The sequence below is a fragment of the Pandoraea aquatica genome (assembly GCF_902459565.1).
GTDB lineage: Bacteria > Pseudomonadota > Gammaproteobacteria > Burkholderiales > Burkholderiaceae > Pandoraea > Pandoraea aquatica.
Map to the genome: position 1 here is coordinate 1 of NZ_CABPSN010000012.1, position 54688 is coordinate 54688.

66 protein-coding genes are annotated in these 54688 nt (G+C 58.0%); 41 read left to right on the forward strand and 25 right to left on the reverse strand.

The genetic code is table 11. From position 1 onward, the window contains the following. From PAQ31011_RS25240 to PAQ31011_RS25325, 19 genes are all read right to left on the reverse strand, one after another. On the reverse strand, positions 1-1844 hold a 1844-nt coding region (locus PAQ31011_RS25240; protein WP_150578372.1), incomplete at its 3' end, for a conjugal transfer protein TraG N-terminal domain-containing protein. A gap of 18 nt (positions 1845-1862) precedes the next feature. Continuing rightward, on the reverse strand, positions 1863-3344 hold the full coding sequence (locus PAQ31011_RS25245) for a conjugal transfer protein TraH (RefSeq protein ID WP_150578373.1): 1482 nt from the start codon (positions 3342-3344) through the stop codon (positions 1863-1865). A 9-nt stretch (positions 3345-3353) separates the two neighbouring features. After that, positions 3354-4319, reverse strand: coding sequence for a conjugal transfer protein TraF (gene traF / locus PAQ31011_RS25250; RefSeq protein ID WP_246179779.1), 966 nt, complete (start codon positions 4317-4319; stop codon positions 3354-3356). A gap of 36 nt (positions 4320-4355) precedes the next feature. Continuing rightward, positions 4356-4886, reverse strand: coding sequence for a signal peptidase I (lepB, locus tag PAQ31011_RS25255; protein WP_246179780.1), 531 nt, complete (start codon positions 4884-4886; stop codon positions 4356-4358). Next, positions 4867-5289, reverse strand: a complete 423-nt coding sequence (locus PAQ31011_RS26810) for a hypothetical protein (protein ID WP_246179781.1) — start codon at positions 5287-5289, stop codon at positions 4867-4869. Before PAQ31011_RS26810 ends, lepB begins: the two co-directional genes overlap by 20 nt. Next, positions 5273-7876, reverse strand: coding sequence for a TraC family protein (locus tag PAQ31011_RS25260; protein WP_246179782.1), 2604 nt, complete (start codon positions 7874-7876; stop codon positions 5273-5275). The genes PAQ31011_RS26810 and PAQ31011_RS25260 overlap by 17 nt, the downstream gene beginning before the upstream one ends. Positions 7877-7967: 91 nt before the next feature. After that, a complete protein-coding gene (locus PAQ31011_RS25265) occupies positions 7968-8354 on the reverse strand; it encodes a hypothetical protein (protein ID WP_150578377.1) in 387 nt (128 codons plus the stop codon). Between the two features lie 14 nt (positions 8355-8368). Continuing rightward, on the reverse strand, positions 8369-9064 hold the full coding sequence (locus PAQ31011_RS25270; protein ID WP_150578378.1) for a TraV family lipoprotein: 696 nt from the start codon (positions 9062-9064) through the stop codon (positions 8369-8371). After that, on the reverse strand, positions 9061-10383 hold the full coding sequence (locus tag PAQ31011_RS25275; RefSeq protein ID WP_150578379.1) for a TraB/VirB10 family protein: 1323 nt from the start codon (positions 10381-10383) through the stop codon (positions 9061-9063). Before PAQ31011_RS25275 ends, PAQ31011_RS25270 begins: the two co-directional genes overlap by 4 nt. A gap of 2 nt (positions 10384-10385) precedes the next feature. Next, a complete protein-coding gene (locus tag PAQ31011_RS25280) occupies positions 10386-11324 on the reverse strand; it encodes a TraK domain-containing protein (protein ID WP_150578380.1) in 939 nt (312 codons plus the stop codon). Then, entirely contained in the window at positions 11321-11920 is a 600-nt protein-coding gene (locus tag PAQ31011_RS25285; protein ID WP_150578381.1) for a TraE/TraK family type IV conjugative transfer system protein, read from the reverse strand. The genes PAQ31011_RS25280 and PAQ31011_RS25285 overlap by 4 nt, the downstream gene beginning before the upstream one ends. 11 nt (positions 11921-11931) lie before the next feature. After that, positions 11932-12294, reverse strand: a complete 363-nt coding sequence (locus PAQ31011_RS25290; RefSeq protein WP_150578382.1) for a hypothetical protein — start codon at positions 12292-12294, stop codon at positions 11932-11934. Beyond that, positions 12284-12760: a hypothetical protein gene (locus tag PAQ31011_RS25295; RefSeq protein WP_150578383.1), complete on the reverse strand. Its 477-nt coding sequence runs from the start codon at positions 12758-12760 to the stop codon at positions 12284-12286. Before PAQ31011_RS25295 ends, PAQ31011_RS25290 begins: the two co-directional genes overlap by 11 nt. A 35-nt stretch (positions 12761-12795) precedes the next feature. Then, positions 12796-13305: a TrbC family F-type conjugative pilus assembly protein gene (locus tag PAQ31011_RS25300; protein WP_150578384.1), complete on the reverse strand. Its 510-nt coding sequence runs from the start codon at positions 13303-13305 to the stop codon at positions 12796-12798. A 9-nt stretch (positions 13306-13314) separates the two neighbouring features. Then, positions 13315-14343 (reverse strand): TraU family protein, encoded by a 1029-nt coding sequence (locus PAQ31011_RS25305; protein WP_246179783.1) that lies wholly within the window; start codon positions 14341-14343, stop codon positions 13315-13317. Then, positions 14340-15014, reverse strand: a complete 675-nt coding sequence (locus tag PAQ31011_RS25310) for a conjugal transfer protein (RefSeq protein ID WP_150578385.1) — start codon at positions 15012-15014, stop codon at positions 14340-14342. Before PAQ31011_RS25310 ends, PAQ31011_RS25305 begins: the two co-directional genes overlap by 4 nt. Continuing rightward, positions 15011-15526: a lytic transglycosylase domain-containing protein gene (locus PAQ31011_RS25315; RefSeq protein ID WP_246179784.1), complete on the reverse strand. Its 516-nt coding sequence runs from the start codon at positions 15524-15526 to the stop codon at positions 15011-15013. Before PAQ31011_RS25315 ends, PAQ31011_RS25310 begins: the two co-directional genes overlap by 4 nt. Before the next feature lie 247 nt (positions 15527-15773). Continuing rightward, a complete protein-coding gene (locus PAQ31011_RS25320) occupies positions 15774-16559 on the reverse strand; it encodes a DsbC family protein (RefSeq protein WP_150578386.1) in 786 nt (261 codons plus the stop codon). 103 nt (positions 16560-16662) lie between these two features. Beyond that, entirely contained in the window at positions 16663-17001 is a 339-nt protein-coding gene (locus PAQ31011_RS25325) for a DUF5658 family protein (protein WP_150578387.1), read from the reverse strand. Positions 17002-17150: 149 nt separating this feature from the next. Here PAQ31011_RS25325 and PAQ31011_RS25330 point away from each other — a divergent pair, with 149 nt between their 5' ends. The 3 genes from PAQ31011_RS25330 (at position 17151) to PAQ31011_RS25340 (ending at position 20625) form a co-directional block, all read left to right on the forward strand. After that, complete coding sequence (locus tag PAQ31011_RS25330) at positions 17151-18404, forward strand: zeta toxin family protein (RefSeq protein ID WP_150578388.1); 1254 nt, start codon at positions 17151-17153, stop codon at positions 18402-18404. Positions 18405-18466: 62 nt separating this feature from the next. Then, a complete protein-coding gene (locus PAQ31011_RS25335; protein WP_150578389.1) occupies positions 18467-19687 on the forward strand; it encodes a DUF1173 domain-containing protein in 1221 nt (406 codons plus the stop codon). 38 nt (positions 19688-19725) lie between these two features. After that, positions 19726-20625, forward strand: a complete 900-nt coding sequence (locus tag PAQ31011_RS25340; RefSeq protein ID WP_246179786.1) for a replication initiation protein — start codon at positions 19726-19728, stop codon at positions 20623-20625. Positions 20626-21974: 1349 nt separating this feature from the next. Here the strand turns inward: PAQ31011_RS25340 and PAQ31011_RS25345 are convergent. Both PAQ31011_RS25345 and PAQ31011_RS25350 read right to left on the reverse strand, forming a co-directional pair. Then, positions 21975-22382 (reverse strand): hypothetical protein, encoded by a 408-nt coding sequence (locus tag PAQ31011_RS25345; RefSeq protein ID WP_150578390.1) that lies wholly within the window; start codon positions 22380-22382, stop codon positions 21975-21977. Next, positions 22383-23078: a ParA family protein gene (locus tag PAQ31011_RS25350; RefSeq protein WP_150578391.1), complete on the reverse strand. Its 696-nt coding sequence runs from the start codon at positions 23076-23078 to the stop codon at positions 22383-22385. Positions 23079-24575: 1497 nt separating this feature from the next. Between PAQ31011_RS25350 and PAQ31011_RS25355 the strand changes: the two genes are divergently transcribed. Both PAQ31011_RS25355 and PAQ31011_RS25360 read left to right on the forward strand, forming a co-directional pair. Then, a complete protein-coding gene (locus PAQ31011_RS25355; RefSeq protein WP_150578392.1) occupies positions 24576-26126 on the forward strand; it encodes a hypothetical protein in 1551 nt (516 codons plus the stop codon). Positions 26127-26128: 2 nt separating this feature from the next. Further along, the gene (locus tag PAQ31011_RS25360) at positions 26129-28432 is read left to right on the forward strand and encodes a phage integrase family protein (RefSeq protein ID WP_174990262.1); all 2304 of its coding nucleotides are present in this window, start codon (positions 26129-26131) and stop codon (positions 28430-28432) included. Between the two features lie 23 nt (positions 28433-28455). On the opposite strand, the gene PAQ31011_RS26520 is transcribed toward PAQ31011_RS25360, so the two are convergent. After that, positions 28456-28605, reverse strand: coding sequence for a hypothetical protein (locus PAQ31011_RS26520; RefSeq protein ID WP_174990263.1), 150 nt, complete (start codon positions 28603-28605; stop codon positions 28456-28458). A gap of 214 nt (positions 28606-28819) precedes the next feature. Here PAQ31011_RS26520 and PAQ31011_RS26525 point away from each other — a divergent pair, with 214 nt between their 5' ends. The 4 genes from PAQ31011_RS26525 (at position 28820) to PAQ31011_RS25380 (ending at position 31434) form a co-directional block, all read left to right on the forward strand. Further along, a complete protein-coding gene (locus PAQ31011_RS26525; RefSeq protein ID WP_174990264.1) occupies positions 28820-28975 on the forward strand; it encodes a hypothetical protein in 156 nt (51 codons plus the stop codon). Positions 28976-29036: 61 nt separating this feature from the next. Further along, positions 29037-29399 (forward strand): hypothetical protein, encoded by a 363-nt coding sequence (locus PAQ31011_RS25365; RefSeq protein ID WP_174990265.1) that lies wholly within the window; start codon positions 29037-29039, stop codon positions 29397-29399. Between the two features lie 47 nt (positions 29400-29446). After that, positions 29447-29671, forward strand: coding sequence for a hypothetical protein (locus PAQ31011_RS25370; RefSeq protein ID WP_150578395.1), 225 nt, complete (start codon positions 29447-29449; stop codon positions 29669-29671). An 836-nt stretch (positions 29672-30507) separates the two neighbouring features. Then, positions 30508-31434, forward strand: a complete 927-nt coding sequence (locus PAQ31011_RS25380) for a hypothetical protein (RefSeq protein WP_150578396.1) — start codon at positions 30508-30510, stop codon at positions 31432-31434. Between the two features lie 60 nt (positions 31435-31494). Here PAQ31011_RS25380 and PAQ31011_RS25385 read toward each other — a convergent pair whose 3' ends face one another. Further along, the gene (locus tag PAQ31011_RS25385; protein ID WP_150578397.1) at positions 31495-32454 is read right to left on the reverse strand and encodes an SOS response-associated peptidase family protein; all 960 of its coding nucleotides are present in this window, start codon (positions 32452-32454) and stop codon (positions 31495-31497) included. Positions 32455-32542: 88 nt separating this feature from the next. Here PAQ31011_RS25385 and PAQ31011_RS25390 point away from each other — a divergent pair, with 88 nt between their 5' ends. Beyond that, positions 32543-32914 (forward strand): hypothetical protein, encoded by a 372-nt coding sequence (locus PAQ31011_RS25390; RefSeq protein WP_150578398.1) that lies wholly within the window; start codon positions 32543-32545, stop codon positions 32912-32914. A gap of 14 nt (positions 32915-32928) precedes the next feature. Here the strand turns inward: PAQ31011_RS25390 and PAQ31011_RS25395 are convergent, their stop codons facing one another. After that, the gene (locus PAQ31011_RS25395) at positions 32929-33174 is read right to left on the reverse strand and encodes a hypothetical protein (RefSeq protein ID WP_150578399.1); all 246 of its coding nucleotides are present in this window, start codon (positions 33172-33174) and stop codon (positions 32929-32931) included. A 475-nt stretch (positions 33175-33649) separates the two neighbouring features. On the opposite strand from PAQ31011_RS25395, the gene PAQ31011_RS25400 reads away from it, so the two are divergent. The 31 genes from PAQ31011_RS25400 (at position 33650) to PAQ31011_RS25555 (ending at position 53898) form a co-directional block, all read left to right on the forward strand. Beyond that, positions 33650-33955, forward strand: a complete 306-nt coding sequence (locus tag PAQ31011_RS25400) for a hypothetical protein (protein ID WP_150578400.1) — start codon at positions 33650-33652, stop codon at positions 33953-33955. Positions 33956-34453: 498 nt separating this feature from the next. Then, a complete protein-coding gene (locus tag PAQ31011_RS25405; protein WP_150578401.1) occupies positions 34454-35026 on the forward strand; it encodes a hypothetical protein in 573 nt (190 codons plus the stop codon). Between the two features lie 20 nt (positions 35027-35046). Beyond that, positions 35047-35691 (forward strand): DUF7673 family protein, encoded by a 645-nt coding sequence (locus PAQ31011_RS25410; protein ID WP_150578402.1) that lies wholly within the window; start codon positions 35047-35049, stop codon positions 35689-35691. A gap of 17 nt (positions 35692-35708) precedes the next feature. Then, complete coding sequence (locus PAQ31011_RS25415) at positions 35709-35954, forward strand: hypothetical protein (protein WP_150578403.1); 246 nt, start codon at positions 35709-35711, stop codon at positions 35952-35954. Positions 35955-35980: 26 nt separating this feature from the next. Further along, positions 35981-36259 (forward strand): hypothetical protein, encoded by a 279-nt coding sequence (locus PAQ31011_RS25420; RefSeq protein ID WP_150578404.1) that lies wholly within the window; start codon positions 35981-35983, stop codon positions 36257-36259. 24 nt (positions 36260-36283) lie between these two features. Further along, positions 36284-36541, forward strand: a complete 258-nt coding sequence (locus tag PAQ31011_RS25425; protein ID WP_150578405.1) for a hypothetical protein — start codon at positions 36284-36286, stop codon at positions 36539-36541. Positions 36542-36680: 139 nt separating this feature from the next. Beyond that, positions 36681-37019, forward strand: coding sequence for a hypothetical protein (locus tag PAQ31011_RS25430; RefSeq protein WP_150578406.1), 339 nt, complete (start codon positions 36681-36683; stop codon positions 37017-37019). Between the two features lie 179 nt (positions 37020-37198). Next, positions 37199-37420 (forward strand): hypothetical protein, encoded by a 222-nt coding sequence (locus PAQ31011_RS25435; protein WP_150578407.1) that lies wholly within the window; start codon positions 37199-37201, stop codon positions 37418-37420. A 13-nt stretch (positions 37421-37433) separates the two neighbouring features. Next, positions 37434-37706 carry a hypothetical protein gene (locus tag PAQ31011_RS25440; RefSeq protein ID WP_150578408.1) on the forward strand — a complete coding sequence of 91 codons (273 nt, stop codon included), beginning with the start codon at positions 37434-37436 and terminating at the stop codon, positions 37704-37706. Positions 37707-37730: 24 nt separating this feature from the next. Continuing rightward, entirely contained in the window at positions 37731-37922 is a 192-nt protein-coding gene (locus PAQ31011_RS25445; protein ID WP_150578409.1) for a hypothetical protein, read from the forward strand. A 166-nt stretch (positions 37923-38088) separates the two neighbouring features. Next, entirely contained in the window at positions 38089-38586 is a 498-nt protein-coding gene (gene parS, locus PAQ31011_RS25450) for a type II RES/Xre toxin-antitoxin system antitoxin (RefSeq protein ID WP_150578410.1), read from the forward strand. Next, on the forward strand, positions 38583-39050 hold the full coding sequence (locus tag PAQ31011_RS25455; RefSeq protein ID WP_150578411.1) for an RES family NAD+ phosphorylase: 468 nt from the start codon (positions 38583-38585) through the stop codon (positions 39048-39050). The genes parS and PAQ31011_RS25455 overlap by 4 nt, the downstream gene beginning before the upstream one ends. Before the next feature lie 532 nt (positions 39051-39582). Next, positions 39583-39999, forward strand: coding sequence for a MarR family winged helix-turn-helix transcriptional regulator (locus PAQ31011_RS25465; protein ID WP_150578413.1), 417 nt, complete (start codon positions 39583-39585; stop codon positions 39997-39999). A gap of 37 nt (positions 40000-40036) precedes the next feature. Then, the gene (locus PAQ31011_RS25470) at positions 40037-40339 is read left to right on the forward strand and encodes a hypothetical protein (RefSeq protein WP_150578414.1); all 303 of its coding nucleotides are present in this window, start codon (positions 40037-40039) and stop codon (positions 40337-40339) included. Next, positions 40336-40608 (forward strand): hypothetical protein, encoded by a 273-nt coding sequence (locus tag PAQ31011_RS25475; protein ID WP_150578415.1) that lies wholly within the window; start codon positions 40336-40338, stop codon positions 40606-40608. Before PAQ31011_RS25470 ends, PAQ31011_RS25475 begins: the two co-directional genes overlap by 4 nt. A gap of 29 nt (positions 40609-40637) precedes the next feature. Beyond that, positions 40638-41249: a phospholipase D family nuclease gene (locus PAQ31011_RS25480; RefSeq protein WP_150578416.1), complete on the forward strand. Its 612-nt coding sequence runs from the start codon at positions 40638-40640 to the stop codon at positions 41247-41249. Between the two features lie 36 nt (positions 41250-41285). After that, positions 41286-41708 (forward strand): hypothetical protein, encoded by a 423-nt coding sequence (locus PAQ31011_RS25485; protein WP_150578417.1) that lies wholly within the window; start codon positions 41286-41288, stop codon positions 41706-41708. Between the two features lie 272 nt (positions 41709-41980). Further along, positions 41981-42382 (forward strand): hypothetical protein, encoded by a 402-nt coding sequence (locus PAQ31011_RS25490; protein WP_150578418.1) that lies wholly within the window; start codon positions 41981-41983, stop codon positions 42380-42382. An 88-nt stretch (positions 42383-42470) separates the two neighbouring features. Beyond that, positions 42471-42707: a hypothetical protein gene (locus PAQ31011_RS25495; protein ID WP_150578419.1), complete on the forward strand. Its 237-nt coding sequence runs from the start codon at positions 42471-42473 to the stop codon at positions 42705-42707. Between the two features lie 9 nt (positions 42708-42716). Continuing rightward, a complete protein-coding gene (locus tag PAQ31011_RS25500; RefSeq protein WP_150578420.1) occupies positions 42717-43064 on the forward strand; it encodes a hypothetical protein in 348 nt (115 codons plus the stop codon). Between the two features lie 579 nt (positions 43065-43643). Then, complete coding sequence (locus tag PAQ31011_RS25505) at positions 43644-44477, forward strand: methyltransferase (protein WP_150578421.1); 834 nt, start codon at positions 43644-43646, stop codon at positions 44475-44477. Positions 44478-44992: 515 nt separating this feature from the next. Continuing rightward, positions 44993-45640 carry a DNA methyltransferase gene (locus PAQ31011_RS25510; RefSeq protein WP_150578422.1) on the forward strand — a complete coding sequence of 216 codons (648 nt, stop codon included), beginning with the start codon at positions 44993-44995 and terminating at the stop codon, positions 45638-45640. After that, on the forward strand, positions 45637-46092 hold the full coding sequence (locus tag PAQ31011_RS27050) for a DUF6900 domain-containing protein (protein ID WP_425495142.1): 456 nt from the start codon (positions 45637-45639) through the stop codon (positions 46090-46092). The genes PAQ31011_RS25510 and PAQ31011_RS27050 overlap by 4 nt, the downstream gene beginning before the upstream one ends. Before the next feature lie 767 nt (positions 46093-46859). Further along, positions 46860-47060, forward strand: coding sequence for a hypothetical protein (locus tag PAQ31011_RS25520; protein WP_150578423.1), 201 nt, complete (start codon positions 46860-46862; stop codon positions 47058-47060). 49 nt (positions 47061-47109) lie between these two features. After that, entirely contained in the window at positions 47110-49182 is a 2073-nt protein-coding gene (locus PAQ31011_RS25525) for a ParB/RepB/Spo0J family partition protein (protein WP_150578424.1), read from the forward strand. Between the two features lie 58 nt (positions 49183-49240). Next, positions 49241-49678 (forward strand): hypothetical protein, encoded by a 438-nt coding sequence (locus PAQ31011_RS25530; RefSeq protein ID WP_150578425.1) that lies wholly within the window; start codon positions 49241-49243, stop codon positions 49676-49678. Between the two features lie 508 nt (positions 49679-50186). After that, the gene (locus tag PAQ31011_RS25535; RefSeq protein ID WP_174990266.1) at positions 50187-51407 is read left to right on the forward strand and encodes a DUF3560 domain-containing protein; all 1221 of its coding nucleotides are present in this window, start codon (positions 50187-50189) and stop codon (positions 51405-51407) included. 945 nt (positions 51408-52352) lie between these two features. Further along, a complete protein-coding gene (locus tag PAQ31011_RS25540) occupies positions 52353-52634 on the forward strand; it encodes a hypothetical protein (RefSeq protein ID WP_150578427.1) in 282 nt (93 codons plus the stop codon). 22 nt (positions 52635-52656) lie between these two features. Continuing rightward, complete coding sequence (locus PAQ31011_RS25545) at positions 52657-52950, forward strand: hypothetical protein (protein ID WP_150578428.1); 294 nt, start codon at positions 52657-52659, stop codon at positions 52948-52950. Between the two features lie 19 nt (positions 52951-52969). Beyond that, positions 52970-53641, forward strand: coding sequence for a hypothetical protein (locus PAQ31011_RS25550; protein WP_150578429.1), 672 nt, complete (start codon positions 52970-52972; stop codon positions 53639-53641). A gap of 35 nt (positions 53642-53676) precedes the next feature. Next, complete coding sequence (locus PAQ31011_RS25555) at positions 53677-53898, forward strand: DUF3717 domain-containing protein (RefSeq protein ID WP_246179787.1); 222 nt, start codon at positions 53677-53679, stop codon at positions 53896-53898. A gap of 471 nt (positions 53899-54369) precedes the next feature. Here the strand turns inward: PAQ31011_RS25555 and PAQ31011_RS25560 are convergent, their stop codons facing one another. Further along, positions 54370-54672 carry a hypothetical protein gene (locus PAQ31011_RS25560; protein WP_150578430.1) on the reverse strand — a complete coding sequence of 101 codons (303 nt, stop codon included), beginning with the start codon at positions 54670-54672 and terminating at the stop codon, positions 54370-54372. Between the last annotated feature and the right edge of the window lie 16 nt (positions 54673-54688).

Sequence of the window (54688 nt, forward strand, 5' to 3'; positions counted from 1 at the left end):
TCCCAGTTTTTGACAATGTCCTGGCCTGTGGCATTGTCGACTCCCAACGATTCGAAGCTTCCACTTCTTGCAGCCTCGGTCCACTGCCTTAGATTCTGCTGGCCAGCTTCGATGGACTCTGATTGTGTCTGAGCCTTAGTCAATGAGCGGGTGGCTTCTCGTGCTTGATTGCCGAACGTCGAGCTTGCCGAAACGGCGTCTAGCGCTCCGTTCATCTTCAGGCTGGCTTGGCCATTTGCTAATTGAGTGGCTTGCGCGATCGATGAGTTTTCGAACATCGGGCGCGTGGCGGAAGGGGCCGGCGCCACGTTATCGGTCGTGTTCTGACTCTTGGGAGCGATCGTGGCAGCAACGCTGGTCATCATTGACGACTGCCCCAACCCAAAGATGATGCTCATCAAGACCGGGAGGCTGGCCATGACGTGCGACCCAACACCGATTTGAAGGCTAAGCTCCTTGTAGGCCGCGAAAGTGCTCGCTTGAGAGATCCACCCTCCTTGTCTGAGTGCCTGCAGGAAGTTCGCGACTTCGATGGTTTGCATCGCATTCACAAGTTCGGCACCAACATTGACCACGAGCAGCGGCCACACCATGATATGGGCAGCCGTTTTCACACACCTTCCGGCCTCGGTGCCGGCGAACATCATCAACATCAGAATGACCGGACCAAGGCCAATGATGAGAGCGATCAGCTGATTTCCGAAGCTGCCCGCGTAGCGCAGCATCGGTACCTCGCTCGCAGCATTTTGCAGGTTGTTACGCTCGATTTCCGCAGCCTGGAGTGCAGTCGCTTGGCACTGACTCAAATTCTCACCAAACGCCCGAAGGCAGTTCAGATCGGATTGAACCATCTCAGCGAACAAAAGGTTCATGAACTCAGCATTCGCTTGAGCCGCTCCTCCGGAGAAGACGCCGCCAAGTGTGTTCGCGGTCGCGATCGCGTTGTACTGGGATGCAATGGAGTTGAAGCTGTAGTCTGCGTTCGGCAGCTTCTGGTCCATCCCGTTGACCGCACCTTGAACCACTCGAGTGAACTCAAGACTGTTGAGCGCATTGGTAATATCGTCAGCCACCTTGTAGGCAGCGTCTGGACATGGCAAGAAGTCGTAGTCACTCATGCCGACGTCGTTCACCAGACCCGTTGTGTTCAGAGAAGCCTGATAGAGCAGCGCGCCCACTGACGTTGGGTTCACCCCATTAATGGCAATCGACTGCGCCGCTTTCGCACCGGTGTTTCCCGTGTTCAGAACCATGTCCTGCACTTTCGCATAGTCGGTGCCTGAGTCAGGTCCGAAGCACGAAGACAGTACCGTTTTGACCTTCGAGTCGATGCCCGACAGGCGGACCATCGCTGTCCGTGCGCTCAAAAGTGTCTTCAGTGGATTGAGAAAGCCATTGGTCGTAGCCGAGATGGTCGGATACTCCATGTCCACGGTCTGGAACGCGGTGGCAAATACCTCGTTCAGATCCATTGACAGCTGACTGGCACCTGCAGGGATGATCGAGATGGCCAGCGGGACGTTATCCACTTTGGTAACGGCGCCGGTGTTTCTGGACTGAATCTGGACGGTGCCCTGCAACATCGGATTGGTGAGCAGCATTGCCAGCACAAGCGGCATAAGTGCGTGCAAAGGCCCGGTCGCGAGCGTCGCGGCCCCCTGGCCGCTAGGGCTCCGGAGGGTCGCGGTCGTGACCGTGGACAACAGTCGCCAAATCGCGACGAGGACAGCGAATCCCCAGATCATCGCGTTTTGCTTACAGACCATCGCCACTCCGTTCAGAACGGCACTGAGCGTGGTCAGGTCTGCGCTGACAGAGTAATAAGTTAGTGTCGGAATGGCCACAATGTCACCGTTGGTAGATTACTTAAGGTTGGATGCGGTGAACTTCGTCCCTTCATTCAGCTCAGTGACAATCTTCAACATCGCGTCGCTGCGTTCACAAGCATCGCGCTTGCCAAGGAAGTCCGATCGCAGCTGACGGATGTTGAATTTCTGATCGTCGGTCAGGTCGTAGCCCGTCGACGTCTGGATGAGGTTTGCACCCTTGTAAAGCGCTTCACCGAGGCGTGAAGCAACGCACTCAACAATGTGCGGTGCAAGTCGCTGTGCAATGGCCACACGAGTGTTCGGGTTTGCAGTCTTCGCGAGAAGTGCGGACAGAGGGACGCCTGCCTGGCGCATGAACTGAACTTGCTGCACCGTGAGTTTTGACGCGTCACCGCTGTTCGCCAGTCCGACAATGGATGTGGCAAGGATAGTGTTCGCCGGGTCAGGCGTTCCGAATAGCATCGTGTTGACCCAGCCCTTCACGCCCGGATAGTTGAAGGGGATGACTTGCATTTGCGTACAAATCTGGTTGTCAACACCGCCGAATACGCTTCCGCCCGGATTGACGCACTGATACAGATTGAGCGGCAGGTCCGGTCGCAGCGACCCGGTACCGCCGCCCTCGATCAGGTCATTAAGAGACACGAGTGCAGGCCCAGAGCAGGCAACTTTGCCGAGGCTGTTGTTCGCCGGGTTGCTCGTGGTATTCCCCTGACCACTCTGATTCAGGCTGTTGCACGGAACCGCGTCGATGTTGTAACCAAGCAGCGCGTACAGCAGTTTGTTGTTGAGGCTGTTCGGGTTTGCTGGATCATCTGTACTGCCGTCAGTATTTCCGAGGCCCGCGAGCCCCATGATTGCGGTTCCACCGGAGGCCACAGCCATTTTGATTAGGGCGTTGCCGCTTTTTGGGTTGTTGGCCGACTGCTGTTTTAGGTACGAGTTTGCCTGCGAGAGATAGCTTGTTAGGCCACCAAACACATCGGTGACCATATTCGAACTCGTTGCGCCAGTGTTGCCGTCCCCGTTCACAGCATTCGAAAGCGCCTTCTCTGCGGGGTCGATCAGCAGGTGCGCCATCTGGCAGGAGTTTTTCGCCAGATTGTTCATGTTCTGCAGCAACGTCTGAAACTCAGTGATGAGTGCGTCCAACGAAGGTGAGATTGCCTTGATTGCTGCTTTGAAAGCGAGGCCGGCTGCATTGGCTGCGACTTGGCGAAAAATCTGAATCAGCTGCTGGCTGTTGATGAAGCTGAACGACCCACCGAAAAGGTCGATGCCACCACATCCCGCGTCAATACGAGGGGGGTCAAAGGTCACCAGGTTGACCGGTTGTATCGGCGTGCGCATCGCGAAGCCCCCCATAAAGACGCCGGTGCGATCCTTGGTGGACAGCGTGCCTGGAGCGGTCGTATTGCTCATCACCATCGAGCCAAGGTCGGCGAAAATGCCAGCTGATGCGAGCCCTGGTGCGAGCGCAATGAAGGTAGCGGCCACAATTCTTTTTATACGCATGATCGACTCCTAGTATTGCTTTAGCAGGTAGGGCTGAAGTACTTCTCTGAACGTTCCCGGCTCGTTGGGGTCCAGTTTCAATCCCTTGAGGTCAGTGTTGGTGGCGACGCCACGGTCCCAGACATCCAGGTCACGCATCACATCGGCACTAAGTAGCTTTGTGTCGTGGCCAGCGAAGGCAATCAACTTCGTCAATTCGTCTTCTGCGTAGAAGCCTTGGGAGACCACAAGGTATTGATTGGGATCCGAGTGTCCCGTGTACGCTTGGGGGCGCGGCACATACACGATCGAGGGCGTCAGCTTGAGCCCCAGCTTGTGGAAAAGCCCGTTATCGGGCAGGAGCTTCCCTTTGAATCCGTTCGGCTTGGCGCCGTCGAGCGAAATCACGACGTGCTCGAGTCCATACGCCGCCTTCAGCCGCTCGAGGACGGGGATTTCCATCGCGCAGAATCGACAGGTGCCATCCACAAAAACAACAAGTCCGCCCGTTTTAGCCATCTCTTGAACCGCTTTTTGCTGCGCTTGATAGTTTGCGTTGCGCACGGCAAGTGCCCCAGTTGATGCGTATGGCACACGATTGTTTTCATCGAGCACAGGATCTTTGCGAAGCACCCTTGTGACTGCTTCGCTGAAGCGCTGCGCTTTATCCATTACGATCCGTTTCGCGTACATATAGGCGGAAACGTTCTCGTCCGTCGGATTGTCAATTGCCCGTTCTTCCAGCATCGGGTATGCCTTGCGCAGGAACTCAACGTTCACTGATTGCTTGCCGTCGGCCTTCGGCGCGCTCTCGGTCTTGGGAGCAGTTGGTGCCGGCGCGGGTGCTTTTTCATCAGCAGCATCCGGCTGGCCAGGCACTACATAGGGCTGATAGTTGACGAAGGCATTGCCGTAATCGTCGCCACGAGAGGTGTATTGCTGCCCTACGGCACCGAAAGAAACAGTTGCCGCAACGAGCGCAAGCAGCGCGGTCATGAGGAGGTTATGGGTAGCCGGCATAGGTCCGTAGGATCAAAACAGTTTGTAGGCGAAGCCAACGACGCTGCCGGCGTCGAGGAAGCCCCAATAGCGCGAGTCGTTCGACATCGGGTGTACACCGATAAGGAAATACTTGCCGTCCGGGATGATCTCGTCGCGCTCGAATTCCTTCGCTTCTCGGTGATACGCCTTTGCGAGCGGAAACCCACGCACGACGGTCTTGCCGTTGATTCGCACCTCTTCGCCTCGAATCGTTATCCGGTCACCCGGTACGCCGGCAACCTGCTTCAAAATGAACTTCTCTTTGAAGCCAGATAACGAGCCACTAGGCGACCAGAACAGCAAGTCACCGTCCTTGACCTTTGTCGGCGCGTGATGGACAAGAAGCGCCAGATGAAGGTCGGGGAGGCATCGTTCTTCTTGAGGATCAAATCCGAAGGAGACAATTGGCTTCCCCCAAAAGCAGGCAACGAGAAGCAGCATGGCGGCGAGAAACGTGAAAAATCTGCGTCGTTCGCTGGGCGTTCGTGGCGCGGCTTGCGTGTCACTCAGTGCGTTGTTCACGTGCGACCCCTTCGTGTGCTCCGGGAGCCGGAGCGAGTGTGGCAGCGGGCTGTTGCTGTAGATTGACTGCAGCACGGAGTTCGTTCGTGATGTCGACCGCATTTGCGGGAATCGCCGCAATCGTCATATCACCGTCGTCATTCCGGCTTGCGTCGATTACCACATACCCAAGCTCCTGATACCTGCGGAGAACCGCCCTGATTGGTGCTGCGATCTCGGTCTTCATCTGCTGCTCGGTACGGTTGGGCCGATCCAATGCCGCCTCCAAGAGCACCGCCCCTTTTTCTGCAAAGGCGATGTTCCTTGCGGGCGATGCAGTTTGGTGTCCAAGAACATATGCAATCAGGCAAAGAAGCACTGCGAGCGGGTAGGTGATACCGCCGGTGTTAATGGGATTTTTCACTTAACAACTCCTTCAGCTCGTTGATGACTTCCTTGCGCGACATGCCCTCTCTACCGGTGAAGACCTGAATGAACTCTTGCATCCATCGGGCACGGCGATCGCGGGTGTCTCCCATCACTTGCGCCACAGCGTCAAGAACGTTCATGCCCTGCTCCATCAGTTCGAAGACAGCATCTTTGGCGTCGCCCTCGGAGCTAAAGAGTGCGCCCGTAAACTTGTCAACGTAGAGGCGACATACTTCATACGTCTCTTCGCCCATAATGAGCATCTCGCTCCAAAGCCCCTTTTTCGATTCGACGCTTCGGAGCAATCGATTAAAGTAGGGGTCATTGGCGAACGCTGTCATGACTTTTTGTTCGACAACTGCATCGATTTCCTCGGACTCTTGCGCCATGATCACCTTCCAAGCCGACTGACGAAGAATGACCGAGCCAGCGGGGAACTCGGAGAGTTTCAGAAGTGACTGGATGATCATCCAAACGGCGACCTTCTCCTTGCGGCCTTTCAGATAGAGGCCTTCCATAGCTGCCGCTGCCGATTCGACTTTGATAAGGTCAAGCGATTCGTCTACCCAAATCCGCTTTTGCCCTGGCAGCGTCTTGATCCGAGTCATCAACACATTGATGCAGCAGAAGAGCACGCACCGCTTGAGGTGATCGTCGTCACCGAGTCCAGCCAATTCGAAAACGGTGAATTGCTTCCGAGGGTCGATGGTGCTGGGCCCGGTAAAATACGGACCGCGAGTTGGCGATTGGATGAAGGCACGCAGCCGCGGAATCAGATTGTTTGCCGCGGTAGCCACCTGGGTAACCATCTTGTCTTCGCGCGTTTGCTCAACGATGTTCACCAGGCAGTCAATGACGTCGGAAATTTCCGCCCTGTTGCTTCTTTTCCCCCATGCAGCTTTGACCGCTTCATTGGTGGCGATGCGAGCCCCCGGATCCTGGGGCTCGTTGTCATAGGCCATCATGACGAGCAAGGCCGTGATCGTTTCCTGCTGTTCATCAAACTCGTCGTCAGAGAGCCCCGTGAACGGTTGAAGGGACGGGCGGAACCCGGACCTGCCACCGAACTCGTTGAATTCGCCACCGACGGACGCGCAGAACTTCTTCGAGCTTCGACCGTTATCGAAGAGCATCACCGTTCTGCCCGCCGCCAGATCGCACAGAATCTGGTACTGGAGGTTGAACGACTTGCCGGCACCTGATTTCGCGGCCATCACGCCGCAGTAATTTGAGTTGCTGATGAACGGGTCAAAATAAAGTGCGCTGCCGCGCCGTGTCATGTAGGCGGCGCCCGCGTTAGTAAACGTCCTGTTTGCGTTCCCGAGGTAGTCCCCATATACCGGGAGCAGGCATCCCACTTCAGAAGCGGTAGTAATGGCTTCGCCGGCGATCTTGTTCGCAACCCCAGAAGAGAAGTTCAGCGGCAGCGCTTGTGCCCATCGGACAAGTCCCGTGCCGGTTACTTGGCGGGAGTCGAAGCCGAGCTTATCGAGCGTTCCTTTGACGGTGGCTGCTGCGCGGACAACTTCCTCACGGGCTCTGCCGAAGAGGAATACATTGGTGGATACGTGGACGAACTTGTTTCCGTCCTCTCCGGCTTGCTTCTTCAGCGCCAGGAGATCCTTCAGTTTTGCGGCGGGGTCTTCCACGCCCAACTTGATAGGGATGTTCTGTACGACTGAGCGAGACTTGATCGCGGACTCGACTCGATCCCATTCCTTACGCTGGTTCGCCACGCGCACTGTCGTGGTTAGGATGTACGGCGTATCGAGACGTTGCCCGCCGCCTTCTCGCGTCGGTCCTTTGTTAAATGGGGCTCCGCTCACGAGATTCATGATCCCGTGGAACGGTTGTTCCGGATAGGACTTCACCGTGACGGCTGTGCAATGGGTGTCGTCATTGAACACGCCGTATCGGGTGTCAATAAAGCTGAAGGTCTCGTCTGGCCCAAAGATCTGATATTTCAACTCCATCAGTGGATCCAGCGCGGCGTCGACGTTCGGTTCATAGATGCGAGAGAACCAGCGATATACGCCTACAAGCTCGCGAGCGCTCAGGCGTTTGACGTCTTGAAAGCCGACGTCCCTGATGTTTGCCAGAAACTCGTTCTGGAGGTGTTCGCTTTCCTCGAGCGTGTTGTCGTCCACCTTCCTGTTCGGGATCGCCAAGGAAATGATCACCGTGCGGCAATTCAGGATCGGCATGTCGCTTAGGGAGCCGGTGACTAGCGCGTCCGTGAACAGCTTCTTTTGCCGACCGATGAGGTGTTGGACGACTTCACCACCCTGCTCTTTACCTTGAGCGAATGTTTCGGGGGCCTCGTGATCCGGCTGCACGATGAGACTCACTTGAATTACAGAGTCATCGGGGACCGACTTGAACGCATTCTGAATAACCGTGCTGAATTCGCCTCCCCCACCCGACAACGGGCTCATGCGATAGACAGCGCCCACGTACGCCTTTTCCGAATCAGCTTTGCTGACGACCAGGTTTGAGTCGTTGGTGTACGTTTCCAGGTTGATAACGTCGCTGATAGGGCACTTAAACTGCTGCCCTTTAACCATTTTTGCGATGAGGTTCACGGTGGCTGTCTCAGGAAATGTGTTGCGCGATGTGCCCTGACGGGACATCGCGCTTCAACGCTTTCGTATGCGTGTTTCGGTGACTGGCGAGTTACTGGGGAGTAACGATCGTCGTCACAGCGTGTGCTTCAATCGGTGTGCCTGTGGCGGTAGCGACGGTCTGGACGAGGGACGGCCCGATCAGGCCAACAACCAGAATCCCCAAAAGCACGGAAATGTTGCGATAGCCACCGCCGTGCGCGAGTTGCCACAGGGTTACGACCAGAGCAATCATGATCAGCGCCATGATGAAAGTGCTGCCCAATACGGTCTTACAGGTGTCCACAAACGCGTCCCACGCACTGCCAGCCAGTGCGGTGCCGCCATTCATGGCACCGACAGCGATAAGCATTGCGCCAACGGTAAGGACAAGTGCTGCGACCGGAACGAACGAGCGCTCGGAAGTTTGCAGGGTGGGTTGAGTAGCTTCGATTTTCATGGTTTCCTCTTTGTTTACTGCGGCATAGAAGTCGGCGATACACTGCCTCGGGGATGTTCATCAACCGGCGTTTGCGCGCCAGGTTGGATGAAATTGGTTTGCTGTGTCGGTTCAACCGACGGCTCAGTGCTCGGACGGACGTTGCTGGACACCTTCGTTTCAGTGGCACGATGCGGGTATAGCCCGCGTTGCATGCCGGTCGGGTCGCCGCCATTGAAACCGGCCCAGCGAGTCGGGATGATTTCTTTGTAGACAACCGTGTCCGCCGTCAAAACGTCATTTGCGTCCACGAATTGCTTGATCCAAGTCCGTTGGATGACCGGACCCTCGCGCACAGGAGCACCGTCCTGCGGTGGCGGTTGAAGTGGGCCGAGGTGGGGAAGCCCGCTCGACCCTGTCATCAGGACATTGCCCGACCCGGATTTCAACGGTGATTCGGCACCATTTGTCACGGGCGCAATCTCGGTTGCCTTGTCGTAAGCGCTGAATTCCATCTCCTTGTCGAAGCGTGTATCCGGTAGCTCGGCGTTTGTCGACGCTTCGACCGCTCGGAAGCTCCGGCAATAAACGCTGCTGGGGTCTTGTTTTCTGTTGCAGTCGTAAGTGTTTGTGCCGATCGGATTGAACGCGCTTGAGCATGCCGCGAGGACCGTGGTTGATGCGCAGACGATCAGCAAGGCAATTTGTCGGAGTGGTCCTTTGTGGTTCATTTCTGTGCATCCTTGTTTGCGGTTCTCTTCTTGAGCACAACGGGCTCCCGTAAAATCCAGGTCACTCGTGTGCCTGCAGTCACTTCAACAACCGGGAACGTTTCCTTTGCGAAATTCAGGTAGAACTGGGAGAGCTGACTGGCGGCATGGTTAATGCCTTGCCCGACCGCCGTGCCGGCGAGGTAAGCCGGGTTTGGCAATGTGTAGCTTTGCTGCTGGCCATTTGCCGTGTTCGTGTTGTAGGACGGCACTGCTTGAGGTGCGAGCGCAGACCCCAATCCGGCGGCCATACCGCTGAGCGCGGATTGCATGAGCATGGTTCCCTGCTTGTTCACTACACGGCCTGCGAGGCCGAGGGTCCCGTCGATGTCCACCGCGTATGCATTCACTTTTCCTTCAAACACTTCGCCGTTGCTGAAGATGCAACTAATGGCTTGCGAAGTCGCGTAGGCGCGTTCGGCACTGATGACTGCGACCGCTCCTCCACCGATGAAGCAGTTCTGCAGATCGGAGGACTTCCACGAGTTGGGCATGATCGCGAGCCCCTTCACACGAGAAACGAACGGAGCGCCAACTTCCTCCATTTTTTTCACGTCGCCCGCAGCACCACCGTTCGAGCCGCTGGGCATGGCGTTGATGCCGGTCAGCATCACCGCTTCAATGCCCGTGTACTTTGGCAACACGAGGTCGGGCCGCTTGCTTCCCTCGTCTTCGTTCGGCTCTTGCTTCACTGCATCTGCCACCATCATCGGACGGGACGGTTCAGCGGGTGCAGGGTTCGCTTCGGGAAATCCGGCACCTTGGTTCGGTGCGGCTGCGCGGGCGGTATTGGGATCTGTTCGATCAAAGCTCACTGCCGCCGGGAGGTCCTTGCCCGGACCCGAAGGTGCCGTTGCGTCGGATCCGGGCGCTGCGGACGCAGCAGATGCGCCACCCGCAGGGGTGACCACCGTGATGTTGCCCATCTGAGCGCCTGCAGAATTGCCCCCTGGCGCACCTTGAGCCATGGCATCCATGCGTCGTCCTAGAGCACGGATTTCAGCGGACAGATCCTCGAGCCCTTGATTACGCGAGGTTGTTGGCAAAACGCCGGCGAAACTCTGCGGCGCCGGCGCTGCCTGCGCCGATACCGGCGCAGAAGCTGCACCCTGGGTAGGCAATGCACTGGCTGTGCTCGGGGCCGGTGCAGGGGCGGTCATCTTTTTGTAAAGGATGTACCCGCTTCCCCCGATCAGAACCGCGGCGATGAGCGCGCGGAACATCGGGGGCATGTCTTGCCATTCCTGCTTCTTTTGCGAGATGAACGACGGTGTCTCCATGCTTACTTCCCCTCACGCTTTCGTGCGAGCACGATGACCTTGGTCTTCTCGCCAGGCGCGAGGACAGGCTTCGGAAAGATGCTGATCGCGAGCACGTTCGGCCCGTCAAATTCCTGCTCGCGCAATGTGGCACGTGCCTGGCCCGGATTGCGGACGGTGTACACATACACATCGCCTTCGCGGTCGCTGAAGCGGGAGTCGACCGTGACTACAAGCCCGTTCATTGCGATAGGCGGAAGGCTGATTTCGACTTGGGAGTACCCGTCCGGCGAGCGGCCGCGCGCTACCGTTTCCATGACGTCCTGGATGCGCGTTATGTAGTCGCCACCGCTGGATTTAGCACGTTGTCCGCCCGAAACCGTACCGGTGTCGTCGGTAACCAAGATTGTTTGTGCCGAAATTTCTTTGGGGACGAGTTGCAGTCCAAGGGCGGGACCACCGCCAGGGGGCTCGATAAAGATCTGGCGCGGCTTGGCCGGCAGTGAGGGCCAGTAGACGTAAATATTGTTGCCCGACGCACGCCGCTCGATCTTGATATCGCTGGTCTGCACGATGAACGGATTCTTGAATGGCAACTGGATACGGTTCGGCTCATCGACGCTCAGATAGACCGTCTGGGATCCCCCGTTCGTCCAGCTGACCCTTTGTGCACGGGACGGGTCTATGGTGTCCAGGCTTTCGCCGGGCACCTTAAGCACGCCAGGAAGATCGATTTCCTTAGCCGGGGTGTCCTTCACGGCGATCGAGTGATCGACTTTCAGCGGATCCCGTCCCTTCTTGCTTGCCTTCGGCGGCGCCGGCGTCGGCTTCGACGCGACCGGTCCGGGTTGGGCGAAGTCTGCAGTCGCGGGCATCCCGTCGGCACGGGCGTAAGGCGCCACGAGCTGCCCAAGCAGGACGACAAGCAGCGCGGGGATATGTCGGAGCGATCTGGTAATCATTTTTTCGTTTGGGCCTCGATCCACTTACTGTTACGAACACGGTCACCCGGATACGAGACGACGTCGGTGATGACCATCTGATAGTTGGAAAAGCTGACGGGATACTCGAAGACCCACGGTTCCGACGTGTCTTTGGCCGCGTTCACTGTGTGCAGATCGCCCTTCACAAACAGCAGACCAAGCTTTTCGTCCAGGTCGAAGCCCCGAGTGACGAAGTAGTAGCTTCCAAGCTCCCGTTGAGTGCGCAACGTCGCCACCTTGTCGTCAATTGCCTTGCTGACCTTTGTGTACGCGTCAGGTGAAAGGAATGGCTGAATGAAGTGTTTGATGCTCTCCGCGTTGCTCGGATTTACAGAGGCGAGCATTGTCGTGACGGCTACTACGATGGCCTGTTTGGCGCCGACATCCATACCGCTCTTCTCGATCTTTGCGCCGTTAGGCATTCCAGGAACTTGATTCACGATGATCTCGTTCGTGAAGAAGACCTTGATCGATAGCACCAACATGGCCGCGGCGATCAGTGCGACGGCGGCGGTGAGGCGTCTGTTATCTCTGCTGAGTTCCGCCAGCGACTTGTTCCGCGTTGCGATTTCCATGGACGATCCCTTTACTCTTCGACGTCTGTGAGACGGGCTACGATCCTTGCCGAACCCGGATTGATAATTCGTGCATCGCCCGAGAATGCTTCCCGCTGCGATCGGAAGCCCTTCGAGTACTTTGCCAACCCGTACTTGTAGAGTTCGACGCGGATAAAGCCGGGTAGGCGCTGGTCGCGCCATTGGATGTATTGCTTGTTCGCGAAATAGCCCGCCAACGGGATGCCAAGGTACGCGCCGGTTCCCCATACCTTCCCCGCGACGAGCGCGACGAAGATACTCAGAATCAAGATGTAGGTGTCTTTGAATTCGACACCCAAAAAGGCGCTTTCCGCGCCGCCCCATTTGGGAATGTGGAAGGTCTTACTCGACACGTTCGGCTCCTTCGCTCCAGCAAACCAAGTGTTCTTTCCAATCAAGAGAGTTGGCAAAGTTCGGCGTGGGAACGCACGTTCGGTCGCCAACGACGATTACTTTCGGCCAATTCAATTGGACGTTTTTATGCGCCGACGCTCGCCTGACTACGGACTTCCGACGGGCGGCTTCAATCTCCGCGAGCTTTGCGGCTCGAACTCGGAACAGCGCATCCTCTTCCTGAGCACTGAAGAGCACGAAGTTCTGGCGGGGGACCTTGCCCAGCATGAATCGCTGGGCTCGCCTGCCGTCATCGATGCCATCCACCGAATAGACGTAAATGCCAGCATTCGGTGGCACGACGACGGCCGCGCCTCCCGAGTACGGACCCTGCTCCGCAAAGTTCACTGACGAGCCTGTGGCAGCCATCGCACTACCGCTGGCTGCGCTCGATACCAACAAGATCAGTACGCCGTAGATTTTCATAAATTAAATTTTAATCTAAAAAGGACGTATTGAAATTAAAATTTGTTGCCGTATGTGTTGGTGTACACGCTCTTCGCATAGTCGCGTGCAGCCTGAATCTTGGAATCCTGCGCAAAGTATTTGAGGGCTTGCGCCAGACTGATATTTCCGGACACCTTCGAGTACTCACTTGCGGCCTCCCCACTTCCTCGAGCGACCACGAAGGAGGGGGCCGTCTTCACCTGATACCTCCTCGTCAAAACGGGGTCTACGATCCATCTCCCCGGTTGCTTTGCACAGCAAATGTTGTTGATTTGAGCGACATAAGCTTGCGTTGAGGTCAGCGTGTTATCCCCACCACTGAATCCAGTAAGAACGATGACGGAGCGCGACAGACTGGCCTCGCGTGCCAGCGCAATGACTGACTGCTGAGGCATGTCGGTCGAAATAAAGATGAACGTGTTCCATGGCGCGGTCATCGACTGGAGCAATGGCGCGTCTGCTTGCTGCGCATTGACCCCGGTAACGGCCAGCGTCAGTGAAATAAGGCTGAGGAGCTTTTTCATGCTTGTTCTCTAGTTGGCCAATGACGTAGTTGCACAGCAATCTTTCCGCTGGAACACGATGTATCCGTAGTCTTTGTCCTGCGGCCGAGCTGCTCCCATTTCTTGGAATGGGAGCGGCCGTCCAATAGGTGTGCAGAGGTTGTCTGGGAAAGGGAAAACGCGGTTTGTTTTGTATTGGCGTTTGTCCATGACGAGCTGAGGAACACCCAAGGCACCGCACGAGTTGAGTGCTTCCTGGCCAGCCGTTGCTTGCCCTGCCCCTGCTGCGTGCAGCTTGGCGAAAAGACGGGCAATCATCAGGTGCGATACCTGCTCCGGCGTATTTGCGATGGCCACGTTCCCATTGAGCGGGTACATGGGTCCCCACGCTCCGGCAACCCAAAAGAGGATTTCCAACGGGAATCCCACAGTCGCAGAGATAGCGTCCGGCAGTTCAGCTGCTACGCTGGGTACTCCGGCGAACGGATATGCGTAGGGGGTGAGCATCAGCGAAAGTGCATCGTCATTCCACGTTGGATCCGCCCAGCTGAGAAACGGCACGTCGAACGACCGATTGTCGAGGCACGGGTTGTTCACCACTACGCCTAACGCCGTCATGATGGGGTTCACATACTCGTTGACATGCATGAAGGCAGACTTTCGCCTCCCTTTGAGAGCGCCTGTAGTCGTCTTCTCACCGCCGTATTCCGCGGCGTTGTATGGCGTATTGATATCGATCCCGCCAAGCAAGGGCATGCAGCCCGGCTTATTCGTTGTGTCCACCATGTAGCGCGGCTCCCATAGGGACACTGGTGTACCAACGCCCAGGTTGTTGGCGCACACGCAGATTGGCGCGCCGCTCACGCCTGTGGAGTAGTCTTCGCTCGATCCGCCGAGGTTCACGAACCCCCCCATGATCGAAATCGGGAAGATGCAGTCGTAGCAGACGTCGGTGATGAGGTTTGGGAAGCTGCCGTTGCACATCTGTTGAGATTGCGCTGTGCTGGTGATGCAAAGACCAGCAAGGACGGCCACGATGATTCGGATGAGCTTCGTCAATTTGCTCCTCCCATTCCAAACTCGATTGCCAGTTTGTCACCACGCTGCGACAGGGCCACAGGCACTCTATTGATCTCGATGCCGTAGAGCATTGAGAGGCTGTTGATGATCATCTTTCGTTGGTCGAAATAGAACGGGACGCCCATCCCACCGTGCCACGGGACATCCCGGTACTTCACGCGTAACGCATACGGTGAGCCAGCAGTAAGGACGATCTTCAAGGACTCGGTCTGGCTCCTTTTGATCGCATACGCAACCTGCCTCTGGTCGTTGCCGTCAATGAAGATCAGTCCCGTCGTTAGCGGCATGATCTTGAGAGGCTCGATGATCGTTCCGCGCTTTACGATGACCCGGCCAGTCTGATCTTTGTAGTCGCTGGGAATGGCGAACCTGAGTGAGCGCAATTCCGTCGCATTGGTGTAGTCGCTCTTGATACCGAGTGAGGCCGGATTCTTGATCGAAGCTATCGTGCGATCCCGATAGTCTTGCCAGAAGCGGTCAAGTTCGCCGTTTGCTTGCTTCTTCCGCATTACGTCCTTCATCTGTTCGGCGGCATCGCGATCAAGGGTGTACGTTTGCGATTTGACGCCCAGATCTTCGGCGATTGCGATTGCGGTCGAGCACACGGCAATGGCCGCAAGCACCAGTTGCTTGAGGGGGATGGGTTTCATTGGAGCACCAACAAGGTGGGGCGCGACTGTTGCGCTTGGGATGGACTTCGAGCCCGGCTGGAGGGGGGCTGGATTGGATGCTTGATGTTCTCGTATGCACGCTTGACCAGCTTCGCGTACTCGTTCCTGGCGTTCTCCTTGTCCGGCTTAATGCCAGCGCCGTAGGCCCCAACAGCGCGCCAGGTGTTTCCATACATTCTGATGAAGTCGGCGAGCAGGACTGAAGCGACGTTGACATTGGTGCAGGCGTCAAACAGATCGCGTTCGTAGATGCCGTACTTTCTCAGCCACCCTAGGTGGAACGGCATGATCTGCATCAGGCCGATCGCATTGGAGTCTTTGTTGACGACGTGTGGTCGGAAATTGGACTCCACTTTCCCGATCGCACGTAAGAGATTGACGTCCAAGTTGCGCTGCGCCGCAGCGCGAACAAAGCAATCGTCAATCCCTGCGTGAGCTGCGTTGAATGCGAGCGTCGCTAGTAACGCAGCGGCCGTGAGCAGCCGCTTCATGGGGCGCCCCGTCGTAACCCGGCCCGCGCAATCAAGCGGACCAGCGCGAAGGTACCGAGGGCGAGTTCCGTAGCTATCGCAGCGAAGAAAAGGTAGAACGCCGACGCCAGAAAGAACGGAGCGACAGGCCCCATGCCACTGGCGGTGGCAAGCATGAACATGCCTGTTGCGACCAGTGCGACAGCCGCCACATGGATCGCCGTGTTGGGGCCACGTGTCGCCAAGGATTCGAGGACGAGGCGAACGTTCATTTCTTTGCCCCCTTCAGCGCCGTGTGTGACTTCGCAAGCTGCGCTTCGATGCGTTCTGCCGGCACTGCACCGGGAATCAACGCACCATCTTCGAACACCAGCGCGGGAGTCCCGGCAATTCGCCACTTTTCTCCGAGCGCGAGATTTCGAGCAATGGGGTTTGCACATACGGGCTGCACGGGTTGCCCGTGATTTCGCAAGTAATCACGCCAAGACGCCATCAACTGGCCAGGAGCGGCGAGCTTGGCGAGATCTTGGTAATCGCGCCACGCCTGTGCCCGGTCCGCTTGACACCAGATCGCTTCTGAAACACCAGGTGCGTTGGGGTGAAGTTGAGCCAGTGGAAACGGGAAGATGTAGATGGTCACGTCGGTGAGCTGGCTGAGGCTGCCTTCGAGCGACCGGCAGTACGGGCAATCGGGATCGGAGAAGACAAACAGACGGCGGGAGCCGTTGCCGAATTTGATGGCATCGTTGAGATCGAGCTGCGACACGTCGAGCTTGGGCCGACTTTCTTCGCTCTTCGCTTGAAGGGCTGCTGTCAGCGACCGGTTGTTCTTCAGGTCTACGACATTCCCTGCAATCAGGATCGACATATCGTCGCGGACGAAATAGATCTCCCCCCCCTTCACTACTGAGTAGAAGCCGGGGAATGCCCGCTCAATTTTCGCGCCCTGTGCAGCGGGAAATTTCTTGACGAAATCCTCTTTGAAGCCCGCATGCGAGCTGAGTGCGTAGGCGCAGCAAACCGACGCTGCTAAAAATTTCCAGAGAGTTCGCATATCTGTTTATTCCTTGGTGAGTTTGACGTGGTGCTGCGCGGCACGCCCAGTGCCTGCCTTGCTGTTGGAACTTTCGGATTCTTGGTTTGGCAGCGAATTCTGATCAAACCTGCTGGGCGTAGTTGTTGAAGATCACCAGGCCGTAGAACAGCACGACCAGTGAAAGGCAAACGGTGAATTCGAGTTCGTAAACGCCCTTGTGCTTCCGCCAGTAGAGGAACCAAACGGCAACGGCAGCCATTGTGGCGAGCTTGATCAAGGACACCGCGAGGCTGAAGCCGATGAACCGCCCGAGCCAGACAAGGAGGTCATTCGCCTCCGTCGAGGTTGGAGGGGCAGTGAGCGTGCTGTGCCAATCGAGTACTTGAAGGACAGCAATCATCGCGAGAAGGACAGGTGTGCGATTTTTAATTGCTGTCTGAACCGCCTGACTAAGTTTCATTGACGACCCCGGCTGATGTTTCCCATCTGGTACGTTTCTGCGTTTCGATTTTTTAAATTATAATCTGTTCGACGCGATAGTAACTCAACATGTTGCACAGCTGCAACCCGGCACTGTGCCCTCCATAAACTGATACGGAGTAGAAAACATTGGAGCTCGAAAAGATTCGATATGTGCCGTTAGATGAACCTGACAGGGCGCGCGTCCAGGAAAGTGCCATCGAGTCAGCACAGTCCGCACCCGAGAGGTTCATTCAGGCCTATGTAGAAGACGTTCGGTCGTTTGGTGGCCGGTATGTCTCGGCTGATCTATTTAAGGAGACGTTTTCGGATTACAGTGAATCGCCGGCGGCTCGGAATCGGTACAACATACCTGTTCACAACACTGCGGCCGTCCTGTCTTCCGCATTGTTTTCGCAGAATCTTGAGCGGGCACGGGAGGAAGGTCGGGACACGGTTTACTTCTTGACCGGTTCGCCGGGGGCCGGAAAGACGTCGATGGTGCTCAAGGAGAATGAGCTACCCCGGAACGCGCACGAGTTGTTTGAGGGGCAGATGTCGTCTTTCGACACGAGCGTGGCGAAGATTAGGCAAGTATTGGAAGCGGGATTTCGAGCAAACATTATCGTGGTGCATGCACGATCGGAAGATGCTCTGGAAAACACGCTTCGACGGTTTTACGAGGAGGGGCGAGGTTCCCCGATCGCCACAATAGCCAAGATTCAAGGTGGCCTTCCGCAATCGTTGGATCAGTTAGGTGCTCACTTCGGTAACGATTTGGCGCTGGATATTATCGATGTCCGGGATCGAGCCAACCCTGTTCATCTACGTGGGTTCGAGAATGTTTCAGTTTTGAGATCTGAGGGTACAAATGAGCAAATCCAAGAACGACTCCTTGCCGCAATCGAGCACTACCGGAGTACCGGACGAATCAACGACGAAGCCTACCGACAAGCAGCAGGACTCGTCCCGCGCGATTACCGAGCAATGGATCAACAACGCCATGCGCGGTATCAAGGAGATGAACGAGAACGAGCAGTCGCGCCAGGAGGTCGCGAAGCGGCTGTTCTGAACGGCGCCCATAACAAGGAGCATGGCGATGGGCGCCAACTGCTTCATCCGGTTCGGATCACTGATTCGAGTAAGGCGGGATCGCAGATTGTCGGCAAAGTTATCGAAGTGACAGACGAGCATGTGCTCGTACAGACAGGTAAGAGTGACGCGGTGCGGTTCGACAGATCTGAACTCAGCCGGGAAGTTACCGCCGGGCAGAGGATCTCCCTCGAGTTTAAGGCGCTTGAGAGGGATCGCCCGAACGAACGGTCTGCGCATTCGCGCGAGATTCAGTCCGAGCTTGGCGACACCAAGCAAATCACACTTAAACGAACTCAGGATCGCGGCTGACCCATCCACCGATGCCGGCAGTTAGTAACCTCTGTTCGGCGTCATAGCATTGTGAGCGACAAATGCAACGATTCTCTATCGATGGCCGTGAGTTTTCTGAGGACGATCCGGCGCTGCAAGCGGCACTGGCGCGAGTTCACCAGACAAAGACACGCCCGCTGTGCCTATGCGTGACGCCGGCGCAGCCTGGAATTCCCATGTACGTGTCAAAGGTCTCCGGGCACTTTCAGATCAAGCGCATGCCAGAGTCGGGGCCAGAACATTCTCCCGACTGTGACTCCTACGAACATCCTCCGGAGTTAAGTGGACTGGGGGAGGTTCTGGGGCACGCAATCAAAGAAGACGTCGATGATGGCACGACTATGCTCAGGCTCGACTTCGCACTGAATAAGATCACCGGCCGAGCCCCGCCAGCGCCTTCAGAATCGGAGCCGGGCAGTGTGAAGGCGGACGCGTCAAAGCTGACGATCCGTTCGCTACTGCACTTCCTTTGGGATGAGTCTCGCCTTTCTCATTGGAATCCTGCAATGAGTGACAAACGGAGTTGGGCGACGGTCTACAAGTATCTCACTCAAGCCGCGCAGGGGAAGTTCACGAAAGGGCTCCACCTTCCGTCTGCGCTCTTCATCCCGGAGCCCTTTTACGTGGATCGCAAGGAGGCTATTGCGCAGCGGCGGCGGGCGTTCTTTTCCCATACCGATAAATCGGACCGGCCGGGGCAAAAGCTGTTTATCGTCATCGGCGAGGTCAAAGAAGTCACCGGGGCACGATACGGCAAGAAGATGGTGCTCAAACAAATGCCGGACTTCTTTTTCATGATCAGCGAGGGGTTAAACCAGCGCCTGAAGGTTTTCAGTGACGAGGTGAGCTTGTGGAACGCATATCCCGAGATCCACCTCGTCACCATCGCGACGTTCAGCCTCGACAGCAGTGGAGTCGCCCACATAGAAGAAATGGCGCTGATGGTAACCACTGAAAAGTGGATCCCCTTTGCGAATGTTGACGAAAAGACCCTGGTCGATGGTTTGGTAGAAAACGGGCGACGGTTCGTCAAGGGGCAGAAGTACAACTTGCCCTCCTCCAAGCCTCTGGCCAGCGTCATCCTGAGTGATACGAAGCCGAGGCAGACAGCCGTCTATCTTGTACCGTCAAGTCCATCGGACGACTACATGGCAGCACTGAACGACCTGACCTCTAACGAGAAGCTTGAGCACATTCGATGGGCTCTAGGCGACGTTATGCCGAGTATTCCGCCGGCGAGTGTCGGCACCGTGACCTCTTGAACGTGGGTCAGCCGCATAGTCGCTTCAGGAGCCGACAATTGAACGAAACACCACTGGAATCGCTGCAATCAGCAGCCACACGCGACGACCGGGCGCTACAGATTTGGACCCCCACTGGCGCACTAGCGCCTATTGGTGCTATCGTATGCGCACCCACCAATATCCGGGAAGTCACACCAATGAAGAAAAAAACTTTGACAGCGAAGCCGAACAGCCAAACGGCGATCGCTGATCGAAATGTGACCATGACGAACTCCCTGACTCGTGCTGCCCAGGGGCTGACGTTACCTGAGAAGCGTTTTGTGGCCGCTGCGCTTGCCAAGACAGACAGCACGGATGCGCGCGGTCTGATGGACGAGCGTATGCAAACTGTTCGTCTGACAGCGATGGAATACGCTGAAACATTCGATGTAACCCTCGACACGGCTTACGAACAATTGCAAGCCAGTTCAGCAGCACTGCAACAACCGAAGGTGGTTGTTGAGCGGCAGACTCGTCGCGGAACGGTCAGGGAAGTTCGCAGTTGGGTCATTACCAGCAAGTACGCCAAAGGCGAAGGGTATGTGGAAGTGCGTTGGCACCCCGACTTGGTGCCCTTCTTGTTCGGGTTACGCAAGGAGTTCACAACGTACAAGCTGAAGCATGCGGCAGCCTATCGATCGATCTACACGTGGCGATTATTTGAGTGCCTCAAGTCGTGGCAGGGTGCCGGGCGTTGGTCGCCGCAGATCGGTGAATTCCACGACGCGATCGAAGCCACTCCGACCGCGCGCGCGAATTTCAAGGAATTGCGCCTGAGAGTGATTGAGCCAGCGGTCAAGGAGATGAAGGAGAAGAATGGATTGATCGTGGAATGGATCCCGGTGAAAGCTGGCCGCAAAGTCATCGCGCTTCGATTCAAGTTCACCCCGGACCCTCAAGGCAACCTGGCATTCTGAGCCGGGCCGCTCCACCAGTTCTGCGCAAGCCCGCCGAAATGCGTGTCCATGTCGTAACCGGGCGGTTCCACCAATAGCCATAGGTGCAGGACCGGGAAATTCCACCATTAGCCCGTGAGTGATCCATGTCCGGGCGGCTCCACCAGTAGGCGTAGGTTCGTAACCGGGCCGCTCCACCAATAAGGTGTCTGGGATGACCGGGAGACTCCACCAATAGCCCTTGAATCCTTGACCGGGCCGTTCCACCAATAGGTGCAGTTGCGTAACCGGGCGGCTCCACCAGTAAGGTTTAGGGGCTCCCAGGGGGACGGTCCTGTGGATAATGCCGGGTGTTTACACCATAGTCCGGGCGGCTCCACCAACAAACCGGGAAACCCCACCAATAGACCGGGCGAACACACCAATAGCACCGCTGGAAGCCCCGTAGAACAAGGCTATTGGTGGGGCTAAAACGGTTTTAAAACGGAGAATATTATTTAAAACGTTACCCCCGACTTATCCACAGGCACATGTTCTTCACACGATAGCAAGAACAACAGCGCGCCTACGGCGCGGGAACAACCCCCTGTCCAAAACCCCTCCCATCGCCTGCCCTATCCCCTAAAAAACACTCCCCTGCCCTTCCCCCAAAACCTCAAATTGAAATTGAACAACACCAGTCCGATTTCAATGCTCGAGGAGGCCTGCCGTAAGCGCCTGGCCGTCCCGGCCACCCGCTAACGGCGCGATAAGATCGCCAACGCCGGCAAGCCGGCGCTGCCGCTCAACGCGCTCGTGTGCTCGCACCGGCCCTGATACCCTGATGGACATACAGTGTCTAAACCCCGTTAACCAACAAAGGGGCTCGCCCCATCCCAAGATGGGCCATAGACACGCGAAAAGCCTCTCAGGGAGGCTCGGTGTTCTGTCTGAGGGGTCTGGAGCCACGTGAATCGAAAATCGCGGCTATACGGCCAGCATGGAAACTAGGTGCCCTTGGTCACTCTGGGTATTGTGGTCGAGCTTGAGGGGTGGCTACGCGGTAGCCAGTAGCAGAAAATATTGTTCTAAGGTCTCGAGCGATAACGGACCGTTGAGAAATGTACGCAATGCGTCACCCAAGCCGAAACCGATTGGTGCAAGATCATGGCTCCCGCTTGCGATGCGCTGGGTCTCGGCCACAATCACACTGACACGTCTTTGATCTGTCGTCCAAGGGCATCCCGTCGCTCGCAATCATGCGGAAGGCCGCACGCTGAAATGCCCTTGGGTCACTGAATATCGAACTGCCACGAGTACCACTCCGGCCGTCCACGTGCGGTTTGTTAGTGCACATGGATAGCTATCGGATATCTAGTAGATATCCGATGTCACTTCCGACCGGCGCGTTCTCGGAGGAATGCGTCCAAAGCCTGGCGCAGCAATTCGCCCCGCGGAATCTCCATGTCATCCGCCGTCGCGTGGAAAAGCTCGATGGTTTCGGACGTCGCCTTAATATTGAATTGCTGATTACGACCTGTTCGATACCGTCGAGGGGTATGGCGAGGGGGGTCCTGCGGGCGCTCTGTGGACTTCGGCGCCGGCTTCGTCGGAGCTAACGCAGTTGTCGGCTTCGGCTCGGGCGAGGTATTCTGGTTTGGACGACGACTCGGGAAATTTTCTGTCTGCGCAAGCGATTCAATCATCTCCGGCGGGACATCGCGCCGCTGGCCAGCCGATCGCGGGGCGAAATCGCCGAGATCCTTTAATGCCGCAGCTGGATCGATACGGGTCGACATTTACGCCACCTCCTGTTGGTTCGAACTTTCTTGTGCAGTTTCGCGCAAGATGGAAATTACCTCTGCGGCAAAGGCTTCCGCATTCGCAATGGCCTTATCAACGTTTGACACTTGCGATCTGTCCAGGTGGGACAGGGGTTCAGCGAAAGAGAACATCGCTTTGAATGCCTCGCGCTCCACGATTTCGGTGCTGAGGACTCGAACGCCGGCAGCAGCATAGGACGCGATGATGTGAGTCATCGTTCGTGTTCGGATGGCCGCGCTGGTTCGGGTCAGAAGAATGCGGTAAGGGACTGTTCGACGCGACATCTTTTCTTGCTGCTTGACGACGCGGAGCCCTCGTGTTGCTTGCTCGGCATCCAACTGTGATCCCTGTGTCGGAATGATGACGAGGTCCGCTTGGCTTACCGCTAACAAAACAATCTTGGCGGCCGTCCCTTCAAGGTCTACGACGGTGAAGGTATTTTTCTGTGCTGCCTCATCGATGACGTCGAGGATGTTTTCTTCGTCCACATCCGAGTAAATCGTCAATCGCTCGGGCTTGTGCTCGCCCTTCCCCCATTGAGTCAACGGTCGGTTCGGGTCGCCGTCGAGGAGACCAACATCAGCATGGTTTGCTAGTTCCTGCGACAGCAGTACTGCGGATGTGCTTTTTCCAACACCACCTTTAGGACTGACGAAGACGATGACAGGCACGATTCAACTCCTTTGGGTTGGCACCGAGCGTTTCGCAAGGCACTTAGTTGAAAACGGCTACCACTTTGGTATCCGCTGGGATATCCGTTAGCTATCGGTTATCCAATGGATACCATGATATCAGATGGATATCTAGTTGGTATCCATTTTCTACGGTGTTGTTTTGTGGCTACTGGATAGCTATCTGGTATCCGATTCCCACCCCGGTTTCAAATGATCTGGTGTCGGTTTTCATGTTGGCTACTAGATAGCTACCAAGTGAATTGCCGGATTGGCCGGTGAGCTATGGGGATATCGGATAGCTATCTGTTGTTGCCGCCTTGGGCCGTGTCATGTGTGCTGTCCGCTTTTGTTAGCTATCCGATATCCGATCCATTTGATCGTCATACGCTGGACGTGCTCGCACTGAAACATTGGATATCAGATAGCTATCTGCAGGAGCATTTCAGCGCTCTGGCGCTGGTGTCTGTTGGGTGCTGGATAGCTAACCGATATCACTTGGATAGCTTTCGCGTAGGTCGGTCAAGGAAAGATTCGCGAGCTATTTGGATTTTGCCGTGTATCGGATAGCTATCCGATATCGACTTGGGTTTCGGAGGGCTACCAGGACGGGATATCAGATAGCTACCAGTTTACTAATAGATATCTCCCCAACGTGATGTGAGGCCAAGTGGTGACTTCTGCGATTGGGTTATCGGATAGCTATCAGATATCTCCGTCTTGGGAGAAGAGTGCAGCGTAGAGACACGATCGTGACGGCTATATGGAGTTCTCAATGTGGTGCTGGCGTGGTTGCTGGCCACGCCCATGCCTACGGTTATGCATTGTTTTGGGGGGCGTCGGGAAGGGGGTATGCCGGGATAAAGCGGGAAACGACACATAACGCCAAGAGTAATAAAAACGCACCGCCTTATGCGCCGGAATGGTCACCATTCTGCTACGTCAGGGCGCGTGGCCAGCTGCGCGCCTGTGGCGGCGGTCGGGGCGCGGGATCGGCATCGATCGGGGCGGCGAGGACACCGGGCGGCCTCATGCATATGGCGCCGGCCTGCCGGTCGATGAGCGGCCCGTCCAGCGTTCGTGCGTCGTCATAGATAGGAATTATTCTCATCCCGGTATTTACAGTACTGCAATACTCTTAAGCGCTATTTTTCTGCTTTTAGTCTGGCGTTTTACATTGCCTCTGGCCTAAAATGCCGGTAGTTCAATGACTTAGTGTCATTCGCAGTTCAACTTGAGAGTCCCGCACGCTAACTTGAGAGTCCCGCCGAAGGCCCGTGCCACGGGGGGCGACCACGTCTGGACGTAGTGCGGTCGTTGCGTAATACCGCTGGCGCCCAAAAAAAGTCTCAAGTTAGCGGGCGGAAAACCGGAAAAATCTCGACTTAATCTGCAAAAGCCAACGACTCGCGCGTTGCGAGATTTTTCCTAACTAATTGAAAATATGGAGTTTTGCAGTCTCAAGTTAGACTGCAAGCGACACTTAGCGGGGAATCGATGGCAGCGACCTGTCTCGTGTGCGGCGCGCGCGCCGACAGCTATGAGCACTTGTTTCCGGCGGTGCTGGGCGGACGGCAGAAGACCGGGCGAATCTACTGCGGCACTCACAACCGGCGCTATGGTGCGCTGGTAGCGGAGATTGAGCGTCAACTCGAACCGCTTAATGCGCAACTGGGCGTCGTGTCCGATAACCGTCGTGAGGACGGGCCGCAGGCCACGATGGTCGCGGTGCCTGGACTCGATACGGCCGTTTCGTTGTCCACGGAAAAAGCGCTGCTCCAGACACCGGTGACTGACGCCGTCGAGGTGATCACAGGCGGGGCCGACGGCGGCGAGGAGTTGGGCGAGCGGCGCGATATGCGGGTGACCAACCAGCGGCAGAAGGATCTGTGGGTCGCGGAGCAACGCCGCGCGCAGCGAAACGTCCACATCGTGGGGCAGGGCGAGCCCGGCACCACCGTGCTACCCAGCCGGATATCGAAGGGCACGGATTTCGGGGGGCTACGCGCGAGCGCAGGCATGGCCTATATCGCCCAGACCTATCTCGCGTGGCTCTACCCAGAGCTGGCCCGTGACGTCGCGTTCAGACCGTTCATTCAATTCACTCATGCCGAAACGCAGCTGGCGCGAGTCGAACTCGACGCCGCTTTCCAAGCGAGCCGGCGGGCCAAGGGCGAAGCCCTCAAACCGGGCACAACGCCGGTCACCGAAGTGGACGTTGCGGAAGCGCAGCGCGCGCGCGATGTCGCCCAACGGGCACTGCCTGCAGAGGTTGCCGTGAGCTGGGGACTGGTCGATGGCTGGCAAGATCGGCCCAACGCGTTTGCCTTTGGGCACCGGGTGGTGATCGGCATGGACGCGACCGACGGCTTGGTCTACGCGCAGGTGTCACTTTTTTCAACCTTGCATTACCGCATCGCTTTCGGTCACAGCACGGCAGTCACCGAAAGCCGCGAAGTCTGCATCGACATCAACCCGCTCGAGCGACGCCAGCCGCATGACCAGTTGCGCACGGACCTGACCGGCTCGGCGCACCGGTTTGACGCGACCATGCGCGCTGTCATCCCGCCGCAGGCCGAACTGCAAGCCGCGGTGACCGCGTTGGGACAACGCATGCACGGGCATGTGGTGCGCGAGATTTCGCGCGCGGCGGTTGCCGCCGTCGAGTCGGCCGCAACGGGCGAGCCGGCGCACGATGCCCAATTGCTACGCGTGCTGGCCAAGCAGCTCGAGCAGCTGGTCTGGAATCTGATCAATCGTCACGTCGAGCAGCGACGGGGGCACCTCGCGGCAGCCGGTCGAAGCGGCGACGCCAGCATGCTCGCTTCGCTGTTTGCGTTTCAGGCGACGGCGGCCAGTGGCATGACGCCATATGCATCGCAACTGCTTGCGATCGCCACGAGCGAACTCGCCGTGCACCTGCAGGCCGATCACGTCGCGCGCACACTGACAGCCGACCGGCTCGAAGCGCTGTTGCTGGGTAGCGCAGGCGAGTTGATGATCGCCACCGCGATCTCGCCCAGCCTGAATAGCCTGGTGGGCGAATGACCATGTCGAACAAACCGCCCGCGCCCGAGGCTTCGCCTTTATCGACGGCACCGCAGGACGTGTCCTTTGTCGAAACGGCGCGCGGCAGCACCGCTACCGCAAAGGACGAGCGTGCATCGCGCGCCGTTCGAGGGCGGGCGCGCACGCGCGCCGAGTGGGAGCGACGCGAACACCTGGGCATCGACCACTTCGCGTTCTTTCGCGGTTATCTGGAGCGTCTGCCACTCGACAAGCTGGCCGACCAGTATCTGGAAACCGGACTCGATCTGCGCATGGCGCGCTCCACGCTCGCGTGGATCCAGGAGCGGTTGATTGCCGGTGCGCGCCGCGCGCAGGACCACGGCGCGGCGCGCCTGCTCGCGATCACGCCCAAGCAACTTGCACCGGATGCGCACGCACCGGCGGCGTCAGCCGTGGCACCCCCGCGACCGAGTCTGGAAGAGTTTGCCGAGGAGCACGACCCGGACGGCTTCTACAGCCAGCGCGAGCTGCTAGAGCTGTTCGCCGAACGTTACCCGGAGGCCAAACCGGACCGCCGCGCCGAGCGCAACGAGCGGCTGCGCAAGCGTCAGATCGTGGCCCTGCGCGCGCTTCAGACACTGCTGGCTGTGGAGCCGTCCCAGCACCATCACTGCGCGGGCTGGTTTCACCCGGCGCTCGCGCGCCGCCTCGAGCACGCCGGCGTCGTGCAACTGGCGGATCTGTTCGACGTCATTACGCAACGCGGCCCGCGCTGGTATACCAAGGTCCGTGGCCTGGGCGAGACCGGCGCCAATCGCTTGCAGCAGTGGCTCGCGGATCACGCCGACTCGCTGGGGCGCACGCTGCCGTCGATCGCACTCACGCCGCGCCGCCAGCTGACCGGCGAGGCCAAGCGTGCAGCGCGGGTACACGTCGACGGTGTGGCGCCGCTCGAGTGGCTGGTATGGCCGGATTTCGCGCGCGATCGCCATCGCGTCGACGTCGACGCCAAGGCCCGTGGCCAGAGTGCGGCCGAGCTGGCGAGCGGCATGTCAGGGGGCGTGCCGGTCGGCGGTACCGGGCGCGAAATCGCGCCGCAGAGAGCCGACGCTGGCGCCTTCGCGCCCACCCGACAGGTCCGCGCCGGCAACGATCTCGACGCGGTCAAAGTGTGGCTTGCCGCTACGCAAGCTGGGCGCAGCGCCGGTACCGTGCAGTCCTATCGCCAGCACGCCGAGCGATTCCTGAATTGGCTCGCATTTGTGTGCCGGCGTCCGCTCACGGAACTGAGCGTGGAAGATTGCACCGCCTACCGGGCGTTCCTCGCCGCGCCGCCGGCGCACTGGATCGCGCCGCGCGGGACCGCACGCTTTACCAGTGCCTGGCGCCCGTTCTCGAAGCCGCTCGATGAAGCGAGTGTGCGCCTGTCGATGACCGTGCTGCAGGGCATGTGCAATTGGCTGGTGAAGTCGGAGTACTTGCGCGTCAATCCCTTCGGGCTATTGGCGAAGCCGCGCGGGCAGGCGTTCGACTCGATGCACGTCGAGCACGTGCTCGCCGATGCCGTGTGGGACGCATTGGAAGCGTACTGGCGCCCGAAGGCGATTCACGACGTGGCGGCCGAGCGCACGCTGTTTGTTTTGCAGTTGGGGCGTACAACGGGGTTGCGTCTTGCGGAACTGGCGCGCGCGACAGTGGGCGATTTGCGATGCACGATGCTGGCAGGCAGTGGCTCGGTGTGGAGCTTGTCGGTGCTGGGCAAGGGCAGCAAACAGCGAGAGGTTGAGCTGGCCGGATCGTTGGTGCGTCGTATCGAGGCGCATCTGGCGGGGCGAGGCGTGGCCACCGCACGGAGTGGTGTTAGCGGCGGCCTGCAGCAGATGGCGACCGACCCGGCACTGGCGAAGGTGGCCCTGATCGGGCGCTTGCCCGACGAGCGTAATCGCAACGACTCGGCCGAAGCCGAGTCAGGCGCACAAGGCCCGCAGGTTGGGCGAGCGGCAGGGGCGACTGGCCCAGTGCCGATTGGTGCCAAACCGGTGAGAGTAATAGCGTCACGGCATGCGCCATTGACGCCGGCCGCATTGCGCCAGGTCATCGAGAGCGGCTATCGCAAAGCCGCACAGGCGCTAGAGGGAGAATCGGCGCAAGCCGCCAGCGCATTAACTCAAGCCACGCCGCATTGGCTGCGTCATACCTTTGGCACGCATGCGCTCGAGCATGGCGCCGCACTAGAGGTCGTACAAAAGCTGATGGGGCACGCCAGCATAGCCACCACGTCGAAGTACCTCCATCCGGAGAAACGCCGGCGCGCCGCCGACATGAATAAGGTATTCGGCGACTAGCCGACGTGCGGTAGGGGGCTCACTTAGTTGTTTTTGCCCTTGCCGAGCACCTTGTCGGCTTCACGGTGGGCTTCTTCGATCAAGCCGTCGTCAGCGTGCTCGATGTCCGTGCCGGCTTTCTCCAAATGCTCTGTCACCAAGATGTATCGTTTGGTGAGCGTCAGGTCAACCATATCTCTACTCATGTTACTTTTCCTCGTCGGCTGCTGGCCGTTGCGTGACGAACACGGACCCCACAAATCCGTTGCTCGCCATGGTATGGAGTCCGAAGCGGTGGGGGTGTAGGATTGTGGGGCAAAACGTCAAAATTGTCCAGTTCGGTGCGGCTGGGTTCAGGGGTAACGTCGCAGGGTGGCAACCATCTGAGCGACAACGCAGGAGTGGATCATGCCCATGACAATTGGCATCATTGCGTTTATTGCCTATTCGCTCGCGCTGTTTCGGGCGGGCAAAACGGACGGTACGGAGCAAGGCCCCATGAAAGCCTGGGCGGTGGTCTTCGTGGCTGGAATCGTGTTTGGTGTTTGTGTCATGTCCTCATGATGTAGGGAATTCGCATGGCAAAAGGGGCTTACGAATGTTGAAGAAGATCAGCGCTGCAGGGTTGCTTCTCGCCAGTGTCTACGCGCATGCGGCACCCAGCTTCTGCCAGGTGGCAGGCAGTTATCGTGGTGTCTACTCGGGTAACACCGATTCCGGCACTCTGATGGCCGTGGTGGAGGCCGCCGACGGCACCCTGCGCGGCTCCGCGATGTCAGCAGATGGACGGCAGTTCGCCTTCGGTGGCGTCATTGCGGGAGATGGCAGTTTCTCGAGCGGCTCCGTCGCCACGGGGGCACTGTTCGTGGGACGTTTCGCCAGTGCTACCGGCGGCCAGATCGCTGGGCAGGGAGACTGGGCACTCGGCGGCGGACAAGGTGGACGCTGGCAGATCGTTCGCGAGTCCATTCCGGCTACCTGCCGGTGATTTGGCAAGTCGTTTGTCCACACCTCAACCAACGAAGGAGATCCGTCATGTGGAATACGGTTTCGGAAGCCTATGCCGCCAGTGGGGTTGGGCAGACCACGACGGTTCGGCCGAGCGATGGAAAGGAAGACACGCTTCGTCGATTCCAATCCGAGATCAAGGTCGCGCGTGGGCTGGCGCGCGAGCAGAAGATTCGACTCGTGCTTGACCATAAGGAAAGTCAAACGGGGTTCGATTTCACCGATCTAATCACGTTCGAGCGGATCGCGTAGCGTCGGTATGGCGGGCATGCCTTGCCGGCATTCGCAGGCGAAAGCCGGTGGCGCTGGAAGAAGGCAAGTGGGCGAGGGGCACTAAGGATGAGTGGCAAAGATAAGTTCGACTGGACACAACAGCTCACGCGCAAGCGCAACGCCGAGCGCAGGATTCCGACACATGCGGACTTTGTGGCATATGACGGACATCACTGTCATGCCTTGTACAAGTCGCTCCCACCTGATTGGAGATGCCCTGGGTGCTGTCGGAGCACCTTTGAGGTCCTCCGTTGGACGATGCGCTTTCCGCACTTGCCGACGAAGTTCTTGGGGTGGGCCGGAGGCTATCACCGCCACCATGATCATGCTGGCGATCGTCGCGGTGGGAGGCTCCTCTGGAATTCACCCTATGCACGATTCCCCGAGACGGTCCTGTGCGAGCAATGCAATGCTGCCGACGCGACGGTCAAGCGGGTCTTGAAACTGCCGAAAGAATTTTCGTACTCGCCTGAGGAAATCCGCGCATTTGTCGAACCAGTACCCCACGGCTGGCACATCATCAACTACCAGCAGGCGGCGCGGATTTACGAGTGGGTTAGAAGGTGTCCGCCAACAGTGATCCCAGGCACCCACGCGTGAAGGGCTGGTCTACATGACCAGACACGCGAGTCCGCTCAATCACTGCGTGATCTGTCGATGGCGCCATCGGCCGAGCAGAATGCCGAGGCCTTGTGAGAGGGCAGAGCGCGAAGTCGATCTGGCGGCGCAAGCGGAGTGCGATGAAGCGTAATGCGAGCGCGATTGAATGATAAGCAGAATTTTTCTCGAGGATTGCGATGGGTTGGAATGACCGAATGGACGACGTGAACCAGTACGACCTGCCGCCAGAAGCTTTTCTGCCGCGCAAGAATGTCGTCGGGCCGCGTGATCTGAACGAACGATGGCTTGTTACCGCGCCGCGCGAAAGCCAGGTCGTCGCGCTTCGCGCATGGTTCACTGATCGCTATTGCGATCCGGCGATCGACACGCCGTATAACGGCCAAGAGGGGGGCTACTTGTTTGTGCACGGTGGCCCGTATTCCCCCGACGACGAATTAAATCAGCAATTCGGCGACGTCGTGCCGGATGACGTTATTCAGGAAGTCGCTGGCGACTTGGAGTCGGAGGTTGGAGACAATTGGGCGCCGATCTATCACGAGCGGGAGGAGGAGGACTGGGAGTGGGATGAGCCCGACGTCCCCGCCTCCGACGTACCACTTGCAAGGCTGAAAGCGCGGCTGCAGGAAGGGAACGCGGTCATGACGCTCACGGGCGATCCTGCGGCTCAGGCACTGGCGACTCAGTTGGTGTATGTGCAAACACTCGGAGCACTCGAAGCGTTCCTCTACGAGACGGCGCTCTACTGGCTCGATCAGGACGATGAGAGAGTGAAAAACTGCATCACCCTCCTGCCGACATTTTCGCAACAGACAATATCGCTCAGGGAAATCTTTACTGAATACGAGGGCCTGCGGGCTAAGGTGCGGGAGTACTTGTACCACCTCGTATGGCACCGCTGGAAAGATGTGTCCCCGCTCTACGAGAAGGGACTGGGCGTCGCGCTACCGAGCACGAAGGATTTTCAAGACGCACTTCAGGCGCGGCACGACATCGTGCACCGCAGCGGAACCGATAAAGAGGGTAATCCCGTTGTGATCAGTGAAAATGACGTGCGTCAGTTGTCCGGACAGGTTGAGGCATTTTGCGGGCAGGTAGCGGCGCAATTCGATACCGGCTTTTGAGTTCCACAATTCGTCATTTGTTACGTGCACCGAGCCATGTCGTCGTCGGATTCATCCGACTTAAGCGGCAAGCCGGTGCGCATAGTAAGGTCGCTCACGATCATCGAGGATCGCAAACTGACGCTGCAAGTCGTCCTGCGACGGGCTGAGCCATGCGTCGACGTTGGCGGGCTTGATCGGCACGATACACCGGTCGTGGCCAGCCGCTGAAACCTCGGGCGGCGGCTCGTCAGTGATGGCTGCGAACGAGTCCAAATCTGGCTGGCCGGCGCCGGTCCAGTGCGACCAGAGACAGGCAACGAGCATCGGCTCGTCGGCGTCCGGCCGGAACTCCAGCACCACGTTTTCGTCTTTTTCGCCCGGCGCCAACTCGCGGTGCTCCATGCGGGCCCGGCTCACGTTTTCGTAAAAAACACTCACGAGAACCAAACCGTGCGTGACACCAAACTGGCCTTTCCAGAAGCCATCCAGCGAATCTTTTCTTGCGTTGTACGTCGCCGGAAACCTCGTGTCATAGTTCGCTGGCTTGCCGGCGGGCCGACACTGGTAACGCATCGGTTTGATCACGCGGCGGCCACCCTCCATCACCATCACTGGCGCATACACGCCGGGGAAGATGCGTGAGTCGCGGTCCTTCAGTTCATCTCGGCGAAGATCGTCCAGGCGTCGCAACGTCGCGGTGATCTTGTCAGTCGCAATACGCTTGCTCTCGGCGGCGGCTTTCGTCACTTTCGTCTGCAGACTACGCTCGGCATCGCCCAAGCGCGCGCGCTGCTTGAATAGCTCCTGCTCGAGCGTGGCGGCCTGTGTGATCTCGAATCGGCGAATCGACTCGCGAATGTCGGCCGTCTGCGGGTCGGCCGCCCGTTTAAATGCGGCATCGACTGCTTTGGGTACCTTGACCTTGTCGCCAGCGGCGCGCCCGGCATACAGGCCGAAAAATGCGGGCAGGTCGAGCTGCGCCCCGAACATCCGCTCGTACTGGCGAAAGCTCGCTTCCACCTGGGCCGAATAGCACATCGACGCCTCCTTGAGTAGCAAGGGATGCCGGGCGGGCTCCTCGCCCCGCCGGACAACCGCTTGTGATAACCATCGTCGTCTGCCTATAATGCTGTACAAACGTACAGTGTTGTCCATTATGCTTGTCGACGTGAAACGGCTTCGCCGCGCAGGCGAAAAACTCTCTAAGGCGGACTATGAAGCGAGTCCGTCGGTGCGCGGCTATCTGTGTAGTTGGTCCTACGCCGGCGGCTATCGATCGGGCAAACAACTGCGGGTCAAGGCCATCACCGTAACCGCCTGCGGCAGGGCATCCGGTGTGCCGTTGTTGCCGACCCTGCACAACGTTGAGTACGTTCGACTCAACGATGAAGGGGTGATTTTCGCTGGCGTCGAGGAGATCGAGGTCCGCCGACGCCATGTTGAAGTCTACGCCCAGGCGTGGTTTTGCAAGCCGGTAGCATCGAGCCCCGCCAAATGACGGGGCTCTCAGCGTCAGCCCGGTGGCAGGACAGTGCTGAGTACCGTCATGATGAGAACGTAGCCGAGAATCGCGAGTCCGAGCGTGCGCAGCGGGTGGCACAGCGCGAGCCACACGAGTCGCAGCACCCCGAAGAGCCCCTTGGCCAGAAAGCCGATAAAGCACAGCACGTTCCAGACCTCGCGCGCGGCGCGAGACAGCAACTTCCACATGGTCACATCCAGTGACGGGCAGACGGCCATGTGCTCAATACGGCGCATGCAGACGCTGCTCATCCTGGGTGTATAGGGTTATCGACGTGTGCGCCAAGACATCGATGTGCGATTTTCCGATGGAACCCCGTTTTCCCGTGTGCACCGGACTCACGCTCAATCAGCGAGCGACCTCCTCGTAACACGTATTGGCGGGCTGGAATTCTTCGTGACGAAAAAGTATCATCATGATGCTATTTTTTCATCTGCTTTCGAGGCTTACAGTGACCCCCGAACAATTCAGAGAGATTCAAGCCGAGCTAGGGTGGACACATCCGCAAACCGCATGTGAGCTTGGACTGTCCGTCGTCAGCGTCAAACGCATTGCCACCGGTACGCAGGTGATCACAGACCAAACAGCGCGCGCGCTAGTCGGCATGCTTTTGATCCACAACGAGGGCCTTACGAAGAAGTTCGCAAAGCTTCTTGACAAGTATCATGGTGATACTAAAATGAGTGGCAAGTAAACGCTCGGAAAATTGCCATGAGCTTCGAACCCACACTGCCGTTTCGCAAGCCGGTGCCTACGCAACTCTCGATGACGGGTGACGACTGGAAGAGTGATCGCGAGGTTAAGGCACAGGCACGCGCCGAGGCGGCCAGGAAGAAAGCCGCAGTAGAGTGCGCGCGTAAATTGGAGGCTGCACGCGACGCGTTGAGCGCCTACTTGCTCGCATGTATCGATTGCAATGACGCGTCAGGCAGTCGCGGCGCTGACGACAGCCGTTCGATCCTGATGGGCAACATGAGCGAGTACGCCGGTTATCTGCGCTCTGTGTACGACAAGTAACCGGGAGACGTTCCATGAAGACGCCGACGATCGGAACCTGTAAGTCGTGCCGTGGGCTCGGAAGAGTGACTGTGGCCACACGGCCCCCCATCGAAATCGAATGCAGCATTTGCAGCGGGGCGGGGCGCGGTGAGTACGTCGAGGTTGCATGCGCTTCCTGCCAAGGTGCACGGGGGCTTCCGTGTGCTCGCTGCATCGGAAGCGGTCGGGTCGCGGTGTTCAGACCTTCAGCAAACTAATCATGCGGAAAAATCGGAGAATAGGTGCATGTCACATATCACGCCGCAAATCGTAGAGTTGGCCAGGACCATGCTTGAGAAAGGGCAAGACTGGTCGCCGGAGGCTGACAAGATTCTGTCTGACGACAATTCGCTGTGCCTTTGCTCGTATCCGGATGGTGCGTGGATTTCGGAGACCCACGACGACGTGGACATGAACAAGTGGACCAAATTGGAGTGCGTTATCGCACTCCCCTAGACCAGGAAAAGGACAAAGCCAATGCAAGCCCCCCAACTGGAGCCAAGGTTCGTCCGCAGACTCTCGTTGTTGTGCTGCCACTGCGTCCGCAACATAGCCTACTACCGCGTCGGATTTGTCGGAGAGGACGGCACAGGCTCTCTGAAACAACCTTCGCAATTTGGCGCCACGGTCAATGGTGACTTGCTGGATATCGCCGTTCTCGAATGGTGCAAACTATTTGCTGATCGAAACGCACGTCATCACTGGAAGCGCTTTGTGCGCGCTGACGATGACCAGAAGCAGTTTCTTTCCGGCCTGCTGGCAGCGACCGGAATCAGTCTCGAGGACTGGAAGCGGTATTTGGATCAGATGCGTGTCTATCGAGACAAGTTCGTTGCCCACCTAGACGACCAGCAGGTGATGAATATACCGACGCTGGACGGTGCGTTAAGCAGTACGTTCTTTCTATACGAAAACGTGCGAGCAAAGTCGCCAGATCACATCTTCAGAACGCCTCATCTGGTGCACCTTCCTGATGATCTGGAGGTCTACTATGAAGCATGTTGTGATGAAGGTCGCGCCGCTTATGGAGCCGCACGAAATTTCGATTGACCACAAAAAGGAAACACAACATGGCATCCCGATTGATTGAAGACTCGCCGGAAGATCAGCGCCGTGCGCAGGCCGAATGGGAGCGGGAGATACGTGAAGCAAGCGAGCGTCGGGACACCGATTATGATGCTGGCCTGCCGGCGTTGAAGCGTCTCTTCGACATTGCCCACGGCAACAGCGGACAGTGCCGAAAGGTCGCGGCATTTCTGCTTGGGTTGTACAACGGCCAACGTTTCCCGTTTGACATGACAGACTTACGCAGCGTCGATCAGGAAATTTTTGAAGACATGCTTCTGGTGCTGCGGATGGACAGTTGCCCGCGCGCCGAGGTTCATACGTATTTCGCGAACGGCGGCCGCGCCTTCGAGCAACTTGCAAACGATTGGCAACTCCACACCAGCGCGTGGGAGCCGACCGACAAGGGAATGAGTCGTCAACGCGATGGATACATGTGCTTTATCGAGCCGACGACAACGGACGGCCAGCTTGGCTGGCGCTGGCTTATCCAGTCCGGCGGTGGTTTGGCCTGGCGCGGTGGTAACGAAATCACGCGCGTGGCGGAGGGGCAGATCTATTCGGCCAGCTATGGCGCTCGCTACGCCAAAGAGGCAATCGACCAGTGGTTTGAGCGCGGGGGGGAGACTCCGCATCGTGACGAAGTGTGACGCGAAGGAAAAAAGCGATGACGACGACCGAAGAGCAGGCAATTCTTGACCGGCAGGTCAACGATTGGACGAAGGAGCTGAAGTGGCTTGCGAGCCAGATTGCTGCGGCGAAAGGCATACCAAGCGCGATTCTGATGATCACGCCCAGGAATGAAGGTTATGAGGGCGTCGTGCCCGAACTCATTGCCGAGGATGCGCTCCAGGTCCACCGCGACGGTTGGCCGGTAGGCTTCGAGGTCGAGATTCTCAACCGCACGGCGTAGACGAAAAAAACGGGAGCTTTATCCCCATGTTCAAGAAGAAGATAGCGCGATGGTTCGTGGACTGGACGGACAGTTGGAATCACGAATTTCACGACGCGATCGAGGCGAAGATCCGGCAGGCCTATTCCAGCACGTACAAGGATCCCGACGGCGGCAAGGTGGATCTTGGATTGATGAGCGAGCGGATGAAGGAGATGCGTGACTTCTATTATGCGAGGATGACCAATACCTCAATGTTGCTCGTCGCCGCTGCGGCTCTCGCAGTGTCGATCGTGGCATTGGTTGTCTCACTCGTCCACTCCTGAAGACATAACCACCGGGAAAACTCGATGAATAGGCAGATCTTTGGACGGAAGGCCGGTTCGGGCGCAGAAATGACGCTTTTGATCAGTTGCGAGGGGGCGTCGAGCGGCGGCCGCTCTGCCGACGCGGGCAGGCTTCACGAAGTTGAGGTCGCAAATACCCGACGCGCGGTGAGGGTGCTCCGCGAGAAGGGCGTCGAGGGCTATGTCATGTTCGAGAGCGATCCGGCTCGGTACGAATTTACTCCCGACGAAGATTTCGCCTATCCGGCCGTGAGCCACTAGAAAAAAATCGACTGCTATGACTGTCTCACTGACCTACGACTGGATCATTGAGCGCTTCGTCCGGCCCGGAATGCCAAGCGAGGGCGGCGGTGGTGCGCGCATGGAACAACGTCGGCCGTTAAATCGGAAAGGGTTCTAAATGTCGCTTTCGCTAACGCTCGTGTTTGACAAGTATATGCGCGCACAAGACCCTGTGATTGCATCGAATCGGCTTCGAATCGATGGCGGCGAGAAGCAGCTCTGGGAGGTCGTTCAGCCGATCACATTGCCGCTGCCGCATGGCGTCGAATGGTTTGATGAAGAAGTCGGTTTGAAGCACTACACCACAGACAAGTACGACGTCCCTTTGACGTGGGTACCTGCGCATCTTCTCGCACCGCATCTTCGAAGTGTTGCGCAAAGTGATTGGGGGAGGGCAGTCGCGGCTTTTGTGCTTGCTCTTCCTGCCGCGACACGGGTGGTTCTCTGGTGGCACTAGGGTTGGAAAACACACGGATGGACAAACTCAAATACAAGATTAAGGCGGCCAAAATAGCTAGGCGCCTGAAGAAGGCCCAACGCGATTTTAAGCGCGGCGACAAACGCGCTCTAGAGCGCGTAAAGCATCATCAAGATCAACAGATACTTCACAAGCTGACGCACGGATAGGAAAAACAAATGGCCTACCACACGCTGCAAGCCTCACTGGATGTTCCAAATATGCCGGGATTCATCCAGCACGTATACGCGACTGTTGAAGTCATCATGTCGGGGGCCGGTTGGGTGTGGATCCAGGTGATCGACGGCCGGCACCACGGAAGCCATTCGGCTCCGTTTGCTTCGGAAGATTTGGCCAAGGACGATGCACTTACCGCCTTGGGCGGCGATTGCTGGCTATAGGAAAAATCATTCGATGGAACTCCTGCAAAACCTCGTCACAGGCGCCTTTATTTGTCTTTGGCTGTTCGGCCTGTGCCACGTATTAATTGGTGGTGGCCTGACCCGCATCGGCAAGGTGACGCTTCTCTCGGTGTCCACGGCAATTGCCGTTGGAGGTCGCATGGCCGCTATCAGCCTGTTCTCCGGTGACACATCGTCAGGATTGTGGGGAGCAGGAATCTTGATCGCTGGAGTTGCCCTTATCTTTCTCGCACCGCAAAGTCTCACAGCTCGCTCCGAGCGCTAACACCACGGAAAAAGGACCGTACTCATGACCATCGAAGAGTTGCGTAACGCCTTGAAGGATTTGCCGGCTGACCTGCAGGTGTGCATCAGCTTCACGGACTTTCAAAACGAGGGCTCCGCCTACGAAACGCGTGATGTGCGTCTCGCCGGGCAACAGGACGCTGGCGCTGGTGAGGCGACACCTTGCTTTATCCTGGAAGCATGGGGCGGGATCTAACCTAGGAAAAGCCTCGAAGAGCCTCCCTACGAAGGCCGATCCCGTACTCCTGTCACCCGGCTAGGCCGCCATGATTCAAGTATGCCAATTTGGCTGATGGCTTTTCCCCAAATGGGCATTTATGCCATAATGGGTGTGCTGTATTGCCATTATGGAGGAAGTGATCATGGCTACCCCTCGAATCCCCGAAAAGAAACCCGCCCGGCCAGCTGCTCGGGCTGCACGGCCGCATATCGGCACCAATGGCATTGGCGCGTGGCCAGATGATCTCGCGCTTTTCATGCAGTTAGACCCGATTGCTCAAAGCCGTGAAATACGCACGGGCTTGGAATCGAACATCATCGGCCGTGTGGCTGCAGAGGTGCTCAAGACGAGCGTTCAGTCTCTGCTCGCCTATCTGCGGATTCCATCAAGTACCGTGACTCGTAAGCTGGCCGCTGGCGAGCGTCTGAGTAGCGGCGAGTCTGATCGCGTTTCGCGCGTCCTTCTTGTGCACGCGCACGCGGCAGATGTGTTCGAGAGCCGAGACATTGCCGCGCAATGGATGCAGGCCCCGCACGCTGAATTGGGAGGTGAGAGCCCGGTAGCGATGCTGGATACTCAGACCGGCTACGACGCTGTGCAGCGCATCCTTCAACGGATCGAATACGGCGTGGGTGTATGAAGCTATTCCGTTTGGCAAAAGACAAGCCTGGAAAGTATCGCGCTGACGATTTGAGCGGGAACGGGGCGGCCGTAGCAGGAGGCCGCTGGAATCCGATTGGCATGCCTGCGCTGTACACAAGTCTTAACGCATCGACGGCCGTGCTCGAAGTGCGCGTGCATGCGTCCGGATTTGTCCCTGCGGCGAATTTCTTTCTCGTGGAGGTTGATATCCCTGACGAGCTGATAGACACCGGGTATGAGCCGGTGCTTCCGTCTGACTGGAATGAACTCACGATACCCACGTCCACGATCGAGATTGGTCGTCAGTGGCTGTGCGAGGCAAACTCCGTTGCGATGAAAGTGCGCTCAGTCGTCTGTCCGGCAGACTGGAACGTCATTTTGAATCCGCTTCACGTCGATTTCCGCATGGTGACAGTAACAAGGCAGGAGCCATTTGCTCTTGACTCACGACTATTCCGATGAGCAGAGAAGCCTTTGCTTGTCACGCCAGCAGTCTATTCCGACGACGTTGACCTGGTCGCTCGAAGTGTTTTCAAAAACATGTGGTGGAGAGATGTCTCAAGTGGATCTTGTCGTACCGCTACGAAACCTCCAGTCAGACCGCGACTACTCAGGAAACGAGTGGGTGATCGCATACCCGCGTCGCCAGGACGGGCATCGATGAGTTGACGAGCTAAATTTTTAATCGAAGGTGGAGTGATTTGATGGAAGTAGAAAATGCGCGTTCGCAGACTCAACAAGAGTTTCTGCGAGACGCCATGAGTCGACTTGAGATGACGCGCTCAGCATTCGCGAAGCGGATTAGTGTCCCTGAAAAAACGCTTGATAAATGGCTCGCCCCTGCGAATACGAGCGACGCTAGATCGATGCCGGATGTAGTGTGGGCATACATCAGAGAAATATTACATTGGGATGCTAATAAATCTTGATATACCCCCAATGGGGGTATATAGTACTCCTGTGTATTCACCACGAACTCACAGGAGTTATCGAATTGGAAAAAGTCATTTCTGTTAGTGGAGCGCTTTCGCGAGTGGCAGCGGCGATGCGTCGTCAGGCTTGGGACGGTGCTATGACGCTCGGTATTACGCCGACCCAAGGCGAAGTGCTTGTGCGCTTGCTTGAGCAGAGAACGGCATTGCGCCTTGGTGAGATCGCAGAGGGCATGCGACTCACGACGCCGACACTGAGTGAAGCAGTTAAGACGCTCGTGGAAAAAGGGCTCGTGAAAAAGCTGCGCGATCGCGAGGACGCTCGAGCGGTCGCCCTCAGCCTGACGGCACGAGGCCGGAATGCCGCTAAGCGTGCAACTGCATGGCATTCGCACCTTGATCTGGTTGTTCAATCATTGAGTACCCGCGAGCGGGACGCCCTCAAGAAAGGGCTGACTGCGTTGCTCCAGCGAATCTAGGGGGCGGCCCATGAATCGGAGAGCAGAAGTCCCGTGCGTGGGCTATATCGACCTGGTCTTCTTTGACGGCCTGATGAATGAGGCCGTCTGTCTCGGTGGAGCCGGCTTTGTCAGCGCGTCGGAAGACGAGATGGCATGGGAGAACGTCCCCGCGTTTTCGGGATACTCCAGCTTCCAGGCTGATCGCAAGGACGCCAACGGCGACATCATCGAGGAGAAGAGTGTTTCGGCAGAGACCTGTGAGGCCTTGATGGGCCAGCCGATCAGTGATCTGATCTCGATGGGCCGCGCGAAACGGAAGGCCGAACTGGCCGGCTACACGCTTGAGGGGAAAGTATGAATGCAACCGAGCGAAAAGAGTCCTTCCGAGCCGCGCTTGTTGCGTTGGTGAACAACCAGATCCGATCCATCGGAATCAACCCCGAGGAAGCTGCAGCTGTATTCGCCGAAGAGGGCAGAGCTGCGCTGAATCATCTCAACTGGTTGCCTTACCCGCAACGCGCGGCGGCCGAACATTTCGTTGCGGCTGCGGCCTGTCTGAACGACGGCCGAGTGATTCCTGTACCCGGATTCGATATTCTGTTCGCTCAGAGCGACGTTGATACCTAAATTGAGCCTTTGGAGTCTGAGGAATCCAGATGAGTTATAGGTCAGGGATGCTTTACGCGTGCAGGGTCGCGCTAGCGATTTTCCTCACCCCGGTTGCGTCCGCCAAGACTGTGCCTGAATTCTCGACGGCACAAGTCTATGCGACTTCGGTACAAGTCGAGCGATTGATGCAGAGTCCGTCATCGGTCGAGGCTGCGTTTTCCCCAGATGGTGAAGCCGAAGCGCTGGTGCTGCGTGTTATCGGATCTGCGGCGTCTTCTATTCGATTGGCCGGATATTCATTCACATCACCGAAGGTCGTTCGTCACCTTATCGATGCAAAGCGGCGTGGGGTAGACGTTGCAATCGTCATTGATGCCAAGGGTAATCTAAACTCGACGTCGGCGCAGGCGCTTAATCTGCTTGTGAACGCTGGTATTCCGGCGCGGTTGGTTGATCGATACGCAATCCATCACGACAAGTACATAGTCGTGGATGGAAAGCATGTGGAAACTGGGTCATTCAACTTCACATCCTCGGCGGCGTCGCGAAATTCGGAGAATGTGCTGGTGATTTGGAACAATGCGGATCTCGCTGCACAATATCTACGTCACTGGCAGAGCCGCTTCAATCAGGGCGTTGCCTATCAGTCGTCGTACTGAGTTGTCAGCGATTTGGAGAAACGACCAGGGAAGAACATGACAACCACTCAGAAGACAAAGTCCAAACCAAGTGCTGCCGAAAAGTCTTCGGTGCTCGTGCGCGGTCTCCTGCCGGATGACCTGACATGGATGGAGGCGCTTGCACTTTCTCACGACCGGTCGTTGGAGGCCGAGTTGCGACAAGCGATCCACACCTATATCGCACCATTTCGGCTTAAGGCGGAATTTGCGGAGCGGCGAACTGGTCTCGCCCAACGCTTGCATTTCGCACACGCGACGTTTCTCGAGAAGCATCCGGACCACAGTCCCAAGCTGTCGTATCTGGCTCAGGCGATTGGTGAAGAACGTGCGGGGTCGTTGGAGAGTTGGTTTGACGGTGCTCCAGGGGCGCCATTTGGCACTCTTGAAAAGCTGGCTGATTACCTCGGCTGCTCTGCTACCTGGCTCATTCACGGCTAATCAACGGAAAACGGCAAATGACAGCTTGGAAACGGAGGGTGCGTGCTGCCGATTTTCTCTTACGCCTCGAGTCAAAGCGTATTGAGACTTGGCGCGACCTCTGGACGGCACCATTCTATGCGTGGCTCCGTCGCAGCCTGTTAAGACGAGAGCCTGCGTGGGACGTCGCCCAACGGAAGCTCGATGCGCTGCTTGAACGGCGCGATCGCATCGCGCGGCGTTTCGGGCGGTGACCTTGAAGAAATTCGACGCACAATGTTCGATCTCCGCCTATGCTGAATTTTCCACAGCGGATGAAGGTGAGAATCATGGGCGAGCGCAGCGTGACGGCGGTTTCTGAATGGCAGGCCTTGCAAGAACTACCCATGCCCACGTTGGCATCGGCCAAGGATGCTGGTGCTGTGTATTCAGTGCTCAAGGTTGCATTCGTCTGGATCGATCTTAGCGAATGTCGGGACGCCAACTTGCCAGCGGAGCCGATAGCAGATGGAAAGTGTGCTCTTGCTTCGATTTTGGTCGACGGTGAGGGACGGCGAGAACTTTATCGCCTGCCCCTTTCCCTTTCCGATTGGGCGTTCAGCGAAGTTACTCTCGCGCGGCAGGGCTTGCGCAAGTATCCGTCCGAGATCGAGTTCGGGTGCCTATCGGATCGACACTATGCGGAGATCCTCTGACTTTGCTTGATAATCCGATGGCGGCCAAGCGGTGGCCGTGTCATGCCACGATCAATCAACGACGGACAACGTAGGTGGAGACACTTCGATGAGCATTCTGGCTCTTCTCGGCTACTCATTTGCCATAGCTGTTGTGGGCTTCGCTCTCATATGGATGGTGGATTGGTTGCGGGCAAAGCGTGCCGGACGGCGATTCGTCGGATTGACTGTTGCGCTGTCTGACCGGATAGCGCTCAGAGCATTCTTAGGACTCTTTGTTTGTCTGTTTCTATTCTCCTGCTTGGTTTTGATGTTACTCACGTTCACTCACATCATCTCGATCTAAATCACAAAAATGGCAATCGCTTTCGATAAGCAAAATCTGGACGCGGCTGTAGCGGCCGTTATGAAATCCGCTCTTGAGAAAGAGCAAAAGTGGATCCCTCAGCTTGGCGGCGCCGTCGTTCGACTGACCGAAGACGGTGACGTCAGGTCATATTTGATGGCTCGAGCCTCGGAGGCCTATACACAAGCCGCTCAGTTGCCCGGTGGCATCCAGGTCGCTCGCATTGAAGGCGTGCCCTACAGTCCGGTTGGGTTTGTGTTTGAGCCGCACGTTGGTGAGATGCTCCCAGCGCCTGTGCGAATCGAAGGCGACACTGGTGAAGTGCAGCATTTGGCCTATTTTTGGGCTGTCCTGTAGCCACAGCGACACCGCGAAGCACATTCCCCATCGCCTGCGCCTGCGGGCGGTGCCCCAGTGGCCACTGGGGCGAAGAACGTCAGCCTTGTCGCGTGTGACAACGCCGATCTTCGGCCTCAATTCATTCCGTCGATTTCCCTCGCAGCAATCTCCACCATTGTCCAGACTCTGGCGGCTGTCACCCGTCGCATGCATCTTGTAATGCCCTCATGAACAGCTTCGCCGCCAGCGGCTCAGGTAGCGCGCTCGCCGCGCGGAGCGTCTAGCTTCACCTGCAGCGCCATCTACTCTCCCGCATCCCCCTCGCTCGCCGTCCATACCTCGCGACCGTAGCCTCATTCGCCTGGCCGTCAAGGCGCGCGAGGCCGTGTCCTTCGCTGCGCTCCGTCCCGCACCCACCCCGCGCTTTCTCCCTTGACCGCCAGGCGCCTGACGCTCGTCACGTTCGCGGGACGACGAACTCAGGGGAACGGCGGCAGCGACGAGAGAAGCGGCTGGTTCGGCAAGACAACATCTTCGCCGGGACTCGGAATCTTGGGGTCCGGCGGGTAACTCAACAACGGCAAGGAGATCTCGGAAATGAAAATGACGCGTCAACAGGCAAAGCAGATGGCTGAAGTCGAGCAGCTCGTCGCGCTCGAGCGACGGTTGACAGTGGACGAGCGGATGTTTGTACTCGAGCACTATCAGGAGGGCGCACATACGGATAATGCAGCCATCGGAGCGTTCTTCACGCCCTACGGGCTGGCCAGAGACCTGGCGATCGAAGTCTCCGGCGCTCGCGTCGTGGACTTGTGCGCTGGGATTGGAGCGCTGGCGTTTGCCTGCGAATCCGACGACCGCCATTTGACGTGTGTCGAGCGCAATGCCGAGTTCGTGCGCGTCGGCCGCAAGGTAATGCCGGATGCCACGTGGATTCACGCTGACGTTTTTGGCGACTGGTGGCGCGATCTTCCTTCATTCGATATGGCCATCGCAAACCCGCCGTTCGGCCGGATCCGCGAGTCCGAATACTTCGGTTCCTATCGGGGCAGTGAGTTCGAATACAAGGTTATCGAGCTTGCGCTGCGTGTTGCAAATCGCGGTGCGTTCATCGTGCCGCAGCCTTCCGCACCGTTTCGCTACTCGGGGGCGCAGTACTACCAGCGTTGCGTTTCCACGAAGTGTGAAGCGTTCCTTCGGGACACAGGCATCACCCTAGAAGTGGGTACCGGCGTCGACACGTCGATTTACAAGGATGAATGGCATGGTGTAAGTCCAATTTGCGAAATTGTTCTCGCCGAATTTCTGGAGCAACTTGACTCCGTAGTGCCGGTCGTCACCGCACCGGCTGCACCCGAACCCACGTACCACCCGAGCGCGATGCTGGCCAATGTCGACGCCCGCCAGCTGGACATGTTCGAATCCATGTAACTCCGATGGGGCGCCCGACGTCGCTCCATTTCCCGGTGGACTCTAGCCGTCCCGCCGCAGAGCGGCGCGCCGGTTGCTGCTCGACGCGCCTCTGGCGGCTCGCCGCCGGCGCTGACTGCCTCTTCAGCTTCGCCGCCGGCATTCACCGGCCGCTCAGGTAGCGCGCTGATCGCGCTTGCTGGCCCGAGCCGTTGGGCTTCGCCACGGCACCAACCGATTTCTCCCCCTCAAACACACAACCGACCCGACACCTAAGCTTTCCCCCCTGCGGCTTGGGGTGACGTTCGCTCGCCTGGCTCTTGGTGCCGGCTTGACCAGAGATGCGAACGGAGCATCGCATCTTGGCCTGCACCTTCAACGGCTTTCGCGGCATATCCTCGCGGCTCCGCTGCTGCGGTATTCCACGATCCATTGACACCAGTCGTCCGTCGCGCGCCCGCATCCCCAAGCCGCACGGATTACGCCTCGCTAGGTCGAGCGCACGTGTGGCCCCTTCCTACTCTTTGGAGCACGCTATGGGCCGCTTTATCTTGGGCGACAGCCTCGCCATCCTGCCTACATTTCCTGACGCCTGCGTCGACTTTGTGCTCACCGATCCGCCTTACCTGGTGAACTACGTTGATCGGTCCGGCCGGGCGATCGCCAACGACGTCCAGGGCGACTGGCTGCGACCTGCTTTTTCGCAGATCCGACGTGTCATGCGGCCGAACACGCTATGTGTGTCGTTCTACGGGTGGAACAAGGTGGACATGTTCTTCGACGCCTGGAAGGCCGCAGGGCTTCGCGTCATCGGGCACATCGTTTTTAGCAAAAACTACGCTTCTAAGTCGCGTTTCTTGCGCTATCAGCACGAATCGGCATATCTGCTTGCGAAGGGCAATCCTGTCCTGCCGGCCGATCCCTTGCCCGACGTGCTTGGCTGGTCCTACTCCGGCAACCGGCACCACCCAACTCAGAAGCCAGTGCCCCAACTCTCGCAGTTGATTGAGTCGTTTTCACGGCCAAACGACATTGTGCTGGATCCGTTTGCCGGCTCCGCATCAACGTGTGTTGCCGCGCACCAGCTCGGTCGGCGCTTCCTCGGCATCGAAATGGATCCGCAATACCACGCCGCCGGCGTGCGCCGACTGCAACAAGCGAATACGCGTGAGGTGGCAAATTGAGCATCGATCGCATCCTGATGAATTTGCGTGCTTACCTCAGCGGCATCGCGAATGTGAATCCGAACCATCTCGTCATTCTCGCCGAGTGCCAGAACGTTCGGTTACTGGCCCAGGCCGACCTAGAGCGGAGAGTGGCCGAGACCCTGGGAGAACTCACCGATGAGGAAGTTCGTGCGATTGCGTGCGAGGATGTGGACATACAAAAACTGGCCAGCGACGCAATGGCCGGAAAGATCAACGCGGGGACCGATAACGTGGCACAACCAACCATATCTAATGCGGCTCGATCTGAGCTAACACATATCGCCGAAGCCACTCTGGGAATTCCTACGCTCGAATCCCGGCATTCCGACTCACTCGATTTTCATGACCTAGCGGTCTGGACGATTGCGCGAGCGCTGGAGCAGGCATACATCGCAGGCATGACAGACCACCATCGAAGCGCGGAGTGACGTGAGCACACCCCCGGCTAGTGTTTCGCCGGCCGGGGTGTGCCGGGAAACCGGGGTGATTTTGCCCAGCTTCCCGCGAAGCGAGTGATAGGGATTGGGGTCTGTGAGGCGGCCGCTCTAGGGGCTTGCGCCCCGCCGCGAGGGCACCCGCGCAGCAGTAGGGCCGCACGCGGGCCCCACTGCTGCAAAACAGCACTGCCGCTCATTTGTGGTTTCACAGCGTTGCTGCCGTTGGAACCAGCTCCGTGTGGCGGTTACGAACTACCGCAGCCCAAACAGGGCGTTACCCGGCTCGCCGGGCCGGGCTTTCGTGCTGCGCATCGAGCCCGCGAAGCGGTCTCGCCCCCTTCGGGCATCAATCCCTAACGCACGCTCCGCGTTGCTCCGCTCAACGACCTGTACGGACCCGGCCTACGGCCAGGTGTAGGCGCTCGCCGCGCGAGCGTTTCCGGCAGCTCCGATATGCGTCGGCTGGTCCGCCAATCCCCTTAGTTCTCGCCCGAATCGCGACAGTAGCCCTCCACCGTCAGACAGCAAGGGTGCGCTTCGCCATGTCCTCACCCGTTCGGTGCTCGCCTGCGGCTGCGCTCCGCGTGCGGCTTCCGGCATGCCCTTGCAGTCCGCCGGCTCCGGCCTCCTTTGTCGCCGGGACGACGAACTAAGGGGACTGGCGGCAGCGGGTAAGCCGCGGTCGGATCCACCAAAAACAAACCCTTCGCTGGGACTCGGAATCTTGGGTCCCGGTCAGCTGAAAAACAGGAGTGCTTATGGAAATCGTGCAAACCATTTCGGCCTTCTACGGCAACGACCGCAAGGGGCGTCCTTATGTGCAGGTGTTCATCGAGTTTTGTGCCATCGACGGCACGAAGCTCTGCGGCAAAGCATGCGCAATTAGCGCGGCGGACATCGCGGATGCAAAGCGCATGGCTTACGCCATCGGCGCAGACGTTGTGCAACCCATTCATTGAGATTTTTCACGGCAGTGCCCTTTTGATAACTCGTGCAAGGAGAAAGACCATGAAAGCAGTGAAAGCCAGCGAAACCATCAACGTCCCCTTCAAGTTGCTTGTGGACTCGGAGGACAACGTCAATAAGGACGAAGTCATCACGCCTGAAATCGAGAAGGAGTACGGCGAGACAATCCTCGCAAACAACGGGCTGCTCCAAAATCTCGTGGTGACATTCGAGAACGGCGTTTACCCCGTGGTTGGCGGTCGGAAGCGCCGTGCGGGGCTCGCATGGCTGGTCGCGCAGGGTATCGCACCTTTCGATGAAGATTACCCGGTGCCGGTGATGGTGGTTGCCAAGGCGGACGCAAAACTTGCCAGCTTGGCAGAGAACGTCAGCCGTCGCCTTATGCACCCGGCCAAGCTGTTTCGCGGCATCAAGGAACTGGCGGACGAAGGCCGGACGTTCGCTTTCATCGCCAAGACGTTCAACACGAGCATCGCAAAAGTGAAAGGGATGCTCAAGCTCACGGCCGTTTCGCCCAAGCTGTTCGACCTGTTCGAGAACGACAAGATTACGGTCGAAGAGATGCAGGTTCTGATTCTCGCTGACACACATGCGGAGCAAGAGGAGGCGTTTGAAGCCTTCAGGGGGTACTGGAACCGTCGCCCGGATCAACTGCGCAACCTGATCGTCAAGCAGGAGCGCAACGTGCAAACCGACCCGCATGTGAAGTTCGTGACACTTCAAGCCTACGAAGAAGCGGGGGGTCTCGTTCGCCGCGATCTGTTTGCAGATCAGGATGCGGGGTACATCCTCGACTCCAATCTACTCCATCAACTCGAACGGAAGAAGTTAGAAAGCGTCGTCGCTGACGTAAAGGCCGAAGGCTGGCAGTGGGTGGAAATTTCGGTGACCGGTGACGAGGCGCGTCAATTGGAGCGAATCGCTCACGTTGATCGCGCTCCGACCGACGAGGAAGCCGCGTACATCGATGCGCTTGTCGCAGACGCAACTGCCGCAGAGGATGCGTGCAATAAGGCAGCAGAAGACGACGAAATCGACGGTGAGACGTATGAAGCACTCGAAGCACGACGGGACGACCTTCGTGACCGAATCGCTCGCGCCAAAGCCGTGCTGCGCACGTACGCGCCGGAATTGGTTGCTATGACCGGTGCTTTCGTCGGAGTCGGCCGGGACGGCGAACTTCACATTGAGCGAGGGCTTGTGCGTCGGGAGGATCGCGTTGCTGTTGCGAAGCAGCGAGGCGACGACTCGGAAGTGAAGCGCCTCACGAAAGAAGCGACTGCCACCGAACGCGCCACGCAAAAGGGGCCGCACTCCGACGCACTTACCCGCCGCTTGAGTGCTCATCATTCAATTGCCTTGCAAGCAGAAATTGCAGCCAACCCGGAAGCCGCGTTCGTGATCGCACTCGAAAAGCTCGCCGGGGGCCACTTCTTCCGAGGCGCGAGCGAGAGTGTCCTCAACATGAGTGTGACCGAGCAACGTCACCAATTGGAGAGGGACGCAAGCGACCTCAAAGAAACTGCCGCCGCGAAGGCACTGGAAGCAACCGAGCAGCAATGGAAGGCGAAGCTGCCGAGCAGCCGTAAGGAACTGATGAGTGCACTGTTCCAACTGTCGTTGGACGACCGCATGGCGCTCTTCGCATTCCTCACCGCCGTTGGCATTAATGGCGTCGTTCAGTCGGAGAAACATGCAAGCCGACTGGAAGGGGTAGCAGACGTGGTTGGAGTGGACATGACCAAATGGTGGAAAGCTACGGCGACCACGTATCTCTCCTACGTCTCACTCGCGCAGATCGGTGAAGTCCTCAAGGAAGCGGTGTCGAAAGAAGCTGCTGCCGAGGTGGTGACGATGAAAAAGCGCGACGCTGTTAAGCACGCCGAGAAGCTGCTTGCGAACACCGGCTGGTTGCCGAAGATGATGCGCCGCAAGGTCGTTGTCGAACCGGCTAAGTCGGCTAAGCCGACCGCAGCACCGAAAAAATCCACTGCAGCACCCAAGGCACCTACGAAGGCCGCGCCGTCCAAGACCCCTGCCAAAAAGGTGACGAAGGCGAACGACGGCAAGACCGCGAAGCCGCGTAAGCCCGCAGCCAAAACCACCTCTCGCTAAACGTCGTATGGACGCCTCCGTAAGGGAGGCGTCCCCTCCATCTCAAAGGAGTATCGATATGCGTTCTCTGAATGAAGGGACAAAAGCCGATGCTGCACACACCCTTGGCTATGAAATGTACGCGTGGTTTCACAGCGAGGCGTGGAACGTTGACCACCGGATCGTGGATGCGGGGTTTGCCCCCGATGGATCACCTTGGGTCATCAGCCTGTGTCCGGGCGGGAGGTCGTTTAAGCACAGCGTCCGGTTCGACCGCCGTTGTGACCGGACTCTCGGCACCTACCGCATAGAGATCCGCTACGTGTTACACGCCGCCCGCGAAGGTGTCGCTCACCCCGAGTACAGCGCCCAGGTGATGACTGGTGACGACCTGACCTTGCTTGATGCCACAACGAACATGGTGAAGTTTGGTTTCAACGACATGACGTTCTTCACCACTGCGCAAGAGTGGGCGGCGCGCGATAACGGTTACGTATATGCGTTGCGCTGCAAGTAAGGGCTTTCAGCGCAAGAGCCAGTCGTTGGCCCGTCCGACGATAGCCTGCGGCCTGCTCGATCCGCACCAGACTCTCGCCTGGCGCGAACCGAGTGAAATGCGGCCGCAGGAGAGTGGGCGAGACGCTCTAGGGGTTCCGCTTCGCTCCACCCCGGCACTGGGCCACCCCAACAGTCGCGCCTCTGGCGCGAGATTGCGCTGCGCGCGACTGCCCGCCGCCGAGCGTCGGGGTTTCGCTGTTCGCCCACGTCGGGATGCTCCACGCCAAACCGTTTCGACCGAAAGACCTTTCACAGCACTGTGGATCGCCTCTTTCCGTCGCATAGCGATCGCACGTTCGTTTGCAAGGGTTCGCGTTGCGCCGTGCGTCGCCCGTTCGGTGCTCGCCTTTGGCTGCGCTCCGCCTGCGGCCTCGCCCGGCCCCTTGCAAGCCTTCGAGCTTTCGCAATTCATGCGCCGAGGCGGCTCCACATTGCAGGTTCAACCAGTCGAAACAGAAAGGAGAGTTATGACCATCCCAACCACTCACAACGAAACCCCGGCACTCAACGTCGAAAACGCGGGCGTTCCCCCCGCACCCCCCGAGGCTCACCCCATTGCAGGCGCAGAACCTCGCCACGTCGATACGGGGGCGGGCATGACCGCGACTTATTCGCTGGAGGACAACAAGCTCCGCCTCTACTCGGTGTTTCGTCTGCCGGCGGATCTGTACCAGCGCGTAAGTTCAGCAGGGTTTATCTGGGCCGCAAAGCAGGACTGCTTTGTCGCCCCGATGTGGACACCGGTTCGCGAGGATCTGCTGCTGGAGTTGTGTAGCGAGATCGAAGAAGAGGGGACGTCGCTGGTAGAGCGCGCAGCAATGCGGGCGGAGCGATTTGACGTGTACAGCGAAAGCAACTCGCGTAAGTCTGACTCGGCACATCAGGCGGCGCGCGAAAGCGTCGCCGGAATTCCGATGGGACAGCCGATTCTGGTCGGCCACCACAGCGAAGCATGCCATCGGCGTGCGCTGGAGCGCCAGGACACCAACATGCGAAAGGCTATCGAGACGGCAGAGCGTGCCGAATCGTGGGCGCGCCGCGCAGCCGCGGCTCAAGCAAACGCCGCACGGAAATTGTCAGTCCCGGTACGGCACCGCCGTATCAAGTCTCTAGAGGCTGAAGCCCGGAAACAACGCAGGAATATTTCTGAAGCCAATACCGAGGCCAGCATCAAATGGGCCACTCGCTGGCTGGGTCACTACGAGACACGCATTGCTTACGAACGCGAGATGCTGTCCGCCGCAGGCGGGAGTGCTGCAACGAGACACGATTTTGCGGTAGGCGGCACAGTCGTCGTGCGTGGCGAGCGGCTGGTGATTCTTCGCGTCAATCGATCGGGGCAAGAGGTCAGCAGCTTGACCACGACGCCGCCCCGTGCCGCGAGCTGGAGCCGGAACTGGAAGATCAGCGCCGAGCGCGTCGACGCCTACGAGCCGCCTACAAAGGAGGCTATCGATGCCGTGGCCATCGTCAAGAAATTGCCACCGATTGTGAATTACCCAGCGCTCGGCTGCTTGGAAATGACCCGAAAAGAGTGGGCGGATTGCTCACGCGACTACAAGGGCACTCAAACCGCGAAGGGTGACGAAAGGCTCGCCGCCTACCGTCATCGAACGATCGTTCGTAACGGCATCTTGCGGCTCGTCTACATCGTGGACATGAAGACAACCGAGCCGCCAACGGCCTAAGCGCACCTAGCCATTGCATCAGATCAATCGTCATGACGGGCGGCCCAACGTGTATTGGCCGCCCGCCTCAACCACGACCTAAACGCATAGGGGGCAACCGTGAAGTTTCTTGTGGAGGCAACGCCAAGCGATCCCGGCCAGCTCGTGGGCCGCGCGCGCGAGCACGTCCATAACTTCAATCTCTGTGAATCACGCCACGATGCGGCTCGGTGTGCAAAGTTGTTTCACCTGCAAGGTTACTGGGTCGAGATCTATGACAACTCAACCCAAGAATTGCTTGCGGGGCCACTCGATCCAGATCGGCCGTTTCCTGCTTATACCGTGTAACCGTGGTTCGTCAGCGAGTGGCTTTTCTTGTAGATACCAAGTAGCTATCCATCGGCATTGCAGCCTGGTGCTGATGTGGCCATAACGGAGGGAACGCCCAAGCAGGGCGTTACCCGGCTTGCCGGGCCGGGCTTTCGTGCTGCGCATCGAGCCCGCGAAGCGGTCTCGCCCCCGTCGGGCATCAATCCCTAACGCACGCTGCGCGTTGCTCCGCTCAACGACCTGTACGGACCTGGCCTACGGCCAGGTGAAGGCGCTCGCCGCGCGGCATTTTCGGTGGCTCCGATGAGCGTCGGCGGTGCCGCCAGTCCCCTTAGTTCCCCCCCGAATTCGCGACAGTAGCCCTCCACCGCCAGCCAACAAGGGTGCGCTTCGCCGTGTCCTCGCCCGTTCGGTGCTCGCCTGCGGCTGCGCTCCGCATGCGGCCTCCGGGCACGCCCATGCAGTCTGACGGCTCCGTGCTCCTTTGTCGCCGGGGCGAGGAACTAAGGGGACTGGCGGCAGCGGGTAAGCCGCGGTCGGATCTACCGAAAGCAAAACCCTTCGAGGGGCTCCGAATCTTGGGTCCCGGTCAGCTTTAAACCAAACCGAAATTCGTAATCGCAGGAGCTTCGAGAAATGCCGCAAACGCACTTTGAACTCGCTTTGACTGCTCGCGCGCGCTGGCAGCGTTATGAAACATCGAAGTCGTTTACCGACTGGTGGGCTGCACTTGATGCTGCATACGATGCCGGTCATGCCCCGGACTCGTTGTCCTCGGCACCGGAATTGCTTTGGGATGTTCCTTCGTTGCGCACGTCCTATCAGATGGCTCACCTTGACCGCGTGTACGCCGCTGAGATTGGAGCCTGCCCGTATTGCAATGACGTTGACTCGCTTATCTGTCCTGACCACGACTGAAATGGCTAACGCAACGAACATCATGTCCAAGATCCGGCCCGCAAAAGAGCGATTTCTCCGTGACGTGTGGTTCTACCGAGAATTGCCGCCCACAACACTACCCATTGCCGCCGAACGTATCGATCGGCACGCGGAACTGATCGGTGCGGCAGAAATGTCGGTGCCGGCCATGCGCGAGATGGCGAAATTGCTTAAAGACAGTAAAGATCCGGCCGTTTTGGAGGTTGTCGGCCGTCTGGAGTTGCTGGCGAATCAGTTCACTACCTTGCTCACCTCGCAGAAGGTGCAGCGAGCTACCGAATCGAGTAATCACTGAGACTCAGGAGAAACCGGAAATGACGAAATATCTCGACCTCGCCTTACAGGCACGCGTGACTTTTGCCCTCGGGAAGTGCCTTGCGATCACAGATTCCAGCGGTGGGGATTGCTTGAATTTGCAGGCGCAAGAATTGGCGGAACTGTGTGGGCAGCGTGCCTACCTCGCAGGCGCTGGGCGGGATTGCCCGCTCCAACTTAGCGACACGCCGTGCTTGGAGAACGCGTTCTTGTGGGGCTATGAATTGGAGCACCACTTGAAGCGTCGAAAGCTAATTGAGCAAGGGGTTGCTGTTTACCAAGTTGGTGCCGTGTTCGGCACCAACTGGTGGGGCAATCCCTTCCAGGACGACGAACGCGACAATAAAGAGAAGTGGTTTGTGTCTGCGCTGGCGGATTCGCCGCAGGAGGCCACCATTGGAGATATTCCATTGGCAGAAACTGAGGAAGAAGCGTGGCAATTGGCAGAACAGCATTTCTATCCGGCACCCGCTGTGCGGAAAGGCTCGGATGAGGTGACCCGCCTCGTCAAATGGATTGACGACCATTATCCGGCAGAGCCGACCATCGACAATGGAGACGGAACCCTGACCGTCTCCGTTCTATGCGTTCCGGCGGAGGGAGATTCGTTTGTCGAGCGCTCCGTCATCCCGGCAAACTTGAAATCAGCCCGCGACTGGCTGGGATACTGAAATTACCGCTAAATCGTGCGAAGCGAGGTGATACCGTGAACAGCATCGTAACCATGACCGAGATCGAGCAGGCCATCAACTTTTGGCTGAAGGTGAACCCAACTGGCTATGACTACGCGATATGCGAGCAAGCGGCGGCACTGGGTGATCACTATGGTCAGATGATCTACGAAAAACGCGAGAGTGTTGCACTTGCCGAGCTTGGCGAGTTCGCCCGAGCGAGTCTCGAGACAGCAATTCACGGTTCGTTACGTTGATACCCTATGCCGGATCTCCGGCAATTTCTACGGCGAACGGGAGGGGCCGGTGCGCGGACCTCCTTTCTTGGCATTGAGCAGGAATGCTCAATGCGGATCGTCCGATCTGCCTCACGGCGCGCCGGCGCCGCTCGCCTGATCTCCCGCAATCTCCATAAACCGCGCCCTACGCATTTGTCGGCGGTGGAGAGGCATTTAGCCTTCGGCTAATACTTCGCGTCATTCCCGCCGATTCACCCATAGCGAGCTTGCTATTGGTGTAGCTTCCCGGTTGGGTTTGCCTCAATCGCGTCTGCTGCCCAGCATGAGCTTTCGACCGCACTCTAGATTTTGAGCACCCGTGCTCAAAATGAAATCGGCCGCTCCGTCTCGCAGCGCACTAGCGCTACTCGTCCGAGTGGCCGGGCCTCAAACACCTGCCGGGCCGATGAGCTATCCGATAACCGGATGAGTGTCCGAGAGGAAAATCACTCAACTACCTGAAAGCGGCGCGCCGGCCGCAACGTTCCCCGATCCACCAGTTGGTACCCCGAGTGCCTTCCGAATCTGTGGCATGGCCTTGTCCCAGCTGGCCACGTCAACGGTGTCGATTCCCTCGCTCTTGAAAAGATCGAGGATTGCCTTTCTGTTCTTGTCCAGGGCGGCTTTATCTTCCAGCCGTTTCTTCTCCTTCAGCACCTTCAGTTGCTCTTCGATCTCGGCAATTTTCGCGTCGATCGACACCGCCCGTCCACGGCCTCGGGCTTTCGGTTCTGATGTCACTTGTTGACTCATTTCGGATCTTCCTTTC

What these genes read in the sequence shown, in the direction of transcription:
- parS (WP_150578410.1), top strand. Translation starts at nt 38,089, where the DNA reads ATGGCTACCCCTCGAATCCCCGAAAAGAAACCCGCCCGGCCAGCTGCT.
- PAQ31011_RS25490 (WP_150578418.1), top strand. Translation starts at nt 41,981, where the DNA reads ATGCTGAATTTTCCACAGCGGATGAAGGTGAGAATCATGGGCGAGCGC.
- PAQ31011_RS25435 (WP_150578407.1), top strand. Translation starts at nt 37,199, where the DNA reads ATGGCCTACCACACGCTGCAAGCCTCACTGGATGTTCCAAATATGCCG.
- PAQ31011_RS25510 (WP_150578422.1), top strand. Translation starts at nt 44,993, where the DNA reads ATGGGCCGCTTTATCTTGGGCGACAGCCTCGCCATCCTGCCTACATTT.
- PAQ31011_RS26525 (WP_174990264.1), top strand. Translation starts at nt 28,820, where the DNA reads ATGCCCATGACAATTGGCATCATTGCGTTTATTGCCTATTCGCTCGCG.
- PAQ31011_RS25520 (WP_150578423.1), top strand. Translation starts at nt 46,860, where the DNA reads ATGGAAATCGTGCAAACCATTTCGGCCTTCTACGGCAACGACCGCAAG.
- PAQ31011_RS25540 (WP_150578427.1), top strand. Translation starts at nt 52,353, where the DNA reads ATGCCGCAAACGCACTTTGAACTCGCTTTGACTGCTCGCGCGCGCTGG.
- PAQ31011_RS25295 (WP_150578383.1), bottom strand. Translation starts at nt 12,760, where the DNA reads ATGAAAATCTACGGCGTACTGATCTTGTTGGTATCGAGCGCAGCCAGC.
- PAQ31011_RS25315 (WP_246179784.1), bottom strand. Translation starts at nt 15,526, where the DNA reads ATGAAGCGGCTGCTCACGGCCGCTGCGTTACTAGCGACGCTCGCATTC.
- PAQ31011_RS25485 (WP_150578417.1), top strand. Translation starts at nt 41,286, where the DNA reads ATGACAACCACTCAGAAGACAAAGTCCAAACCAAGTGCTGCCGAAAAG.
- PAQ31011_RS25535 (WP_174990266.1), top strand. Translation starts at nt 50,187, where the DNA reads ATGACCATCCCAACCACTCACAACGAAACCCCGGCACTCAACGTCGAA.
- PAQ31011_RS25550 (WP_150578429.1), top strand. Translation starts at nt 52,970, where the DNA reads ATGACGAAATATCTCGACCTCGCCTTACAGGCACGCGTGACTTTTGCC.
- PAQ31011_RS25390 (WP_150578398.1), top strand. Translation starts at nt 32,543, where the DNA reads ATGCTGTACAAACGTACAGTGTTGTCCATTATGCTTGTCGACGTGAAA.
- PAQ31011_RS25245 (WP_150578373.1), bottom strand. Translation starts at nt 3,344, where the DNA reads ATGCGTATAAAAAGAATTGTGGCCGCTACCTTCATTGCGCTCGCACCA.
- PAQ31011_RS25495 (WP_150578419.1), top strand. Translation starts at nt 42,471, where the DNA reads ATGAGCATTCTGGCTCTTCTCGGCTACTCATTTGCCATAGCTGTTGTG.
- PAQ31011_RS25370 (WP_150578395.1), top strand. Translation starts at nt 29,447, where the DNA reads ATGTGGAATACGGTTTCGGAAGCCTATGCCGCCAGTGGGGTTGGGCAG.
- PAQ31011_RS25445 (WP_150578409.1), top strand. Translation starts at nt 37,731, where the DNA reads ATGACCATCGAAGAGTTGCGTAACGCCTTGAAGGATTTGCCGGCTGAC.
- PAQ31011_RS25270 (WP_150578378.1), bottom strand. Translation starts at nt 9,064, where the DNA reads ATGAACCACAAAGGACCACTCCGACAAATTGCCTTGCTGATCGTCTGC.
- PAQ31011_RS25320 (WP_150578386.1), bottom strand. Translation starts at nt 16,559, where the DNA reads ATGCGAACTCTCTGGAAATTTTTAGCAGCGTCGGTTTGCTGCGCCTAC.
- PAQ31011_RS25265 (WP_150578377.1), bottom strand. Translation starts at nt 8,354, where the DNA reads ATGAAAATCGAAGCTACTCAACCCACCCTGCAAACTTCCGAGCGCTCG.
- PAQ31011_RS25345 (WP_150578390.1), bottom strand. Translation starts at nt 22,382, where the DNA reads ATGTCGACCCGTATCGATCCAGCTGCGGCATTAAAGGATCTCGGCGAT.
- PAQ31011_RS25420 (WP_150578404.1), top strand. Translation starts at nt 35,981, where the DNA reads ATGTTCAAGAAGAAGATAGCGCGATGGTTCGTGGACTGGACGGACAGT.
- PAQ31011_RS25380 (WP_150578396.1), top strand. Translation starts at nt 30,508, where the DNA reads ATGGACGACGTGAACCAGTACGACCTGCCGCCAGAAGCTTTTCTGCCG.
- PAQ31011_RS25480 (WP_150578416.1), top strand. Translation starts at nt 40,638, where the DNA reads ATGAGTTATAGGTCAGGGATGCTTTACGCGTGCAGGGTCGCGCTAGCG.
- PAQ31011_RS25440 (WP_150578408.1), top strand. Translation starts at nt 37,434, where the DNA reads ATGGAACTCCTGCAAAACCTCGTCACAGGCGCCTTTATTTGTCTTTGG.
- PAQ31011_RS25530 (WP_150578425.1), top strand. Translation starts at nt 49,241, where the DNA reads ATGCGTTCTCTGAATGAAGGGACAAAAGCCGATGCTGCACACACCCTT.
- PAQ31011_RS25425 (WP_150578405.1), top strand. Translation starts at nt 36,284, where the DNA reads ATGAATAGGCAGATCTTTGGACGGAAGGCCGGTTCGGGCGCAGAAATG.
- PAQ31011_RS25335 (WP_150578389.1), top strand. Translation starts at nt 18,467, where the DNA reads ATGCAACGATTCTCTATCGATGGCCGTGAGTTTTCTGAGGACGATCCG.
- PAQ31011_RS25475 (WP_150578415.1), top strand. Translation starts at nt 40,336, where the DNA reads ATGAATGCAACCGAGCGAAAAGAGTCCTTCCGAGCCGCGCTTGTTGCG.
- PAQ31011_RS25395 (WP_150578399.1), bottom strand. Translation starts at nt 33,174, where the DNA reads ATGCGCCGTATTGAGCACATGGCCGTCTGCCCGTCACTGGATGTGACC.
- PAQ31011_RS25560 (WP_150578430.1), bottom strand. Translation starts at nt 54,672, where the DNA reads ATGAGTCAACAAGTGACATCAGAACCGAAAGCCCGAGGCCGTGGACGG.
- traF (WP_246179779.1), bottom strand. Translation starts at nt 4,319, where the DNA reads ATGACCGCGCTGCTTGCGCTCGTTGCGGCAACTGTTTCTTTCGGTGCC.
- PAQ31011_RS25455 (WP_150578411.1), top strand. Translation starts at nt 38,583, where the DNA reads ATGAAGCTATTCCGTTTGGCAAAAGACAAGCCTGGAAAGTATCGCGCT.
- PAQ31011_RS25525 (WP_150578424.1), top strand. Translation starts at nt 47,110, where the DNA reads ATGAAAGCAGTGAAAGCCAGCGAAACCATCAACGTCCCCTTCAAGTTG.
- PAQ31011_RS25280 (WP_150578380.1), bottom strand. Translation starts at nt 11,324, where the DNA reads ATGATTACCAGATCGCTCCGACATATCCCCGCGCTGCTTGTCGTCCTG.
- PAQ31011_RS25505 (WP_150578421.1), top strand. Translation starts at nt 43,644, where the DNA reads ATGAAAATGACGCGTCAACAGGCAAAGCAGATGGCTGAAGTCGAGCAG.
- PAQ31011_RS25400 (WP_150578400.1), top strand. Translation starts at nt 33,650, where the DNA reads ATGAGCTTCGAACCCACACTGCCGTTTCGCAAGCCGGTGCCTACGCAA.
- PAQ31011_RS25385 (WP_150578397.1), bottom strand. Translation starts at nt 32,454, where the DNA reads ATGTGCTATTCGGCCCAGGTGGAAGCGAGCTTTCGCCAGTACGAGCGG.
- PAQ31011_RS25275 (WP_150578379.1), bottom strand. Translation starts at nt 10,383, where the DNA reads ATGGAGACACCGTCGTTCATCTCGCAAAAGAAGCAGGAATGGCAAGAC.
- PAQ31011_RS25325 (WP_150578387.1), bottom strand. Translation starts at nt 17,001, where the DNA reads ATGAAACTTAGTCAGGCGGTTCAGACAGCAATTAAAAATCGCACACCT.
- PAQ31011_RS25285 (WP_150578381.1), bottom strand. Translation starts at nt 11,920, where the DNA reads ATGGAAATCGCAACGCGGAACAAGTCGCTGGCGGAACTCAGCAGAGAT.
- PAQ31011_RS25405 (WP_150578401.1), top strand. Translation starts at nt 34,454, where the DNA reads ATGCAAGCCCCCCAACTGGAGCCAAGGTTCGTCCGCAGACTCTCGTTG.
- PAQ31011_RS25355 (WP_150578392.1), top strand. Translation starts at nt 24,576, where the DNA reads ATGGCAGCGACCTGTCTCGTGTGCGGCGCGCGCGCCGACAGCTATGAG.
- PAQ31011_RS26520 (WP_174990263.1), bottom strand. Translation starts at nt 28,605, where the DNA reads ATGGTTGACCTGACGCTCACCAAACGATACATCTTGGTGACAGAGCAT.
- PAQ31011_RS25500 (WP_150578420.1), top strand. Translation starts at nt 42,717, where the DNA reads ATGGCAATCGCTTTCGATAAGCAAAATCTGGACGCGGCTGTAGCGGCC.
- PAQ31011_RS25310 (WP_150578385.1), bottom strand. Translation starts at nt 15,014, where the DNA reads ATGAAACCCATCCCCCTCAAGCAACTGGTGCTTGCGGCCATTGCCGTG.
- PAQ31011_RS25300 (WP_150578384.1), bottom strand. Translation starts at nt 13,305, where the DNA reads ATGAAAAAGCTCCTCAGCCTTATTTCACTGACGCTGGCCGTTACCGGG.
- PAQ31011_RS25545 (WP_150578428.1), top strand. Translation starts at nt 52,657, where the DNA reads ATGTCCAAGATCCGGCCCGCAAAAGAGCGATTTCTCCGTGACGTGTGG.
- PAQ31011_RS25430 (WP_150578406.1), top strand. Translation starts at nt 36,681, where the DNA reads ATGTCGCTTTCGCTAACGCTCGTGTTTGACAAGTATATGCGCGCACAA.
- PAQ31011_RS25410 (WP_150578402.1), top strand. Translation starts at nt 35,047, where the DNA reads ATGGCATCCCGATTGATTGAAGACTCGCCGGAAGATCAGCGCCGTGCG.
- PAQ31011_RS25415 (WP_150578403.1), top strand. Translation starts at nt 35,709, where the DNA reads ATGACGACGACCGAAGAGCAGGCAATTCTTGACCGGCAGGTCAACGAT.
- PAQ31011_RS25360 (WP_174990262.1), top strand. Translation starts at nt 26,129, where the DNA reads ATGTCGAACAAACCGCCCGCGCCCGAGGCTTCGCCTTTATCGACGGCA.